General features: G+C 47.4%; 62 protein-coding genes and 3 pseudogenes (2 of these 65 cut by a window edge). 45 read left to right on the top strand and 20 right to left on the bottom strand.

Features of this window, described 5'->3' with window-relative positions; all coding sequences use genetic code 11:
* Positions 1–296: the end of a type I pantothenate kinase gene (gene coaA / locus LACPH_RS08970; protein ID WP_306386708.1), read on the top strand. It extends 631 nt beyond the left edge of the window; only the last 296 of its 927 coding nucleotides appear in the window; its start codon lies off the left edge, out of view; the stop codon is at positions 294–296.
* A 179-nt stretch (positions 297–475) separates the two neighbouring features.
* On the top strand, positions 476–2029 hold the full coding sequence (gene guaA, locus LACPH_RS08965) for a glutamine-hydrolyzing GMP synthase (protein ID WP_087912442.1): 1554 nt from the start codon (positions 476–478) through the stop codon (positions 2027–2029).
* Positions 2030–2293: 264 nt separating this feature from the next.
* On the opposite strand, the gene LACPH_RS08960 is transcribed toward guaA, so the two are convergent.
* Both LACPH_RS08960 and LACPH_RS08955 read right to left on the bottom strand, forming a co-directional pair.
* Positions 2294–3070: an MvaI/BcnI family restriction endonuclease gene (locus tag LACPH_RS08960; RefSeq protein ID WP_306386707.1), complete on the bottom strand. Its 777-nt coding sequence runs from the start codon at positions 3068–3070 to the stop codon at positions 2294–2296.
* A 2-nt stretch (positions 3071–3072) separates the two neighbouring features.
* A complete protein-coding gene (locus tag LACPH_RS08955) occupies positions 3073–3396 on the bottom strand; it encodes a helix-turn-helix domain-containing protein (RefSeq protein ID WP_306386706.1) in 324 nt (107 codons plus the stop codon).
* 78 nt (positions 3397–3474) lie between these two features.
* On the opposite strand from LACPH_RS08955, the gene LACPH_RS08950 reads away from it, so the two are divergent.
* The gene (locus LACPH_RS08950) at positions 3475–4818 is read left to right on the top strand and encodes a DNA methyltransferase (protein ID WP_306387696.1); all 1344 of its coding nucleotides are present in this window, start codon (positions 3475–3477) and stop codon (positions 4816–4818) included.
* Between the two features lie 302 nt (positions 4819–5120).
* Positions 5121–6575 (top strand): annotated as a pseudogene (locus LACPH_RS08945) (IS1182 family transposase).
* A 200-nt stretch (positions 6576–6775) separates the two neighbouring features.
* On the opposite strand, the gene LACPH_RS08940 reads toward LACPH_RS08945, so the two are convergent.
* The gene (locus tag LACPH_RS08940) at positions 6776–7120 is read right to left on the bottom strand and encodes a transposase (RefSeq protein WP_306386705.1); all 345 of its coding nucleotides are present in this window, start codon (positions 7118–7120) and stop codon (positions 6776–6778) included.
* Positions 7121–7432: 312 nt separating this feature from the next.
* Between LACPH_RS08940 and LACPH_RS14305 the strand changes: the two are divergent.
* The 6 genes and pseudogenes from LACPH_RS14305 to LACPH_RS08905 form a co-directional block, all read left to right on the top strand.
* Positions 7433–7615 (top strand): annotated as a pseudogene (locus tag LACPH_RS14305) (hypothetical protein); the annotation flags it as partial.
* A 3-nt stretch (positions 7616–7618) separates the two neighbouring features.
* Positions 7619–7945 (top strand): IS66 family insertion sequence element accessory protein TnpB, encoded by a 327-nt coding sequence (gene tnpB, locus LACPH_RS14300; RefSeq protein WP_370531199.1) that lies wholly within the window; start codon positions 7619–7621, stop codon positions 7943–7945.
* 379 nt (positions 7946–8324) lie between these two features.
* Positions 8325–9523, top strand: a pseudogene (gene tnpC / locus LACPH_RS08925) (IS66 family transposase).
* A gap of 449 nt (positions 9524–9972) precedes the next feature.
* Positions 9973–10920: a DUF6731 family protein gene (locus LACPH_RS08915; RefSeq protein WP_306386702.1), complete on the top strand. Its 948-nt coding sequence runs from the start codon at positions 9973–9975 to the stop codon at positions 10918–10920.
* Between the two features lie 29 nt (positions 10921–10949).
* Positions 10950–11435: a hypothetical protein gene (locus tag LACPH_RS08910; RefSeq protein ID WP_306386701.1), complete on the top strand. Its 486-nt coding sequence runs from the start codon at positions 10950–10952 to the stop codon at positions 11433–11435.
* Between the two features lie 152 nt (positions 11436–11587).
* Positions 11588–11866, top strand: coding sequence for a helix-turn-helix domain-containing protein (locus LACPH_RS08905; RefSeq protein ID WP_306386700.1), 279 nt, complete (start codon positions 11588–11590; stop codon positions 11864–11866).
* 253 nt (positions 11867–12119) lie between these two features.
* Here the strand turns inward: LACPH_RS08905 and LACPH_RS08900 are convergent, their stop codons facing one another.
* Entirely contained in the window at positions 12120–12773 is a 654-nt protein-coding gene (locus tag LACPH_RS08900; RefSeq protein WP_306386699.1) for a DUF4767 domain-containing protein, read from the bottom strand.
* A gap of 346 nt (positions 12774–13119) precedes the next feature.
* Here LACPH_RS08900 and folP point away from each other — a divergent pair, with 346 nt between their 5' ends.
* Genes folP through LACPH_RS08875 form a run of 5 tightly spaced genes read left to right on the top strand, consistent with a single transcriptional unit; the run spans position 13120 to position 16761 of the window.
* Entirely contained in the window at positions 13120–13953 is an 834-nt protein-coding gene (gene folP, locus LACPH_RS08895) for a dihydropteroate synthase (protein WP_306386698.1), read from the top strand.
* Position 13954: 1 nt separating this feature from the next.
* On the top strand, positions 13955–14320 hold the full coding sequence (gene folB, locus LACPH_RS08890; RefSeq protein WP_047105662.1) for a dihydroneopterin aldolase: 366 nt from the start codon (positions 13955–13957) through the stop codon (positions 14318–14320).
* On the top strand, positions 14317–14814 hold the full coding sequence (gene folK, locus LACPH_RS08885) for a 2-amino-4-hydroxy-6-hydroxymethyldihydropteridine diphosphokinase (protein WP_306386697.1): 498 nt from the start codon (positions 14317–14319) through the stop codon (positions 14812–14814). The genes folB and folK overlap by 4 nt, the downstream gene beginning before the upstream one ends.
* A 12-nt stretch (positions 14815–14826) precedes the next feature.
* On the top strand, positions 14827–15399 hold the full coding sequence (gene folE, locus LACPH_RS08880; RefSeq protein WP_306386696.1) for a GTP cyclohydrolase I FolE: 573 nt from the start codon (positions 14827–14829) through the stop codon (positions 15397–15399).
* A gap of 9 nt (positions 15400–15408) precedes the next feature.
* Positions 15409–16761, top strand: coding sequence for a bifunctional folylpolyglutamate synthase/dihydrofolate synthase (locus tag LACPH_RS08875; RefSeq protein ID WP_306386695.1), 1353 nt, complete (start codon positions 15409–15411; stop codon positions 16759–16761).
* A gap of 125 nt (positions 16762–16886) precedes the next feature.
* On the opposite strand, the gene LACPH_RS08870 is transcribed toward LACPH_RS08875, so the two are convergent.
* On the bottom strand, positions 16887–17009 hold the full coding sequence (locus tag LACPH_RS08870; protein ID WP_306386694.1) for a hypothetical protein: 123 nt from the start codon (positions 17007–17009) through the stop codon (positions 16887–16889).
* A complete protein-coding gene (locus tag LACPH_RS08865; protein WP_306386693.1) occupies positions 16999–17754 on the bottom strand; it encodes a matrixin family metalloprotease in 756 nt (251 codons plus the stop codon). Before LACPH_RS08865 ends, LACPH_RS08870 begins: the two co-directional genes overlap by 11 nt.
* Positions 17755–17956: 202 nt before the next feature.
* Between LACPH_RS08865 and LACPH_RS08860 the strand changes: the two genes are divergently transcribed.
* The 12 genes from LACPH_RS08860 (at position 17957) to LACPH_RS08805 (ending at position 30510) form a co-directional block, all read left to right on the top strand.
* The gene (locus LACPH_RS08860; RefSeq protein ID WP_306386692.1) at positions 17957–18802 is read left to right on the top strand and encodes a phosphotransferase family protein; all 846 of its coding nucleotides are present in this window, start codon (positions 17957–17959) and stop codon (positions 18800–18802) included.
* A 96-nt stretch (positions 18803–18898) separates the two neighbouring features.
* Positions 18899–19066, top strand: coding sequence for a hypothetical protein (locus tag LACPH_RS08855; protein WP_306386691.1), 168 nt, complete (start codon positions 18899–18901; stop codon positions 19064–19066).
* A 130-nt stretch (positions 19067–19196) separates the two neighbouring features.
* Positions 19197–19595 carry an iron-sulfur cluster biosynthesis family protein gene (locus tag LACPH_RS08850; RefSeq protein ID WP_049172623.1) on the top strand — a complete coding sequence of 133 codons (399 nt, stop codon included), beginning with the start codon at positions 19197–19199 and terminating at the stop codon, positions 19593–19595.
* A gap of 426 nt (positions 19596–20021) precedes the next feature.
* The gene (locus LACPH_RS08845; RefSeq protein ID WP_306386690.1) at positions 20022–21626 is read left to right on the top strand and encodes an ATP-binding cassette domain-containing protein; all 1605 of its coding nucleotides are present in this window, start codon (positions 20022–20024) and stop codon (positions 21624–21626) included.
* Positions 21619–23280 (top strand): ATP-binding cassette domain-containing protein, encoded by a 1662-nt coding sequence (locus LACPH_RS08840; protein WP_306386689.1) that lies wholly within the window; start codon positions 21619–21621, stop codon positions 23278–23280. Before LACPH_RS08845 ends, LACPH_RS08840 begins: the two co-directional genes overlap by 8 nt.
* A 170-nt stretch (positions 23281–23450) precedes the next feature.
* Positions 23451–23714: a hypothetical protein gene (locus LACPH_RS08835; RefSeq protein ID WP_010491405.1), complete on the top strand. Its 264-nt coding sequence runs from the start codon at positions 23451–23453 to the stop codon at positions 23712–23714.
* Between the two features lie 693 nt (positions 23715–24407).
* Positions 24408–26078, top strand: coding sequence for a peptide ABC transporter substrate-binding protein (locus tag LACPH_RS08830; protein ID WP_306386688.1), 1671 nt, complete (start codon positions 24408–24410; stop codon positions 26076–26078).
* A 99-nt stretch (positions 26079–26177) separates the two neighbouring features.
* Positions 26178–27128, top strand: a complete 951-nt coding sequence (locus LACPH_RS08825; protein ID WP_306386687.1) for an ABC transporter permease — start codon at positions 26178–26180, stop codon at positions 27126–27128.
* 68 nt (positions 27129–27196) lie between these two features.
* On the top strand, positions 27197–28099 hold the full coding sequence (locus tag LACPH_RS08820) for an ABC transporter permease (RefSeq protein WP_370531198.1): 903 nt from the start codon (positions 27197–27199) through the stop codon (positions 28097–28099).
* Positions 28100–28195: 96 nt separating this feature from the next.
* Positions 28196–28504 carry a hypothetical protein gene (locus LACPH_RS08815; RefSeq protein WP_306386685.1) on the top strand — a complete coding sequence of 103 codons (309 nt, stop codon included), beginning with the start codon at positions 28196–28198 and terminating at the stop codon, positions 28502–28504.
* Positions 28505–28530: 26 nt separating this feature from the next.
* Positions 28531–29598, top strand: coding sequence for an ABC transporter ATP-binding protein (locus LACPH_RS08810; protein WP_306386684.1), 1068 nt, complete (start codon positions 28531–28533; stop codon positions 29596–29598).
* A gap of 33 nt (positions 29599–29631) precedes the next feature.
* Positions 29632–30510, top strand: a complete 879-nt coding sequence (locus LACPH_RS08805) for an ATP-binding cassette domain-containing protein (RefSeq protein WP_306386683.1) — start codon at positions 29632–29634, stop codon at positions 30508–30510.
* A 135-nt stretch (positions 30511–30645) separates the two neighbouring features.
* Here LACPH_RS08805 and LACPH_RS08800 read toward each other — a convergent pair whose 3' ends face one another.
* From LACPH_RS08800 to LACPH_RS08790, 3 genes are read right to left on the bottom strand one after another with little or no spacing between them, the layout of a single operon-like run.
* Positions 30646–31359, bottom strand: coding sequence for an ABC transporter permease (locus LACPH_RS08800; protein ID WP_306386682.1), 714 nt, complete (start codon positions 31357–31359; stop codon positions 30646–30648).
* Entirely contained in the window at positions 31352–32068 is a 717-nt protein-coding gene (locus LACPH_RS08795) for an ATP-binding cassette domain-containing protein (protein ID WP_306386681.1), read from the bottom strand. The genes LACPH_RS08800 and LACPH_RS08795 overlap by 8 nt, the downstream gene beginning before the upstream one ends.
* Complete coding sequence (locus tag LACPH_RS08790; RefSeq protein WP_306386680.1) at positions 32055–32435, bottom strand: GntR family transcriptional regulator; 381 nt, start codon at positions 32433–32435, stop codon at positions 32055–32057. Before LACPH_RS08790 ends, LACPH_RS08795 begins: the two co-directional genes overlap by 14 nt.
* Before the next feature lie 173 nt (positions 32436–32608).
* Between LACPH_RS08790 and LACPH_RS08785 the strand changes: the two genes are divergently transcribed.
* Positions 32609–33463, top strand: coding sequence for an alpha/beta hydrolase (locus LACPH_RS08785; protein ID WP_306386679.1), 855 nt, complete (start codon positions 32609–32611; stop codon positions 33461–33463).
* Between the two features lie 102 nt (positions 33464–33565).
* Here the strand turns inward: LACPH_RS08785 and LACPH_RS08780 are convergent, their stop codons facing one another.
* Positions 33566–34594 (bottom strand): helix-turn-helix domain-containing protein, encoded by a 1029-nt coding sequence (locus LACPH_RS08780; protein WP_306386678.1) that lies wholly within the window; start codon positions 34592–34594, stop codon positions 33566–33568.
* Positions 34595–34721: 127 nt separating this feature from the next.
* The gene (locus tag LACPH_RS08775; RefSeq protein ID WP_306386677.1) at positions 34722–35459 is read right to left on the bottom strand and encodes a sulfite exporter TauE/SafE family protein; all 738 of its coding nucleotides are present in this window, start codon (positions 35457–35459) and stop codon (positions 34722–34724) included.
* A gap of 230 nt (positions 35460–35689) precedes the next feature.
* Here LACPH_RS08775 and LACPH_RS08770 point away from each other — a divergent pair, with 230 nt between their 5' ends.
* Positions 35690–37093, top strand: coding sequence for an MFS transporter (locus tag LACPH_RS08770; RefSeq protein WP_306386676.1), 1404 nt, complete (start codon positions 35690–35692; stop codon positions 37091–37093).
* Between the two features lie 76 nt (positions 37094–37169).
* Here the strand turns inward: LACPH_RS08770 and LACPH_RS08765 are convergent, their stop codons facing one another.
* The 7 genes from LACPH_RS08765 to LACPH_RS08735 form a co-directional block, all read right to left on the bottom strand.
* Positions 37170–37802 carry a TetR/AcrR family transcriptional regulator gene (locus LACPH_RS08765; RefSeq protein ID WP_306386675.1) on the bottom strand — a complete coding sequence of 211 codons (633 nt, stop codon included), beginning with the start codon at positions 37800–37802 and terminating at the stop codon, positions 37170–37172.
* A complete protein-coding gene (locus LACPH_RS08760; protein ID WP_306386674.1) occupies positions 37799–39415 on the bottom strand; it encodes an ABC transporter permease in 1617 nt (538 codons plus the stop codon). Before LACPH_RS08760 ends, LACPH_RS08765 begins: the two co-directional genes overlap by 4 nt.
* Complete coding sequence (locus tag LACPH_RS08755; protein ID WP_306386673.1) at positions 39402–40319, bottom strand: ABC transporter ATP-binding protein; 918 nt, start codon at positions 40317–40319, stop codon at positions 39402–39404. Before LACPH_RS08755 ends, LACPH_RS08760 begins: the two co-directional genes overlap by 14 nt.
* Before the next feature lie 341 nt (positions 40320–40660).
* Positions 40661–41449: an NADPH-dependent oxidoreductase gene (locus tag LACPH_RS08750; RefSeq protein WP_370531176.1), complete on the bottom strand. Its 789-nt coding sequence runs from the start codon at positions 41447–41449 to the stop codon at positions 40661–40663.
* 88 nt (positions 41450–41537) lie between these two features.
* Positions 41538–42383, bottom strand: a complete 846-nt coding sequence (locus LACPH_RS08745; protein WP_306386671.1) for a DUF1129 domain-containing protein — start codon at positions 42381–42383, stop codon at positions 41538–41540.
* Between the two features lie 2 nt (positions 42384–42385).
* On the bottom strand, positions 42386–42727 hold the full coding sequence (locus LACPH_RS08740) for a PadR family transcriptional regulator (protein WP_306386670.1): 342 nt from the start codon (positions 42725–42727) through the stop codon (positions 42386–42388).
* A 230-nt stretch (positions 42728–42957) separates the two neighbouring features.
* A complete protein-coding gene (locus tag LACPH_RS08735) occupies positions 42958–43464 on the bottom strand; it encodes a GNAT family N-acetyltransferase (protein WP_306386669.1) in 507 nt (168 codons plus the stop codon).
* Positions 43465–43512: 48 nt separating this feature from the next.
* Here LACPH_RS08735 and LACPH_RS08730 point away from each other — a divergent pair, with 48 nt between their 5' ends.
* From LACPH_RS08730 to citG, 15 genes are all read left to right on the top strand, one after another.
* Positions 43513–44070, top strand: a complete 558-nt coding sequence (locus LACPH_RS08730; RefSeq protein ID WP_306386668.1) for an RNA 2'-phosphotransferase — start codon at positions 43513–43515, stop codon at positions 44068–44070.
* Positions 44071–44146: 76 nt separating this feature from the next.
* Positions 44147–44404 (top strand): hypothetical protein, encoded by a 258-nt coding sequence (locus tag LACPH_RS08725; RefSeq protein ID WP_010491358.1) that lies wholly within the window; start codon positions 44147–44149, stop codon positions 44402–44404.
* A gap of 284 nt (positions 44405–44688) precedes the next feature.
* Positions 44689–46038: a CitMHS family transporter gene (locus tag LACPH_RS08720; RefSeq protein WP_010491356.1), complete on the top strand. Its 1350-nt coding sequence runs from the start codon at positions 44689–44691 to the stop codon at positions 46036–46038.
* Between the two features lie 245 nt (positions 46039–46283).
* Positions 46284–46613, top strand: coding sequence for a hypothetical protein (locus LACPH_RS08715; protein ID WP_306386667.1), 330 nt, complete (start codon positions 46284–46286; stop codon positions 46611–46613).
* Between the two features lie 5 nt (positions 46614–46618).
* Positions 46619–47026 carry an acetyl-CoA carboxylase biotin carboxyl carrier protein subunit gene (locus LACPH_RS08710; RefSeq protein ID WP_306386666.1) on the top strand — a complete coding sequence of 136 codons (408 nt, stop codon included), beginning with the start codon at positions 46619–46621 and terminating at the stop codon, positions 47024–47026.
* Positions 47027–47052: 26 nt separating this feature from the next.
* Complete coding sequence (locus LACPH_RS08705) at positions 47053–48177, top strand: sodium ion-translocating decarboxylase subunit beta (RefSeq protein WP_039639198.1); 1125 nt, start codon at positions 47053–47055, stop codon at positions 48175–48177.
* 54 nt (positions 48178–48231) lie between these two features.
* Positions 48232–48375 (top strand): OadG family protein, encoded by a 144-nt coding sequence (locus LACPH_RS08700; protein ID WP_049172589.1) that lies wholly within the window; start codon positions 48232–48234, stop codon positions 48373–48375.
* Between the two features lies 1 nt (position 48376).
* The gene (gene citC / locus LACPH_RS08695) at positions 48377–49381 is read left to right on the top strand and encodes a [citrate (pro-3S)-lyase] ligase (RefSeq protein ID WP_306386665.1); all 1005 of its coding nucleotides are present in this window, start codon (positions 48377–48379) and stop codon (positions 49379–49381) included.
* Positions 49371–49676, top strand: a complete 306-nt coding sequence (gene citD / locus LACPH_RS08690; RefSeq protein WP_032958725.1) for a citrate lyase acyl carrier protein — start codon at positions 49371–49373, stop codon at positions 49674–49676. Before citC ends, citD begins: the two co-directional genes overlap by 11 nt.
* Positions 49664–50542, top strand: a complete 879-nt coding sequence (locus tag LACPH_RS08685) for an aldolase/citrate lyase family protein (RefSeq protein ID WP_010491347.1) — start codon at positions 49664–49666, stop codon at positions 50540–50542. The genes citD and LACPH_RS08685 overlap by 13 nt, the downstream gene beginning before the upstream one ends.
* On the top strand, positions 50542–52074 hold the full coding sequence (gene citF / locus LACPH_RS08680) for a citrate lyase subunit alpha (protein ID WP_306386664.1): 1533 nt from the start codon (positions 50542–50544) through the stop codon (positions 52072–52074). Before LACPH_RS08685 ends, citF begins: the two co-directional genes overlap by 1 nt.
* The gene (citX, locus tag LACPH_RS08675) at positions 52067–52615 is read left to right on the top strand and encodes a citrate lyase holo-[acyl-carrier protein] synthase (protein WP_306386663.1); all 549 of its coding nucleotides are present in this window, start codon (positions 52067–52069) and stop codon (positions 52613–52615) included. Before citF ends, citX begins: the two co-directional genes overlap by 8 nt.
* Positions 52608–54011, top strand: coding sequence for an oxaloacetate decarboxylase subunit alpha (locus LACPH_RS08670; RefSeq protein ID WP_306386662.1), 1404 nt, complete (start codon positions 52608–52610; stop codon positions 54009–54011). The genes citX and LACPH_RS08670 overlap by 8 nt, the downstream gene beginning before the upstream one ends.
* A 127-nt stretch (positions 54012–54138) precedes the next feature.
* Positions 54139–54834, top strand: a complete 696-nt coding sequence (locus tag LACPH_RS08665) for a GntR family transcriptional regulator (protein WP_010491343.1) — start codon at positions 54139–54141, stop codon at positions 54832–54834.
* Positions 54827–55678 carry a triphosphoribosyl-dephospho-CoA synthase CitG gene (gene citG, locus LACPH_RS08660; protein ID WP_306386661.1) on the top strand — a complete coding sequence of 284 codons (852 nt, stop codon included), beginning with the start codon at positions 54827–54829 and terminating at the stop codon, positions 55676–55678. The genes LACPH_RS08665 and citG overlap by 8 nt, the downstream gene beginning before the upstream one ends.
* Before the next feature lie 72 nt (positions 55679–55750).
* On the opposite strand, the gene LACPH_RS08655 is transcribed toward citG, so the two are convergent.
* Positions 55751–56149, bottom strand: coding sequence for a hypothetical protein (locus LACPH_RS08655; RefSeq protein ID WP_049172601.1), 399 nt, complete (start codon positions 56147–56149; stop codon positions 55751–55753).
* 219 nt (positions 56150–56368) lie between these two features.
* On the opposite strand from LACPH_RS08655, the gene LACPH_RS08650 reads away from it, so the two are divergent.
* A complete protein-coding gene (locus LACPH_RS08650) occupies positions 56369–56932 on the top strand; it encodes a hypothetical protein (protein ID WP_306386660.1) in 564 nt (187 codons plus the stop codon).
* Between the two features lie 99 nt (positions 56933–57031).
* Here the strand turns inward: LACPH_RS08650 and LACPH_RS08645 are convergent, their stop codons facing one another.
* Positions 57032–57671 carry the 3' portion of an alpha/beta hydrolase gene (locus tag LACPH_RS08645; RefSeq protein ID WP_025013108.1) on the bottom strand. Its footprint extends 170 nt past the window's final position, so only the last 640 of its 810 coding nucleotides appear in the window; the start codon falls outside the window, past its right edge; the stop codon is at positions 57032–57034.

Genomic DNA, 57671 nt, shown 5'->3' with positions numbered 1-57671 from the left:
GTGATTACTTTGACTTTTCCATCTATGTCGACGCCGACCCAACCTTGATTGAACAGTGGTATCTGGAGCGCTTCGGCATTTTGTTGGACACGGCCTTCACGGATCCGAGCAATTACTACTATCAATATGCCATCGGGAATCGCAAAGACGCTTTTGACATGGCACGGAAGGTTTGGCGGGATGTCAACCTTAAGAACCTGAATGAATACATCCTGCCCACTAAAAATCGGGCGGACATCATTTTGCATAAAACGACCGGCCACAAAATCGATCAAGTCGCATTACGAAAATGGTAATGGTGGGCGCATGCTTTTTTTCAAAAAACGGGAACAACTTGCCAGACAATCTGGCTTTAACTCGATCAATCACGCGGCGGCTTCGCAATTTCTTAGATGAGAGGCTTCTCACTCACGATTGACCAGCTTATGAAAACTCTGTAAAATTAGTGCATTCAAACAAGGGAGTGTGGCGGACTGTGGCAAATGACCAGAACAAGGATTACGACAAGATCATCGTCCTCGATTATGGCAGTCAATATAATCAGTTAATCACCCGGCGAATCCGGGAATTTGGTATCTACTCTGAATTAAAGCCTCATACCATCACGGCGGCAGAAGTTAAAGAAATTGCGCCAAAAGGGATTATCTTCTCAGGCGGCCCCAACAGTGTGTATGACAAAGGCGCGCTTGGCGTTGACGAAGACATCTTTAAACTCGGCATCCCGATTCTGGGCGTCTGTTATGGCATGCAGCTAATGGCACAGCGGCTCGGCGGGGATGTTGAACCGGCCGACAACCGCGAATACGGCAAGGCCGACATTGAAGTGACCGACGACAGCGCCAAGCTATTCCGTGACCTGCCAAAAGATCAAACCGTCTGGATGAGCCATGGCGACTTGGTGACCCGTGTACCAGATGGCTTCCGTAGCACGGCCACTAGCGTTAATTGCCCGATCAGCGCTATGGATGACGACGACCGCAAATTCTACGGTATCCAGTTCCACGCCGAAGTGCAAAACACCCAGTACGGCCACGAGATTCTGCATCATTTTGCCTTCGACGTCTGCCATGCCGAAGCCAACTGGAGCATGGACGATTTCATCACCAAGCAAATCGCCAAAATCCGGGCCGAAGTCGGCGACAAACGCGTTCTGCTCGGCCTCTCCGGCGGGGTTGATTCGTCAGTTGTCGGCGTTCTGCTGCACAAAGCAATCGGCAAGCAATTGACCAGCATTTTCGTGGATCACGGTCTACTTCGTAAAGGCGAAGCAGAACAGGTCATGGACAGCCTCAAAGGCAAGTTTGGCCTCAACATCATCAAAGTTGATGCCAAGGATCGTTTCCTCAATGATCTAAAAGGCGTCACCGATCCCGAAAAGAAACGCAAAATCATCGGCCGCGACTTTATCGAAGTCTTCAATGAAGAAGCCGCCAAACTCAACGGCATCGAATTCCTCGCCCAAGGCACGCTCTACACCGACGTCGTGGAATCCGGTACCGACACTGCCCAAACGATCAAGTCCCATCACAACGTCGGCGGCCTACCAAAAGACCTCAAGTTCAAGCTTATCGAACCTTTGAACAAACTCTTTAAGGATGAAGTCCGCGAACTCGGTGAAAAGCTTGGTATGCCCCACGCACTAGTATGGCGCCAACCATTCCCAGGTCCGGGCCTCGGCATCCGTGTTATTGGCGAAGTCACCGAAGACAAGTTGGAAATCGTCCGCGATTCCGATTATATCTTACGGGAAGAAATCGCTAAGCATGGCTTGGATAAGGATATTTGGCAGTACTTCACGGTGTTACCAGGCTTCCGCTCCGTCGGCGTCATGGGCGACGGCCGAACCTACGACTACACCATCGGCATTCGCGCCATCACCTCCATCGACGGGATGACCGCCGACTTCGCCCGAATCGATTGGGATGTGTTACAGGAGATCTCAAGCCGGATTGTTAATGAGGTGAAGCACGTTAATCGGGTTGTGTATGATATTACGTCGAAGCCGCCGGCAACGATTGAGTGGGAGTAGACGAAAGACTATTCCATTTTCTTATAAAAAAAGAATTCAAGGCAGAGGCGCTTTGAATTCTTTTTTATAAATTTGCAGATAAGTACAACCAAGAATCATATTACCCTTAAGTTAAAAGTTTGGATACTGTTGCGACAAACTTTTGACAAGAACGAAATGTGAGGGTTTGCGTAATGTAAAAATAAGATCTACATCGGCCGTGAATTACTTTCACTTCACAGATCATCAAGGGTAAAAAGAAAAGCAGTTATTCTGATTCAGTTACTATCTCAGTGTTTTTGTAGTAGCGTAAAATAGTAAATCATCATACTTGATCCTGAAGGCGGTACCGTGGTCATGCGTTTTTCCTTTATTTTTACCTTTATGGTAAACGCCAAGCCGGAGATCAATGAATAGCTTATTATCCGAAAGCGCATTTAGCAATTGGCTTAAAGATAAATCCCGGACAATCTTAATAGCATCGTAAGAGTAAAACGTCTGGTCATTTACATGCTTTGTTGATGTCATAATAATTGCCAATGTTTTTAGCTTCTTTTTCAGTGATTTTTCCAACACTGCGTATGACCATTCAGCAGTGAAATCATCTTTGATTAAAACTTTATTGCTTGTGTAAACACGCAATTTAAGAGCTTTTTCAGTTTTGTCATCTTCTATTTGGAAATAGCGATTGGATTTAGCGTTAAATTGTAACTTGGACGACACAGAAGTGTGCAGAATTTTTTGCTCACCCTCTAAATCAAAGTAGCCATATGCCTGTCTCAGCAGTGTGTTGATGCCTCGAGGCACATTTGGAGATTTTGTAAATAAAGTGATGTAATTATTAGCGACTTTGTCGTGAGCTTTTAGTTCTATTTGGTGGAAATCTGGCAAAGGTAAATTATCCTCTTCTTTCCCTAGTAGGTCCTCAAAGGTTTTGCCAATGCCAGTTGGACCGTTACGGTGGCTCTTGTACCAGACCTTATTGTCACCTAAATCAAATCCAGTCTTGTGGAGATTAATGCTATTTAATTTTTTTTGAAGTAATTCAATGTTGCTTAACATAATTATTCACTTTCTTCCGTAGACTTGAGTTGTTGAATAAATTGCTTATAGTAGCTATTGGTTGCCAAAGGAAAAACTTGCTTGAAAGCTTCAAAGTCATTGATTGGATGTAACAAACTGTCGACAGGTGTTTTTAACAACTGAGACAATTTCCATAAATGATACAGGTTATAGTGCTTGTCGGTTTGTCTTGAAGTCACTTGTTTAATGAAGTTTTCCGAGACACCTAGGTAACTAGCAAGTTGTTCATGATTCAGCCCCATTTTCCTTTCGTAATACCTTACAGCCTCGCTCACGTAAGCGTTAAAGCCTCGAATATTTTCCAAAAGTCTTTCATCACCTTTCCGTGTACAAGTCTAATTGTAAACGAAAACAAATAGGTTTATGTTTACCTATAGGTAAACATAAACCTAACAAAAAGGAAGGAATATAACATGCAAAATGTTGACAGCGAACTAGTTAAATATTTGACAAAGAAAATTAATTCAAAAAATGATTTTCTTGATTTTAGAACAGAAGATACAAATTATGCTACACATAGATATCATGACTATCCAGCAACGATGATTCCTCAATTGCCAAAATTATTTATAGAGGCTGTGGAAAAATTTAAAAAAGTTGAAAATGTGTACGATCCTTTTTCGGGATCTGGAACAACTTTAGTTGAGGCGAGATTGCATGGACTAAATTCAGTCGGTGTAGATCTTAATCCTCTAGCTGTTCTAATAGCCGGTGTAAAAACAAGAATACTTAATACCAATGAAATTGAACGTGTTAAGAAAAAGTTATACAGTAACATTTCTATTGAGTCGAAATTGTTCAAAGAGGGAAGGCAAAGAGTATCTATTCCAACTTTCAAAAATATCGGCTATTGGTTTAAGGATTACGTAATCGTTGATTTGCAAATTATAAAACAACAAATATTGAAAATTAAATCTGAAGATCTTAGAGATTTTTTCCTTCTAGCTTTCAGTGCGACAACTAGATATGTTTCTAACACAAGAAACAACGAATTTAAGATGTACAGAATGTCTCCCGATAAGTTGGAAGAATGGAATCCTGATGTTATAAGTGTTTTTAAAAAAATTCTAGAAAGAAATATTGAATATAACAAAGACTCTCCTAAAATGGAGGGCAACGTAAAAGTCATTTTAGGATCGTCAGCGTCTGTTCCCGAGATTTCAGACAATTCCTTTGATCTCTTAATTACTTCGCCTCCGTATGGTGATTCGAAAACTACAGTAGCATACGGACAATTCTCAAGAACCAGTTTACAATGGCTCGATTTAGATGTAATGAGAGCCAATTTGGTTCCAAAGCTTGATAGCAAATTACTCGGTGGTAGGGTAACTTCTAAGGTCTTACATCGGACTGGATCCGAGAAGTTAAACGAGCAGTTGGAAAAAATTGCTAAAGTTGACATGAAGCGAGCTTTAGAGGTATCGCAATTTTACCAAGACCTTTATGACACCTTGAAAGAAATTGATCGCGTTATGAAACCGGGATCTTATCAATTCTGGGTAACTGCTAATAGAACGGTAAAAGGTATAAAATTGACAACGGATGAGATCATTAGCGAATTATACGCTACAATGGGAGTAAAAAAAATTGCTGAATTTAGCAGAAATATTCCTAATAAAAGGATGCCTTCTAAGAACAGCCCAACGAATATTAAGGGTGATGTTGTTACAACAATGAACAGAGAAAATATAGTCATATATAAAACTGGTATAAGAAAAAATGGGTAAAAACGCGCTTTAATACAGGAAAATGTCGATGATATTTTACATGTCTGTTAATGGTAGCTGATCCCAAGTTATTCGCAGAATTGAAATATTCTATTTCAAGGTGAAAAAAGACCAACAATCTCGCGTTACTTCTGGTCGGACTTTATTTCCAAACACCTTTTTCACTATTTTGGGGCATACAAATAAAACAGGCTTTTTTTTGAGGCTGCTGAAAAACTCAATAAAGGCAGCCATCATATCAGTCAAGAAAAGCTGAGATGATGCCTGTCTTTTCATATAATTTGGCTAACGAGGTGAGGAAAATGCTTAAACATCAATCTGAACTACCCCTAAGCCCCTATTCCGCTTTATATGACATTTTGATTCCCCAAGATGATGAACTTCGGCGGCTCAATGAGTTAGTCGACTTTTCATTTGTTTATCGTGAGCTGGTGGACAACTACAGTCTTGGCGAAGGCCGGACTGCCGTTGATCCGGTGCAGATGTTTAAGTATCTTTACCTCAAAGTGCGCTTTAACCTCTCAGATCGAGATTTGGTGAGCCGCGCCAAAACCGACATGGCGATGAAATTTTTCCTTGGCCTTAATCCGGAAGACCCCGTGATCAGTCCTAGTCTGCTCACGAAGTTTCGCCGTCAGCGCTTAAAGAATGTGGATCTGCTTAATATCCTGCTCACCAAGACGGTTCAGCTCGCGATCGAGAAGGGTGTGCTTACCGATAAAACTATTATTGTCGATGCCACGCACACTGCTGCCAGATTCAACCAAAAGTCGGCTGTAGAGACCTTGCGGGACGGCTCTAGGCTCCTGAGAAAGCGGCTATACAAGGCAAATCCGGCCATCAAAGCCCAATTACCTCAGAAAAATACCGTGAATGATCTAGACGCAGAGAAACAATATACCGCGGATCTGATCAAAACCGTCAAAGCACATCCTGAAGTTAGCGCGATTCAAGGTGTCCCCGAAGCACTCCACAATCTCCAAGAGAAGCAGGAAGATATTCAAGAAGCCGGCCGCTATTCTGCCGACAAAGACGCCAAGGTCGGGCATAAATCGACAACGACCGCTTTTTTTGGTTATAAAACACATTTGGCCATGACGACTGAGCGCATTATTACCGCCGCGGTCGTCACCACCGGCGAAAAAGGTGATGGCCAGTTTCTAGAAACTTTAGTTGATCAAAGCCGGGCCAACGGTGTGACGGTTAAAAACGTTGTCGGTGATACCGCCTACTCTGGAAAAGAAAATCTCAAGCTCGCCAAGCACCATGACTTCCAGTTATATTCAAAGCTTCATCCGATCATTTCAAATGGCTACAGAACACCAGAGCAGATGTGGGACTTTAATAAAGATGCCGGTATGTTCGTTTGTCCCGCCGGTTTTATGGCAAAGCGGGTCGCACGAACCGGTACGATGCCTGGTCGTAATCAAAGTAGAACTTATTACTTCGATGTGAGCAACTGTCAAGTATGTCCGCAACGCCAAGGCTGTTACAAGCCCGGCGCAAAAACAAAAACTTACAGTGTTTCGATCAAATCCCAAGAGCATCAAGAACAGATGGCCTTCCAAGCAACCTAAGCCTTTCAAGATACCGCCAAGTTGCGGTATCGGATTGAAGCGAAGAATGTCGAACTCAAAACCAAACATGGCTATCGACAAAGCTGGTCGAATAACATCGAGGCCATGACGCTCCAAGGGGCCATCACGCTCTTTTATGCCAATATGGAGCGAATCATGAAACTAATGGGACAAAAGTAAGGGGTAAAAGCCTTTGAAATGACAAAAATCCGGAAATATCTGACACAAAATCAGATTTTTCTGGATTTTTTTATAACACACAGTTGAGAAAAGACTACTTTTTCAGCAGCCTCCTTTTTTTTACGTCTATCAGATCCAGCTATTCAGTTACTTCATCAATAGCAAAAGCTTCTGGCTACGTTCTAACAAACCCAAACCAGTTACGAATGCCATAATTGGAGGCTAAATGAAGACAGACTTCGCCGGCATGACGCGTTACGCGTCCGGTAATATGGGAATAAGTGGAACCGCAAAGTGTCAATCGTGATGCGCGGATTTTCGGGTATCAAACACACTTCGAACAGCTGGATCAGCCTATAGGCAATACCGCTGATCAACGCCTGAGCAGTATTGCGCACAAAGGTTGAACTATCGGTTTGATCAAAACCGAAGCTGCCCTTGAGTTCTTTGGTGTCGTTTTCAACGTTACTGCGGCACCGATAGGCTGTGAATAACAGGTTGCGAGACTCTCGACCATATTGGTAACTAAGAAAGTGTGCGTCCATAATAATTCGCCAGCAGTACATTCCGAACGCATGACCACCCGATAGTGATCTTTCCAAAAGGCTGCCTGATAATCAGGCTCATGATAGACGACATGGTCCGCTTCATCATCAATCGGCACTGAAGCAATCACCTCGTTGCCCATTTTTTTGAGCCGCTGGGTGGCTTTTAACCTGCATTCCCGTAACACCTGACCAGATAAAAGCTGATAATCCTTGATATATCAACTGATTGTAAGCTTTTTTTGCGTAAGCGTTACATAGCACCGTACCTGTAATCGCTGAGATCCTCCATTTATACTTAGTTTATCAAGAATATTGGAGTATTTTTATGACCCAAACCAACGATATGATGCCTCGGTTGTCGTCAAGCCAAAACTTGGCGCCAAAGTTAAATTAAAAGAAGCCGAGGTGCTTTTTTACAACGGCATTGATAAGGTGATGGCACGCATTATTCTGCAGGAGTTGATAGCCCATGATTCCCGACCTGTCAAAGCTAATATCTACATTGTTTGTGGTCGAACTGACTTACGCAAAGACATTGACGGTCTGGCGGCGTTGGTCACAGAAGAGTACAAAATGATTGTGGTTGACAATGCGCTGTTCATTTTTTGCGGTACCCGTAAAGATCGTTTCAAAGCGCTGTACTGGACCAAAAGCGGTTTTCTCCTTTTGTACAAACGCTTTGAAAATGGTTATATGCAATGGCCACGTGATCATACTGAAATTCGCCAACTGAATTTTCGGCAGATGTCGCGGTTAGTCAACGGTTTAGTCATCGAAGAGTACCGCACGATTCAGCCCATAACACCGGGTCATGGGTACTAATCCGGCTTTAGTTTAGAAAGCCTTTTCCTGAAATTAGAGAAAAGGCTTTCTTTTCATTTCACCGCTTGAAATATTTTTTTCAATCCTTGGAACGGAGGACGCAAAATGCCCGTCGAAGCAGTCATTACACAAACAAAGTATGACTAGCTCAAGCAAGAAAATGCACTGCTTCGCGAAGAGCTTGCGTTTCTAAAGCATCGTCTTTTTGGAGTTAAGCGTGAAAACCTGACTAACGCCCAAGTTGACCTCTTCGATCAAACCGAATCGCCACAAGAAACAAAAGGGTAAGAAGGCCCTGGAGTTAGCGCAATACCCTCAAGTTCCGGTGCATCGTGAGCTGAACGGTGAGGCCCGACAGTGTCCACATTGTGCAGCCGAAATGTGTGATATTTGCACCATGATTACCAGCCGTGAACCCGTTAGAATTCCGGAATACTTCGAGGTGCACGTTTACTATCAGCACGCCTATGAGTGCCGTCAGTGTACAAATCAATTGGATCACAGCGTGATTAAAAAAGCCGCAGAGGCACAACCGTTGATTCCTGATAGTTTTGCTTCACCAAGTATTCTCACTCAGACGATGATCGAGAAGTATCGCAAAGAAGTTCCCATTTACCGCAAGGAAAAAGACTGGGAAGAAGCCGGACTGCGCCTGACACGCCAACAGATTACCAACTGGCATATCTTGGCTTGCGACTATGGACTGGCGAGTCTTTATGAGCTGATGCATCAAGCGCTGCTCAAACAGGACGTGGTTCACGCCGATGAAACCAGCTATCGGGTCTTAGAAAGTGAAAAGGTAAAGACCTATTACTGGGTCTTCGCTTCCAGGCACGCAGAAGATAAGCAGATCATTCTGTACGAGCACGCCAATTCTCGTGGTGCTGAGATCCCGCAGCACTTTCTTAACGGTTATACCCATTATCTTCAAACTGACGGTTATCAAGTGTATGAGAAATTTGATTAAGTCACACGGGTGGCTTGTCTTTCCCATATCCGCCGTAAGTTTTTTTGGGGGAATGTGGCGACAGAGCACAACAAAGAGTCAAGCCAAGAAAGGGGTTGCTACTGCGACCGTATGTTCAAGCTGGAGCGGAATTGGAAACTGCTCACGCCGGAACAGCGCTATGAAAAGCGGCAGGCCAAACTAAAAGAAGAGCTATCCAAGTTCTTTACATGGTGCGAAACCCTCCAAGTTTTACCGCAATCCAAACTTGGCCGTATATACTCAGTCAACGTGAAGCCATGGAAAATGTTTTATTGGACGGCTGTTTGAAACTATCAAATAACTCCGTTGAGCGCGCCATCAAAGAGCTCGTGATTGGCCGAAAGAACTGGCTGTTTTCTAAAAGCTTCAAAGGAACGCGGTCAAGCGGGATTATTTTGAGTGTCATACGTTCGGCCGAGGCCAAAGGACTCGACTGCCGAAAATATCCTGAATACCTATTTACTGAATTACCCAACCTCCCTGTTCCTGACAATTCTAAGGCGCTACAGGATTATTTACCATGGTCGCCGCAGGTTCAGAAAAACTATTCACGTAGAACGGCAGAAAACAACGACTCCGGTATTCCTTAACAGCATAAGAGACATCGGAGCCGTTTTAAATGTACTGCACAATCGTACGCTTACCGAGAAACTAAAGACAATGAATAGTCCAAGAGATTAAAAGCCTTCCAGTCGCTGAAGCAAGCAGCATTTGGAAGGCTTCTGTAAATGGGTGATGGTTCCCCCGTTGGCTTAAGCGTGCGTCGATTAACATACCGGAACAAAGTGACATGACAGGGTTTCGTTGAAAATAAAAAGTCGTTTTAAGCCTGCCAAGGATCGCGATATACGGCCGAAATAAAGCGACTTCTGATTGCGGGAATAAAGTGCCGCGGGCCGTGTTAGACTCTTACCAGTTGATCATCGAATATACGTTCGTATATAATACTCGTACACCTAATATTGTTTGTTGGTGAAAGGACCTACCCACCATTATTTTTGTTATACTAAGATAACAACAATATTTGGAGGATGCAGCTATGGCAGATATTAAACAGTCAGTGCGTTTTGATTTTTTTGTACCATACAGCGAAGATGACGAGGGTAATGAATTCTTTGTTGACTTAACCGATTTGTTAAATGACATTCACAACTTAAAGGGAAATGACAGAATCGGGCATTACTTTGGTACACCGGTACGTATGGATTCTATACATGTAATGCCGCAAAACCCGGACATAACTTATTTTCATATGGTTAGAATGCGAGATGAAGGATTAGCGTCAACGAAACAGGACACTGAAAAAATGACCGATATAGTGTTAGATTCTGATGATTATATTGCGGAGGATATTAGCGGCTTTTTTGATGCTAAGACGTGCGCTGTTATGCTTCAGCGAAATAGTCATTCCCTTTCAATTTCGGGCGTTCGGGAGTATCTGAAGCAAAAATATGAGGAAAAACACACTAATGATAACCTTCTACTCTCCTTTAGACCCGTACCTGACTTGGATATTATTAAGAAAGTGAAGAAAGTTACGAATTTTCGCCGACTGCAGTTAAAGTTTGCATCTAGCCAAGTTACAAACTTTGATCAGGGCTTTTCGAAAGTGCTTGGACAATTTTCGGAGCTGTTTTCCAAGGCAGGTGGCTCTCAGATGGATCTCCTACTTTCCTCTAGTCGGGGAGAGCCTGATTTAAAAAGGGAAGAGATGTTATCTCTGATTTCAGAAATTCAGAACAACCAAACTATTTTGTCATCTGCCGTTTTTGCTGGCAAAGAAGGTGACGCTCCTATAGAACTGTATGATCTTTTGAATGGGAAACTCCAAACTTACTCCAAGTTCTCCATCTCAAAAATTGTTGAAGGTCAGCAAAAAAAATACCATCTTAATCAAGAGGCTGTTGAAGAAGAAATGTATAGAATATACGTGACTATTGATAAGTATCAAGATAAGGTGATTAAGAACTTGAAATGGAATATGTAGCCAGTTTAGAACCTAGGAGGGATTCCAAAGTGCGTGATAAACGACGATGGATTTACATGTTACTCCCTTTTGCAACAGCAATTGCTTTTTTGGTTGGAGCAGTAGTCCTCAAGAATATGTATGGATTTGATTATTCAAATCTTTTAGGGTTTAAAGCTGTTCTTGGTTCTGTTGTTGGTTTTGTGTCGATCGTTATAGGCTTCTATTCAGCCTTCTACGGCATGATTATTTCTATGAGTCGTTCTACGTTTTTCCTTAGTTTGAAGCATTCAAGATTCAAAAAGGATTTGCCACGGATATTGCTTTATTCTTTGTTAAGTGCTTTTATGACACTGATATTGACGATAGCTCTTCAAATCCTTGTTAACTATAAAAGCATTCTTGGAGAAACAGTTTACTTTGTTTGGGTCTTTATGACTGGAGTTTTCATGACTTATGCACTGCAGACGTCGATACTATCAATTGCTATTGTTTTTTTCGGGAATTCGGACCAAATTGAAGTTAAGAAAATTTAGTTTTGAATTAATTTTTAGGACCTAGGTGTTTTGTTGTTTTATCCTGAGAGGTGTAGTGCTATGTAAAGAAAACGTAAGCGTCACATAGAACCATACCTGTAAACGCTGAGATCTTCCATCTATACTTTGTTTATCAAGAAGAGGTATTCAGCATGGCAAAGAACGTTCTTTTTAACGATTATCTCGCTGAACAACTTAAAGACCCTGAGTTCAAGGCGGGGGTTGATGCGGAATCTGCCAAACTTGAGAGTGCGGTGGCACTGATGAATGCGCGTGAACGCGCTGGATTGACGCAACGGGAACTAGCAAATCGGGCGCATGTTCCGCAGTCAACAATTGCACGAATTGAACACGGCCAGAATACTAGCTTCGATACCATGAGCAAAAATGCCTTTGCAATCGGCAAGAAACTCAAAGTTGAATTCACTTAAGGTATAGAGATGTCCCACTGTTTGTGAGCGTCATTTTTCGGAACTCTCGAGACTGGCTCTTTTGTTTAAATGCGAGAAAAATTAATGAAATGACACAAAAAGAGGATCGTTGCGGATCCTCTTTTGCGTTCTCTTAAAAATTTTTACAAGTGTTTGTTTGATTTAAGAAAAAGCAGCGCAGATTTAGGAGACCGGGCAACAAGTTCTCCGAGCCATTTGTACATTAATGGTCCAAAACGAAACGTGTACGGCTTTAATCGCCCTTTACAATCTTAGCAAAACCCTCACGCAACGCCTCATTCCGCGTTTCACCAAAGTATATCCAGTTATTCTCGTTTCCTTGATTTTGCCCGGTAACAAGTACCTCAGGCTGGCCATTGTGCAACGTAAATAGGTAGACGTATTTACCGCCGTAACGTGCATGCGCTGCGTTTGAATAGATGGCGACAATGGTATATTCGGCATTACTTTGGCCGTTTGCGCTTAGTGCCCAGGTAACTGCTCTGTCGCCGACTGCCATCGCCATCTTGCCGGTTGTGCCGTCTGGTTGAGCTAATTCGTCGGGAATTTTCAGCCCGTACATATCAGCGCTGTTGCCTTGCCAGTAACTTTCGTATTGCTGGCCCATTGTCTTTTCCCACTCGCTCATGAACGCAGCAAGTTGTTGCCCCTTGGCGCTTGACCACACGGCTTGTCCGCTGCTTGAGCTGACACTTTGACTGGATTTTGCGGCTTCTTGACTTGATGCAGATGGCTGCTTCGATGCCGATGAAGTAGAAGCCTTGCTACTGGAGACCTGTGACTTGCTCGGTGTGCTTGTCTTTTGTCTTGTCTTTTGCTGATTACCGCAGCCCGACAAGACCAATGCGAAAAGCAACGTGGCGACGCCAATTATTAATTTTTTCATGATATCCCTCCAAAGTTATTACCTCTATAGATCATTATACAGGATCGGGGGCTCCGCCATTTATGATTAAAAAAATGATCAAAAAATTGCGGTAACTCTTTTTGCATGGTACATTAATGCTTGTTTCCATTGTGGACAATTGATTATGAAAATAGCTGATATTTGTTGTTTAAGCTGATAGTTCGCTTCCCGTACCTTTTAGATGAAGAGGGGGATGCTCTTCAATTCACCGCAATTGACAACAAATGCTTCACAAGTCCTGTTATCACGCATCACCATTGCAATTTCGTTCCAGAATTATGGCGCACGTCCTGATCAATCCATATGGGTCTCAAAGGAGATTAAGATGAAACCAGATTATTTTATTGCAAACAGCTTCAAACTGCCGCTTAATGGTACGACGAAGGTTATGGGAATTGTCAATGTCACGCCTGATTCTTTTTATGATGGCGGGAAGTATGAAAGCACTGAGTTGGCGGTCGAACATGCTTTATCTTTGGTGGCGCAAGGCGCTGACATGATCGACATTGGCGGGCAGACAACGAAGCCCGGAAGCCAGCCAATTAGCGCAGAAACCGAATTGGCGCGTATTTTACCGGTGATCTCGGCATTAAAAGGGAAGCTGAACGTTCCGATTTCCGTGGACACTTATAAGCCGCAAGTGGTCGAGGGTGTGATCAAGGCCGGCACCGATGTTATCAACTTGATTTTTCAGGATGAGGCATCCGAAAAGGTCATCCTTGACATGCTTGCGGATACTTCGATGGGCTTGGTGCTTGCCCACAATTCATTCCCTAAAATGTTGGATCCTGACCGAGCGCTGGATCAGTTGAAGGACTTTTTCAATGCGCAACAGCGACTTTTGGAAGGATATGGCATTGGTGCCGAGCGGGTTTTGTTTGATCCGGCACTTGGCTATGCCTATGGACTGGATTTGGCAGGGAATTTGAAAGTTATCAACGAAGCCAAGACGTTAAGTGATGATTTTCCAATGCTCTATGGCTATTCCCAGAAACAGTTTATCGGCGATTTAACGGGAAATATCGCTCCTGGGCGATTGGCGGGTACGCAGGCTATCACGGCACACTTGGCGGCTCAAGGCGTGGACTTTGTTCGGGTGCATGAAGTGGCAGAGGCCAAGCAGCTTTTGACCATGCTGAATCAGATTTGGAGGGCTTAGGATGACAGTTGTGATCAAGCTCAATTCGGCAAAATTCCATGCGCACATTGGCGTTTATCCGGAAGAACGCACTATCGGCCAAGATATCGCGATATCGGCGGAAATCACGCTGAAGTTAACGGATCTTGCGATTTTAAAAGCTGACGAGTTAGCCAATACCATCAGCTATGGCGAGGTTTATAAAATTATCGCGCATGAGGTTTCTTTGTCGCAGGACAAGTTGCTGGAGACGTTAGGCGTCAGAATCGTTGAAGCGCTGCAGGCCCGATTTGCGGATAAATTCAGTTCGCTGACGCTGTCGATTAAAAAGATCGCCCTTCCAATTAACGGCATCGTTGATAATGCGGAGGTGTGCATCACCATATGAGCGCTGGTTTGAAGCATACGGCTTTTATTGGCCTTGGCAGCAACCTCGGCGATTCCCTGCAAACGGTTAAGGCAGCAGTGGATGTGATTGCCGCGGATCCACAGATCGAAGTGACCGGCCGTTCTTCCTGGTACGATACCAGCCCAGTCGGTTATGAGGCGCAAGCGAATTTTGTTAATGGTGTCATCAAAATTGAGACCAGTTACACACCGCTTGAACTGCTGGATGCGTTAAATCGGATTGAGAAAAGATTTAAACGCGAGCGCACGATCCATTGGGGGCCGCGGACACTGGACTTAGACATTGAACTTTATGATGAGGAGGCGATCCGAACGGCGCGCCTTGAGATTCCTCACCATGAAATGTTTAATCGGCTGTTTGTTCTAGAGCCACTTGAAGAAATCTACGATGGAGACGCTGAAATGACACGACGCATACATGATGACATCACGAAGATTCAAGGGACACAGCAGATTAGAAAAATAGAGAATTAAAGAGGTGCTCACATGAAGCCGTTTGATCGGGCATTACTTGAAACGAGCGTACGCAATATTTTAATTGCGATTGGAGATAACCCTGACAGGGAAGGGCTGAAGGAAACGCCTGCGCGAGTCGCGAGCGCCTATGAAGAAATGTTTTCGTCTTTGCATCAGAAAGCTTTCACCGAAAGCAAAGTCTTCAACAGTTCCCTGGCGAATGATGGGGAATTGGTGGTTGTCGCTGATATTCCGTTTTATTCGATGTGTGAACACCACTTGCTTCCGTTTTTTGGCAGTGTCTCGGTTGGCTATATGCCGAAGAATGGCCGGATCATTGGACTTAGCAAAATTCCCAGACTCGTCGACTATGTTGCCAAAAAGCCTAACGTGCAGGAAAACCTGACCAGTCAAATTGGCTTGGAGCTGCAAAAATTAGTCGATCCGCAAGGCGTGGCGGTGGTTGTGAAAGCGCGGCATATGTGTACCGAAATGCGTGGCATCAAGAAGGCGAACAGTCACACGCTCACGTCCTTCTTCTCTGGCGCGTTTAAAAATAAGGACAACCGAATGGAATTCTTGCAGGAAATCAAAAATCAATGAGGTGACCTCATGACTGAGCATGATAGCTATCGTAAGGTTTTAGCGCGTATTCCCCGCGTGATGCTGTATGATGATTCCTTGAACCGGGTTGATTTGCTTAGAAGGATTTTGAAGCAGTTGGGAAGCCCAGATATGACGTTTCCCACTATTCATATCTGCGGTACGAATGGCAAAGGTTCAACGTCAACCATGATTGCCCAGATACTGCAGAATGAGGGGTATCGGGTCGGCCTGTTTACGAGTCCATCGCTTCTTGATGAGCGTGAGGATATTCAATACAATCGGCGGATGATTGCTGAAGATGAGTTTCTCGCTGCGTACGAAGTTTTGATTCAGGGAATGGCTGGGATGAATCTGACGCAGGCTGACATCTCTTTTTTTGAAACGTGGTATTTGGTGGCGATTATCTTTTTTGCGCAGAAGCGCGTTGACTATGCCGTTATCGAATGCGGGTTGGGTGGCGAACTTGATGCGACTAATGCGACGAGCAATGTCAAATTTGCCATCTTCACCAAAATCGCCCTCGACCACATGCAGATTCTCGGCAACACAATTGAAGCAATTGCGACCGCCAAGTCCAAAATTATTAAGTCGGATTCGATGATCGTGATCGATTATCCTGCGCAAGCATCAGTTGCTCATGACATCATTGCGGCGCGGGCCAAGGAGCAACACGCAAAGTTGTGGGTGGATCAGGATTTCGAAATCAATCTGGTTTCCAGCGATCTAACGTCTAATTTAATTGATGTTCGGCTCAATGATCACTGGCATCGCGCCTTAAAGTTCTCGCTTGCGGGAGAATATCAAATCGACAATCTCGCGACGGTACTTAAATGGTGCAGCGCCTTTAACGCAAGTGAGCCGCACAAAATTAAGGACACTTCGATTGTAGCGATGATCAACTCAGTGGCATTTCCAGGCAGAATGGAGGAGCTTTCCAGCAAGCCCACGCTTGTCATTGATGGCGCGCATAATGTTAACGGGATTGATGCGCTGGTTAAGACGCTTCTGGCAGCCATCCCCAACCGCAAGTTGACGGTTCTCGTTGGTTTCTTGCGCGACAAACAAGTTGCGTTGTGTGTGGACAGGCTGCTTGATTTGCCGCATGCGACTTTTGTGGTCTCAACGCCAGACAACCCGGAGCGCGCGATGTCTTCTGATGAGTTGTATCGTATTTTTGAAGAGAATGACAAAATGCGTCAGGATCATGAGGTTTACAACGCACCCAACGCAAGTGCCGCAGTTGACTATATAAGTGCGAATGCTGATGACGAGATGGTCTATATTGCAGTGGGATCGTTTTATTTTATTAACCAAGTTAAGATGCGGTGGGATTCACGTGGCGCCCGAACAGTTCTGTGACATGAATGCTTTCTGCCAAAAAAGAAGCGCTAAATTATGACGTTAGCAACGGTTGTTGTTGCTACGATGACTTAGCGCTTTTTGAATGTATTGGTAATTAGGAACTATGAATATTTTCAAATGCTTTAAAGATCGGCATCATAAATGTGTAGCTGATTTTCGTCATCGCCAAACATGAAGAACTCCTGGTAGATGACATCTGAGAAAGTCAGTGGCGTTGCCTTTTTGAAGTCGTATTTATTGCCCATAAATCGCCTTCAAACCGGCAATGTCGCCGCTAGAAAGCTGCGTAACCCCACGCGTGACCGGGTACATCACTGAATCGAGGGACTTGCTGTGGTCTAAGCCGAGCGCGTGACCCAATTCGTGCATGGCGACGGCTTCGTTGATGGATTGTGCTGGATAGGTGAGGTTAAGGCTGGCGCGGGCATGGTTGATGACGGTGACCTGCGTGCCCATGGTTTCAACAATGATGGTCGGGCCGCCTTCGCCAAGTTCGGTAGCACCCAGATCCTGCTCGCTCATGCTTTTTTGATAACTTGAAAAAGTAATTTGGTTGTCATTCTTTTGACCCTTGCCAGGGATGAGTTTGACGATGCCGGTTGCGTTATAGGCGCGGACAGCTTCGTTGAAAACGTTGTGTTCTGACTGCGGCAAGTTGGCGTCAAAGTGATAGTAATAAGTTTTTCTGAGGTGACGGCCTTGAACGATATTTAAGGCGGGGGTGGTGTCGGCTGAGGTACTGGTCGAAGTGGTTGATTGGCTGGTGTTGCTGGCTGTCAGGCTACCAGATGAGGCTTGGCTGGCCTGGTTAGCTTGATGACTGCCATTCAACCATCCAGAGACAGTGCGTGTGGCGGTGTTCCAGACTTGCGCGATGCCGCTTTTGACAGTTTCGCGCGTGGCAATTGGTAGCGGACTCTCTGTGCTGTAAACTAAGAAGACTCCCGCCACAAGCACAATCACCCAGAATAAGCGGTTGCGGTGTTTCATGGATGGCCTCGTTTCTAAAAGAAGTTTGCCGAAGATTTACTGTTATTCTATGCTAATTTGGAAGGATTGTCGTGAAGCTTTAGGCTGATGTTTGAAAGACATTTCGATTAGCAAGTGGTGAGACGATCATAACTGATAACGGCTTATTCGTCATGGGAAAAGCTCCGCCACGGCCATTAGCAGAAATGTATGGAGGAGAATCATGAGTTATTTGGATCGGATTGTAAATGCTTATGACCTTGGACAAATCAAAAAAGTGGCGCCGATGACCAATGGAAAAAGTGGTCGTGCGTGGCGTGTAGAGACTGATGCGTCCACTGTTTTGGTGAAGACGGTTGCCGATACCGCCCGCGCTTCTCTCGAATTTGCCTTGGCACAGGCGATTCAGGAAGAAGATCGCGATGTAACGCCAGCAATTTTGCTGACCACAGAGGGACACCCGTTTGTGACGGTAGATCACCAAGTCTATCGCGTCCAGAATTCTTGGCAACAAGCCGCGACGAAACCGTCATTAGCTGCAACGTTAGCATGTTGCCGAAAGATACGAGTTGCACTGGATCGGTTTGAATATGCTTGGTCGTCTGACGATTCGCATTCGTTGGATCGACTTTGGGAGAGTCAGCGAGTTAGCTTAGCCCAAAATTGGCCCGGCATTTATGAACAACTGACACCGATGATCACGCAACTCGAAACAATTGACCATCAGCAGGAAACGTGGGTGCATGGCGATCTCGGTCGTTGGAATTTACTTTCGCTGGCCAACGAAAAAGTTGCGATTATCGATTTTGGTGAGGCACGTCGCGGCCCTCGGTTTCTGGACTTTGCCGCACTCTTTGATAGCTTCATGCCGCGAGATAAGAATGCAGTCAAGGTGTACAAGGATCGTTTTTGCGACTTGGCGGGGATCGAGGAGCAGGATCAGCGCATCTTTTTGGCGACGGTTCAGTTGTGGCTAGTGAAGGGGATGTTAGTTGCAGTGGAGAAAGCGCCGGAACATGTTCAAAATTTTTGGGATCGAGTGCAGTTAGTTGGTAACTTATCATCATGATTGCAAAAGAGTTCCATGCCATCTCGTGATGTTGCATAATGAGAGTTGTTAAGTAAAGAGACATTTCATATCGCGAAGTTAAAGGAGATAGGCAACATGGCCGAGGCAGATAACGAGAAAAGAATTGAAAATGCAGTTAACAGTCATACAGATGCCGATACAGAAACTGTTAATGTGCGGATGATCAATGCTATACAACACGTTCCCATTCAAGAACTCCATTCGTTGCAAGAATTTGGGGATCTTTATCGAGATGAAGACTGAGCGTGCCAAAGGAGTTCTCATTAATGCAGCGGGTGCTCAACGAGAATACAAGGTAATTAACCGCGCGCAATTGATTTTGCCCCGCATAAGTGTCACACTAAAAGTAAGTGACAGGAAAGGTGACGGTATGATGGCATCAATTAAGTTATCGCAGTCGTTTGTTGACTTGATGAAGAAGAAGCATTTTGATCAGAAGGTTTTGCTGTTGATTGCCGATGACGGCGGCGGGCGGTATTCGTTACAAGGCGGTGCCTGCAGCATCGGCACGAAGTTTACCTTGATTGTGCTCGATCAGCCGGATCCGGATTATCAAGTGAAGTTGGACAATGACGCCGGTTTGAAGCTGTACACTTCGGACTATGACATGATTTTCTTTGCCAGCGGTTTGGCCATGGACTTTAAAAACGGTGCCATCAGTATCAAAGATGACGCGCATGCTTATTTAGACGGCAGCGTTCGCATTGCCAAGGGGTCAGATGTGTTAGCGGCATTCAAAAAGGGCATTCTGATGAGCGGCGCGACTTGCTAAGCTAAGTTGAACTGGAAATTGTTTGATAAATGATTTTTTTAAATAAGTGGTACTAGCAGCGAAATTAAGCTTTTTGGTGCTAGTACCTTTTTGTTAAAACGGCGAAAAATAGATTTCAAAACCACAGATAAAATTCATTGATTTTTCAGGAACCACCTGTTATGCTAACGCTATCAAAACCGAAATCGAACGGAGGCATCTTGACATGCGGATCAAAGACCGATTTACCCCATCAAAATTGAATGCAGGGGCTGCGGTTAGTGCAGGGTTCTTTGGTGTGCGTCGCGGATGAGCTTCTAGTCGATCAATATGATGTATCAAAAGACGGCTGAGGAGGCCGTCTTTTTGTGCGTACGTTCATGTTTGCGACAACGCAGTCCCCAAAATTTTGACTGAATTCTCCAGTCACTCGAGGAGACGAGCTCAATGCAAACAATTTTTCAAATCGGTTCAATTAAAAAACGGTGGTTACTAGGGTTGCCTAGCTTGCGGGTCGCGGTTGATGGCTTCAACGTCGCCATTTCCATGTTGATTCAGCTAGGATTAATTGCGGCGCTGGCCGGTCAGGTTGGCCTGTTGCTGGGTATTTTCGGCGGAATGCTCAGTGCATCGGTTGTTTATACGGGCGTTTACTGGTTATCAGGAGTGGTTGTGGAACGGCTAAAACGGCGCTTGAGCCTAGCCATTGCCACTGCTTTAGTGAGTAGCTTTTTGGGTGGGAAGGCTGATGAAGCACCTGATAGTGGTTTAGCGACGAACTTACTGGTAACTGACACCCAAAACATCATGCAGTTTTTGGATACCGGTGTCTTGCCGCTGGTTGATTTTGGCATCACCGTCATCTTGGGCATCGCGTATGTTGCCACTCAGTCTTGGCAGTTGGCACTCGCTTTTATCCTGATTGGTCTCGGTTTTGCCGTGCTTTCTCGGCAACTTTTCCGCTACCAAAATCAGGCGCAGACGGCTTTAATTGGGATTGATGATCGCCATAAAGGCTTCTTCAATGATTTCTTGGCGAATTTTGCGATGGTGCGGAATCTTCATGTTTTTGCGTATATCCGACAGCGGCATCAGGCTTTTTTCCAGGAAGCAACGCCAAGCATCAAGCAACTTGCAAACGCTGCGGGTGCCTTGTCCGGTATTTTCAATGGCGGGATTTATTTGGCGGAAGTGTTAACCCTGGTACTGGGATTTGCCTTGCTGCCGTTGACACAGCAGTCGGTGGCGAGCGTGCTGGGCGCGTGGAATGCTGGTGTCGGCTCGATTTTGTGGCCATTTTTAGGATTAGCGCCGACAATTGGGTATTTTGCCCAGCAGAAGACTTCGCTACAACGCATTTTGCCGCGGCTACAGGTCGCGTCTGAAGTTCCGATCACGACTAACACCAAAATAGCAGCAATTCCTGATCAGCCCATGACGATTGTCGGCGAGCAGGTGACTTTTCATTACCCGAACAACTCACGGCAGCTGTTGCACAATCTGAATTTTCAGATTGATAATCACGGCATCACTTTCATTATTGGCGCAAACGGTGCTGGCAAAACAACGCTAATGAAGCTGATTCTAGGTGAGTTACTGCCGACTTCCGGACACATTGGCATTCGTGGCCGTCCAACTGCCACCTCGCCGGCAGAGTTAATGGCATTCGTGCCGCAACGCAGCGTGATGTTCACGGCGTCTGTCGCAGCCAACTTGCTTTTGGTTGAAGATCACTCGTCACAACGGATCATGCCACTACTACACCAACTGGGGCTTGAAAAATATGCGGATGATGTTGATCAAATATTACATCCTGCGCAACTCTCACCAGGCGAGCAGCGGCGGTTCGGGATCGCGCGTGCGCTGCTTTCGGGGCGGCCTTGGCTGGTTTTGGATGAACCTTTTTCCGATATTGATGCAGCAAATCAGGCAGTGGTCATGAGGATTCTACGGCAAGAGGCACGACGGCGTGGGATTATTGTGATCACGCATACTTTCGATTTTGTCACGGCCGCCGATCACATCATTAAGGTGGGTGAGCAGCATGACTAAGCTAAAACAAATCTGGCAACTTGTCGGGACGCGGATCGCGCCGTTTTTATGGTTGATCGCCTTGATCTGCGCCGGCTTCGAGTTTGCGTTAGCGCGCATCATTCAAAATGTGACCCAACAAAGCATGTTGACGATCAGATTGCTTGTCGTTGCGCTTGCTGCGGCACTGATGATTGGACTGGGGCGCTGGTTGATTACGCGTTGGCAGACGCAAGCACAGTATCGGCTGGTCCAGCGACTTCAAACGCAACAAATGGCCGCACTCATGACTGGCCCGGTTGCAACGGACGATCAAACCGGTAGTGAACGACTTAATGGTCTGACAACCGAAGCGTCCTTGGCCGCCCCATTGTTTATTCAGTCGGTAACGGCACTTGCTGTTGGGACCTTTTCGTTCCTTGCCGCCAGCTTATTCGGCTGGTTGAGTTCACGGTTGCTGATGGTTGTGATCGTAGGATTGTGCCTGACTGCCTTATTGATCCCACGCTTCATGGCTGGTCGCTTAACTCAGGCACAGGACACCCAACAAGTCGAAAATGGCCGCATGCAATCAGCTTTATTGGAAGTACTTGCAGGACGAACACTATTAAGAGACTATCAAAGTGAACAGTTTGGCTTACAACTTTTTCGGAAGGCTTACCAAACTTTTGCAGACTCCCAATATCACATGGGCATTCAGCAAACAGGAACCATTGTACTTGGCTTTGCGCTGGGGTTGTTCGTTGACATTGCAATTTTAGGCGTTGAATTGTTGTTTGTCGGTTTCAAAATGATCACGGTCGGTCAATTTGCGGCGTTTGCCATGTTAACGCCGAGCTTTACGTGGTTGTTCTACAGCATGCCAGGCCAGTATGCCCAACTTTCACGGCAGGTGGTCGCAGCCAAACGCTTGCTCGCATTGGTGACATTGCCGGAACAAAAACATTCAGATCTAACGCAAAAAGTATCCCGACAGTGCCCCACCTCCGCTGTCTCCTGTTCTGGAGAGCAATTGGTTTTACAGGATCTAAGCTACACCTATCCATCTGCTCACCGGCCAGTGATACAGCGACTTGATTTAACGATTGATGTTGCGGCCCATGAAAAAATTTTGGTCACGGGTCCAAGTGGCGGCGGGAAGTCGACGTTGATTCAAATTATCTTGGGCTTGTTGATTCCACAGGCTGGCATGATTCAAGGACAATCGGCAGGCGCAACTACAGAGCAGCTGGCCGACAAGATTGGTTTTGTTCCGCAAGTCGTGGCGCTGTTTGATGATACCTTGTTACAAAATATCACGCTCGGTCGCCCGGTTACCCAGGAAGCAATTGAAACTGTGCTTGCCCAAACCGATTTGCAGGCATTCGTTGACCGTCTGCCGCAAGGACTCGCCACGCAGCTGCACGGCCAGACGAAAGCCAATGTGTCGGCAGGTGAATTGCAAAAAATCGGGCTAGCGCGGGCGCTTGTCGCAAAACGGGCGATGTTACTGCTAGACGAACCGTTTGCCAACTTAGATGCCGCGTCAGCAAAAGCGCTTAGTCAACGGCTTAAATCATTGCCAATTGCCATGATGGTTATTTCCCATCGACTGGATATCACGCGGTTTTGGGATCGGGCCTTGCGCCTAGAAAATGGCCACTTAAACGAAGAAAGTTTCGCTAAGCCAAAATAGTTGGCAACCGCTACCATCTCACGTATAGTAAAAGCGTATTGACGCGATTCCCTGCGCAAAGACTGGGTGTTGGTTTCGGGCACTATGACTGGATGAGTGGTCGTCGAACTTGAGGCCATTGACACCAATTTCTGACCGTAGCGAATTGCTTATCAGAAAGGGGGAATAAGATGTTTAACTGGTTGATTTTAGGGCACATTATCTTTGGCCTGATCTCATTTGTCGGATCGCTCTTGTTAGCACTGGGGTTCCGAGCTTCATTTGCCAGCCTGACACCGATTCAAAAATGGGGGATTGGCCTTTCGATTGGCGGCCTATTTGCAACGATGGCATTTGCCATGTTGTCGGCAGCTAACGGGGTATCGGCGTTGCTGTTTATCGGCGCCGGCGCTGCACTTCTGTGGGTATTGATGCACCACCGCGCAGAAGCGTAACGTACGTGTCTGTTAAAACTGAAAACAGCCGGCTGGGAAAGTAAGTCTCAGTCGGCTGTTTTGATGAGCATAAAATTTAAAATAGTTTCAAATGAAGCTTATGTGAGCAGTATGTTTTGTCCATTTAACCGTAAAGAAACGGCTAATACGAGGAAATTTAAATATGAGTTAGCCAGCAAACTTGAATGAAAGCTGAACGTTAATCAGCTTTAAGTAAAACTGTTTTAAATGAAATGGCCTTATTGCTTTTCTATATCTTCTTTCCTCAGCTGCCACGACAAAGGCGTTTCCGCAATCACCGCCATTATTTTCTTAACGACCACTCAATCACAACGGCAGTTAACCAGAATTAAAATTCTATGAGCATGCTCAAACCCAATAGCCAAGCAGTATTGAAGCATGTTGCTGCCCCGAACAAATCAGGTTTTAAGAAATTACCCGTTGACGAATAATATTTTTAAAAGTATGCTAATGCTAATTTCTTCGAGAGGAGTCAACGTGATGACCCAGTTCAACCAAGTCATGTTCATGTCCATGTGCTGCTGCTATGAACAACATAGCGGTTCTATTTACATGGCTGGATATTGGCTTGGGTGACGGACAAACGTGACTTGAACGAAGGACAAAACTGGCGGTGTATCTAGAATCCTAGATGCACCGCCAGTTTTTATTTTACTTTAGGAGATGGCATGTATGAAGAAGTCCCATTGGCTCACAGCTCTTATTACCGGAGTCGCGCTGGCAACGCTACTTGTCGGTTGCGGCAGTAAAGGTTCTGCATCATCAAGCAGTTCCCAGACGTTGAACTTAACCGAAGAGCTTGATCCGACGACGTTAGATGTGAATGATATGCGCAATACTAACGAGAACGATATCCTTTCAGAAGTTCAAGAAGGCTTGACCACGATTGAATCGAAAAACGGCAAAGATAAAGTTGTTTTAACCGGGGCCAAATCCTACACCAAGTCGGCTGATGGCTTAACGTATACCTTCAAGCTGCGCGATGCCAAATGGTCAGATGGCAAGAAAGTCACCGCGCAACAGTATGTGGATTCATTCCGCCGGCTTTTGAAAAAGGAGAATGCCTTTTCACAGGCGACGAATGCTTATTTCATCAAGGGTGCTGAAGCATACAACACCGGTAAAGGCAGCGCTGAGGACTTAGGTGTGAAAGCCTTGAATGCCAAGACGCTTCAGGTTCAGCTCGCTTATGCTTATCCGTCGCTTTTGTCAGATTTTGCATCGGTCATTTATTATCCGGTTCGTCTCGACAAAATTAATAAGGTTGGCAATAAGAAATGGAAGACCGATGTGAAGGATCAGGTCTTTAACGGACCGTTCAAGCTGACGTCTTGGAAAAAGAATGACAAGATCACGCTGAAGAAGAACAACACTTATTGGAATGCCAAAAAGGTTAAGCTGCAAACCGTCACCTACACCACAACGAACAAGCCGTCGACAGTGCTTTCGTTAATGCAAAGTGGCCAGTTGGACGCCTTGTCTGCTTCCGGAAAACAGATTAGTGACTTCAACAAATTGGCTAAAAGTAACAAACTGGTCTCGCGAAAACAAGATGGTTCAGGAACGACCGTTTTGATCATGAATCAACACAATGGCGGGACGCAGGGACTTTTCAAAAATACGAAGGTGCGTGAAGCAGTCTCACTTTCTATTAATCGCCAAAGTTATAACAAGGCGGTCAATGACGGCAAAGACCAGCCAACCTATACCATGGTGCCGCAATCGGTGAACGTTGGATCAACAAACTACGGCGAGTATGTCGGTAATCCACTGAAAGATTTACAGGCACAGTACAACACCAAGGCTAAGCGTCAGGCCCTGCTGAAAGAGGGCTTGAAGGAACTGGGTAAGTCAACGGATCTCAGTAAGCTGAATTTTGTTTACCTGACTGTCGATGATGATGACACTGGTACTTGGCTGAAACAAGAGCTTGATCAACAGTTAGGCGTCAAAGTCACGATCAAAACTGCCCCTGATGTACCTAGCTTTGTGAAGTCCAGAAATGATAATCAATATGATTTGCTTGACAATGGCTGGTCAGGAAGCGCCGATCCGAATTCGTATTTGAGCCTGTGGGATTCAAATAACGGCTTCCAGCAATTCTTCGGCGGGTATAACAGCAAGACGTTTGACGATCTCGACGCCAAGTTAAATGCCAATTTAAGTACGAAAGAACGGCTGGCCCTTTATAAGCAACTGGAGACACAACTGGTTGCCAAGGATTTTGGCGTTGTGCCGTTAACCAATTCGGAATCACGTATTTATATCAACAAGTCAGTTAAAAACCTTCAATCAACCGTCTTTGGCGCCACGTTCAACTACACTTATGCGTCAAAAGAATAGCTAGCTAGTCACATTGGCCATACACCGGCCAATGTACATAAGGTCAATAGGAGATGGCAAAATGACTCATTTTGATTCAAGAAGAAGGTGGCTGCAACCGTGATCAAGCTGATCGTTCGACGTTTTATCGAACTGTTAATATCGACGTTCCTAATTGCCACGTCAACTTTTTTCCTGATTTCGGCAGTGCCTGGTGATGCTCTGAGTGCCCAAACCGATAAATTACCGGCAGCGACCCGCGCGCAGGTATACAAGAACACGGGTCTCAATAAGCCGGTGATGGAACGATATGTCATCACCATGAACAACATGTTGCATGGGCAGTTTGGCGAGTCAATTGCCGATCCGTCTGTGACCATGTCGAACTTGATCCGGGATCGTCTGCCGGCATCAGCACGATTAGGTATACAGCAAATGCTACTAGGCATTCCGCTGGGGCTACTGCTGGGGATTCTGGCGGCTGTGTATAAAAACACCTGGATTGATCGGGTGGTGACAATTCTGGCACTGTTTTTGATGTCGTTTCCGAGTCTGGTGCTGGGACTGTTACTGCAAAGTTATTTTGGCGGCAAACTTGGCTGGTTCCCGATTATCGGGTGGCCCAGTGGCGATCAACTCTGGTGGAGCGGCTGGATTTACACCATTTTGCCGACGATTGCCGGCGGGGTCGGCTACATTGCCGGTTACGCGCGATTGTTGAAAAATTCAATGGTGGATGTGGCCTCAAGCGAGTATGTCATGACGGCGCGTGCCAAGGGATTATCGGAACCGCAAATCGTGTTGCACCATATTGTGCGAAATGCGTTCATTCCGATTATTACCTCGTTGCCAGTGACGTTGGCTTTTGGCATCACTGGATCAATTTTCATTGAAAGCATTTTTGTGATTCCCGGCATCGGGCAGTATTTTGTGACGGCGCTGACGAATCGCGATGTGCCGATTATTATGGGCGAAACGGTGTTGCTGGCGATTTTGTACATTGTCACGATGTTCATCACCGATCTGCTGTATACCGTGGTTGATCCGCGGATTAAGTTATATGACAACTGAAGGGAGTCAGGCGAATGGCTGTCAGTGATACGGATTTTCATTTTGTTCAAGGAACCGACAACGCCGGTATGCCAACTGTGCTGACGAAACAACCAACCATAGCAGTGGATGAGGCGGGCGCGCCCAAAAGTATCAGCTTCTGGGCATCAGCGCGGCAGAAGCTACTGAAAGATCGCATGTCGGTGTTTTGGGGGATTATTTTACTCCTTATTGTGCTAGTGGCCTTAATCGGGCCGCAACTTCAGCACTATGACCCCAATTTGATTCGGGTCAATGCGCGAAATGTCGGGCCGAGTGCGGTTCATTGGTTTGGCACTGATCGCTTGGGGCGGGATTTATTTACGCGCACCTGCATCGGCATTCAGGTTTCGCTCTTGGTGGCGATTCTCAGTACCGTTCTGGCAATTGGCTTCGGTACGATTTATGGCATGGTCATGGCGTTTTTTGGTGGCTGGGTCGATGAAATCATGATGCGGATTATTGAAGTATTTAATTCGCTGCCGGGGCTGTTGATCACCATGCTGATCATGGTCGTTTTAGGCAATGGTATGTGGACGATGTTGTTTGCACTTGCGCTCACCAGTTGGTCAGATGCGGCGCGGCAGGCGCGGGGACTGGTGATGCAATTGCGGCAACTTGATTATGTGACGGCTGCCGTGATGCTGGATACGCCGGTGTGGCGGATTATGACGCGGCATCTGGTGCCGAATATGATGAGTATTCTGATTCTGGATATTGGCCAAAGCATCCCCGGCAACATCTTTGGTGAAGCCAGCCTTAGTTTTCTGGGACTGGGGATTCAGGCTCCGAACACGAGCCTTGGCATCCTGATTGCCAGTGGTCAGGATCAGATGCTTCAACATCCACTGCAACTTTACATTCCGATTCTGGTTTTAGTCGCGATCGTTTTTGCGTTTAATATCGTAGGTGACGGCTTGCGCGATGCCCTCGATCCAAAATTCCAAGGTTAAATCAGCCGACTGCCGGCAGCGAGAAGCTTGTTTGCAGGCTTCACCCAAAAGCCGCTGCATTGGTAGTCAGCACAACCTTTTTAAGGAAGTGTCAAAATGATCCAAAAACATCCTTGGCAGGTCGGCGCCGCGCTTTTCGTTGGTTTGCTGGTCGTCACCACTGGTCTGTCGTCAACGCGCGAAGGCCTACCCCTGGCTATATTGTGGGGGCTACACCAGACATTTTGGCTGCTGGTGGGTTTGGCGATCCTTGCCGTGGGAATTAAATTGCTTCTGCACACGCGCCGCCCGCATGCTAACTTAACCAGCAAGATGCTCGGCGCGCTGCCCGGCAACTTGCAATTAGGCATTTGGGTCGCCGTGAATCTGATTGGCGGCACCGTGATTGATTTGCTTTTGTATTAAAAAATGAAGTTTGAAAGGGGCGCAGCATGACTGATATTGTTTCAATTAAAAACTTAACCGTGACGTTTCATGAGGCCAACGAAAATGTCTATGCCGTCAATGGGGTGGATTTAACGCTGCATCAAGGCGAGACGCTCGCATTGGTTGGCGAGTCCGGTTCGGGTAAATCAGTGACCACGCATGCGCTACTGGGTTTACTTGGCAAAGATGCAGAGGTCAAGGCTGATGCCATACAATATGGTGAAACCGATCTGCTGCACGCCAGTAAGAAGGCTTATACGCGATTGCGCGGACAGGAGCTTGGGTTGATTTTTCAGGATTCGCTGAGTGGGCTGAACCCAACCATGCGTATCGGCCGGCAAATTGGCGAAGGGGTTAAGGCGCACCGACACCTGCACGGGGCCGCTTTAAAACAGGCGGTCAACGCGGCGATTCAAGATGTCGGCTTGCCTGATCCGGCGTTGATTGCGCGCAAGTACCCGCATGAGCTATCTGGCGGTCAGCGGCAACGTGCCATGATTGCCATGGCGATGATCATGCAGCCTAAGGTTCTGATTGCCGATGAACCGACGACTGCTTTAGACGTGACCCTGCAGGCGCAAGTGCTGGACTTGATCAAGCGACAGAAGGCCAAGCGCGATTTAAGCGTGATCTTCATCACCCACGATCTGGGGGTGGTTGCGAATATTGCCGACCGCGTGGCCATTATGTACGCCGGTAAAATTGTCGAAACTGGCACGGCAAATGAAATTTTTTATAATCCGCAGCACCCGTATACTTGGGGATTGCTGGATGCGGTGCCGAGTTCGGATGATCAGCGTAAAGAGCTATTTACCTTGCCGGGGACACCGCCGGATTTACGGAAGCCAATCAAAGGCGACCCATTTGCACCCCGCAATCCCTATGCGCTGGCAATTGATTTCAAGGAAATGCCGCCGCTGTTTCAGGTGTCACCTACCCATTTTGTCCGTTCGTGGCTGCTTGATCCGCGAACGCCGAGTTATCAGCCGCCGGTCACGATTCAAAAACGGTGGGCGCGGTTTGCCGAACTCACCAAGGAGTCGTCGTTGGCGGTCGCGGTGAATCAGGCCTAATTCGAAGCCTTTTACAAATGGAGATGGTTATTTTTGACAGAACCGTTATTTGCCATTCAAGAGCTAAGCGTCAACTTCCGTAAAGATCAGCGGCTCATCAAAGCAGTGAATCACATCAATTTTACAATTGCTTCCGGCACCACCGTTGGCTTGGTGGGCGAGTCAGGTTCGGGAAAAACGACCACTGGCCGTGCGATTGCCGGCATCGGACCGATTTCAGGCGGGGATGTGCTGTTTTCAGGTGAGTCGATTCAACATTTTTCGCATGCTGAGCGCAAGCAATTTCGGCGGCAAGTCCAAATGGTGTTTCAGGATCCATTTGCCTCGTTGAATCCGCGCCAAAAAGTGGCCGATATTATCGCGGAAGGCATTGATAATTTTCACTTGGCGTCATCGCCACAGGAGCGGCTTGATCGGGTTTTGCAGCTGCTGGAGCAAGTCGGCTTGCCGCCAGATGCGATTAATCGGTTTCCGCATGAGTTTTCCGGCGGTCAGCGGCAGCGCATCGGCATTGCCCGGGCATTGGCGGTTGAACCAAAATTTCTGGTATTGGATGAACCCATTTCTGCCTTGGATGTGTCAATCCAAGCGCAAATTGTGAACCTGTTGCGGCAGATTCAGCAAGCCCAGCATCTGACGTATCTTTTCATTGCCCATGACCTGTCCATGGTGCACTACATCAGCGACCAGATCGTCGTTATGTATCAAGGGCAAATTGTGGAAACCGGTGCTACCGAAGCCGTTTACCGTCATCCGTTGCATCCGTATACGCAGACGCTACTCGCTTCGGTGCCGCAAGCCGACCCGCTGTTTGAGCAGCAAAAGCCACGTGTTCATTTTGACCGCACACCGATTCCGGCTGGTGCAGCCTTAACTGAAGCGGCACCGGATCACTGGGTGTTGGCGCCTTAGGCTTAAGATCTTTTACGGGTTATCACAAAAATGGACTTCCAAGTGACAGCTGATGCCGCTTGAAAGTCCATTTTTATTATGTGAATACTCATAAAAGCTTTTAGCGCAGAACGATGGCATATGCCAATACCCGACCTACTTAGTCTCAACGCATTTTTCCAGCAAGTAGACGTTAAGGCTGGAAATGAGGGCGAAGATCACTAGGAAAACACCGAGGATGGCGGTGATGTTGTAGTTGCTAAAGGGCATTAAGAATAGCTGCCATAGCTGGTTGAACAAGTAGGAGGCCGTGATGATCACGACTAGATAAATGGCCCACTGTGCGAGACGAATCTGGGTTTCGGGTAAGAAGGCCATGATGGTGACGGAAAGCAGGTGGACCAGACTGACAAACGTCCAAATGAATAGGCAAGTTAGGCCGAGTATGGTCACACCTTCAGCGACATCCATCCAGACAGACGTCTCTGGCCAGTGAATGCCATGAGTGGCCACTTGCAGGATGGTGAAAATCAGACTCTGACCGAGACAGTAAATAACAAAGTTGCAGATGGTGCTGAAAAGGTTGGCCATATAGAGTTTTAGGTTGGTAATCGGCACGGAGCGGTAATAATTGTCGACCCAGGTATGTTCCTGCCTGATGGCGAGTCGAATAAATAAGTAAAGTCCGCCAATAATTAAGTATGGTTGAAACGCATAGTAGAAAAGTTCGATGGAGAAGCGGGCACTACCGCCAAAATACATTAAAATCGCCGTGATGATGGTTGCAACGATCGTGACGACCAATGTGTTGACCACGGTTTGAATGCGCTGTCGAATCAAGACTTTTGTCATGGTCCAAGTATTAGTCATTTGTGGTGCTCCCTTCATAGAGACTTTCATAGTAAGCCTCGACACTCATGCCGGTTTCTTCGCGGAGTTGTTCCGTATTCCGATGCGCGACAACGTGCTTGTCTTTTAACACAACAATTTCGTCGAGAATGTTCACGACATCGTTGACATGGTGATCCGAGATCATCACCGTGGCCGCGGCAGGCTTCCAGGCGATCATGTTGCTGATGAGGCGTTTGCGGGTCATGCTGTCAATGCCTTCAAATGGTTCATCAAGTAAATAGAGTTGCGTTTGACGTGACAAGGTGAGCGCGGTTGCAAATTTTTTCCGATTACCTTTGGAGAGTGCACTTAATTTTTGGTGACAGTCCAATTCGTACTTATTGGTGAAATTTTCAAACGCCTTTTCCGAAAAGTCGAGATACATGATGGCGTAATCGGTGGCGATTTGGTGCAACGTGCGGTGGGCGTTGACGCCTTTAAGCGATTCGCTAAAGCTGCTGAGTTGCTTGCGGTCGACAATGCTTTCCGAGGCGCCGATTTGGATGGTGCCGGTAAAATTGGTCGCCATCCCGTTTAAAAGCCGCATCAATGTGGTTTTGCCAGCACCGTTTGCGCCCAGTAATCCGATGAAATGACCTTGCTGGACCTCAAGATTGAGATCATCCAGAATGAGTTGACGATTGCGTTTATAGGTTAGGTGTTCTGCGGAAATCTTATTCGTGGTCATGGTGAGCCTCCTGTTCATCAATATATTGGGCAAAAGCGTCTTTCATTTCCGCGGCGCCAAGATTCAGTTCAGCCAGTTGGCGATACAAGGTGCCGAGTTCCGTGGCGATGACGCGATTTTTCAACTCAATCAAGACCTTAATGTCGTCGGTCACAAAATTACCGCGGCCGCGGCGGGTGACGAGCACGCCTTCTTGAATCAGTTCACTTAATGCGCGTTGAACCGTGTTGACATTCACTGTTAGCTCGGCAGCCAGTTGCCGAACAGCCGGCAATTGCGCACCGGACTTAAGCCGATCCGTGATAATGGCTTGGTATAGGTACTGCTTGATTTGCAGGTAGATCGGAACTTTGTCGTCAAATTCCACGGTGTGCCTCCTTATTAGTGTATTAGTTATCTAACACAGTGTATCAATAATCCTCGTGTTTGCCAAGTATCACTGGCCAGTATTTTAACGGCGAGAGTGGCTTCTAAGTTCCAAAATCGCCGCTGCGTGGTACAATGCAAGGCAAGAACCAGCATGAGAAAGTGAGGCGAAGGATGACGAAAAAATGGGGCAAAGTGATGCTCATCATCGGCATCTTTCTGGTAGTGAGTGGCGGCGCGTGGTGGTGGGTGAACCGCGGCGAAGCGCCTTCGACCAAACGCGTTGCCGGGACATATCAAACGCCGACATTGTTTGTTCACGGTTTTGGTGGCGGTTATGGCTCGGAAAAAGATATGATCAACGACCTTAGCAAGCATCCCGGTTATCGTCAGGTTTTGCGTTACACCGTGACGAATACGGGCCAGCTTAGTGTGAGCGGTTCGTGGTCGCCGAGCGTTCGTCATCCGCTGATTGCCGTTGTGTTCAGCAGCGGGCGGCCAGATGCGACCACGCTGACCAAGATTCTTAAGCAGTTGAAAAAACGTTACGGCATTCAAGACTTTAATGCTGTTGGCCATTCTGCCGGTTCTGCGGCTTGGGCTGATTGGGCAGTCACCAAAGACAAAAAAGGCGAACCAACGTTGCAACGGCTCATTACCATCGCCGGCCCATTCAATGGTTTTCCCGGGATGCCGGGGATGAACAGCGGACAAGACATCAAGTTGGCGAGCGATGGCCGCCCCAGCGTGATGTCAGATCGCTACAAGCCGATGTATGAAAATAGGCGCAATTTTCCCAAGACAGCGGCGGTTTTGAATCTATTTGGCAATCTGGGCAAAGGATCCGATGGCCGCGTCCCCGTCAATTCCGCTCGCTCACTGCGGTATATTGTGGCAGGCCGGGCCAAAAGCTACACCGAGCGGGAAATTACCAACAGCAAGGCGCAACACAGTAAGCTGCATGAGCACAATCCGTTGGTCAACCGGTATCTGTATGAGTTTTTGAGTACGGGTAAGATTACGAACTGACTAAGGACTAAAACGTTAAAAAGGCATCGCCCACAATCTGCGTGAGGCAATGCCTTTTTGGTTACATATGATTTGTTTGTTACAACATTTATATAGGGTCAGCTAATCGGCGTACTGCTTAAGCAATTCGTTATATTCAGGGGTATCTTGTAAAAATGCCAAGTCTGGGTCAAGCACAACGTTCTGAACGAATTGCTTGCGTGCCACAGCTGGCGATTCCCGCGATTTTGGTTGAGACAGATGCTGGAAAACCTTGGGGAAGGGTTGATCTAGATTGTCAGCGAATTGCCGGATGACAGCCACTGCCCGTTTGGCATCCTTGGTCGCCTCGGCGAGTTGTAATTCGGTTTCAATAACGAAAGGACTGTTCATATGGAGCGCTTGGTCCAATGCTTTGGCGGCCTTCACATATTCCTCGGCAGTTGCCAGCTGGTGGTCAGCAATGGCCACTTGAGTTAGCAGGTCGAGTACTTGTCCTAGAGCACCATAATCGCTACCCAACAGCTTCTCGCCTTCAACATAGGCTTCAGCCAGCTGACCACGTTTTAACTGCAATTTAGGTTTTAAGGCCCATGCAGTCACTGTTTCGGTAGGTAACGCAGCAAGTTGTTTTTCCGCCGCGTCGAATTGCTCTTCACTGAGATAAAAATTGAAAAGACCCAGTGCAGCAAGTTGTGCCTGTTGCAAATCGGAGCTTTGCTCAGCCGCCTTGTACAACTGAATAATCCGTTGTTGTACGGGAGGCCAGTCGTCTTTGGGAATCTGAGGCTTCAGCATGTCAAGAAAAGGTGCCGCCATCATCTGTAATTGTGAAACTGATGGATAGTCGCGCAACTCTTGATCAATCAGCGCAACGGCGGCTTGCCAACCATATTTTTGTGCTGTCATGGTTAGCTTGGCGTTAAAGTCCTGGAGAGCCGCTGGATCTAAGTCAGAAGAAAAGTCCAGCAATGTGTTGACGTCCGTGCCGAGGTTACGCGCCAACACAGGTAATATGGTGATGTCAGGATAAGATGTGCCTTTTTCCCATTTGCTGACAGCAGGCGCGGAGACACCTACTTTTTGCGCGAGTTCTTCTTGCGTTAACCCGGCGGCTAGCCGCTTATTACGGATTATTTGGCTCAGTTGCATGATGTTCACCCCTCATTTTTTAATGATCTTTAGTCTCATTATGCAGAGAGGCGTCAGCAAAAACAATGGAGACGCTTTCAAGTTCGCGGCAAATTTTTTAACTGCTGGTTAAGTTGTCGCAATGTGGTTACCACACCTGATTGACAGCCATCACGATCAGTAAAACACCGAGAACCGGGCGCAAGATGGCGGTGAGTAACCGCGGATCGAAACGGTTGAGGATGCGCGGAGTAATGGCGGCACCTACCAGCGATCCGAGCATCAGCAAGCCGCCCACTGTCCAGGCAATCGTGCCTTGGGTCGCGTGCAGCAGACAGCCAATGATAGACAAGGCAACTAACGCATAAGAGGAGGTTGCGGCCGCGTGCGGCATATCCAAACCCATTAGCATCAACCCGGCCATAATCGGTCCGCCGCCACTTAAGCCGGCAATACCGACCATTAAGCCGCTAATGATGCCTAGCACATAGGCAAACCAAGTAGGCTGGCCGGTCTTTTTGGCGTGACGAGCAAACGATTGCCGTAGCATCTGCACGCCGAGCACGACAAAGATGATGGCGATGGCCCATGAATAAATTAGTTCAGGAATGTAAGGCGCTGCCAAGCTGCCGACAATTGTGGCCGGAATAGCGGTGAGCAGAATCCGATTGCCGGCGTGAAACCGCATATTGCCAGTGCGATAGTGACTATAACAGCCTACCGCCAGTGCCGGAATGGCGGTAAAAAGTGAGGTTGCGGCAGCCGTACTCGGCGACAAATGCGCGACACCGGTCATAATACCAAGGTAGAAAGCGCCACCGCCGCCACCCATTGTCATAATAAAAGCCCCGACCAAAAAGCCGAGGAGAATCAAAACGATTGTCATGAAATTTCCTCCAAGTGGGATGCCCGGTGATTGCCGGGTATCCGCACAGCATATTTCGCTAAACACGCTTGATAAAATAATTTTTATTAATTGATTCCATATTAGCGCACTCTTGCGTTGACTTTCAGAAAAAGTACTAGCCAAAAACCTGGTTTTCACGGAATTATTTAAATTTCAATATTGTTACTGAAAATGGCCCGGCTTATCATGGAAGATAAGGGAGGCCGATCATGGCAAAAACAACCATCGAGCAAAAGGAAAAGAACGCGCGTCATGCCTTGTTTGTCATCACCATTGTGGCGCTTATGTCGTTTTTCGGAGTTTTAACGGAAACATCCATGAATGTCACGTTTCCGACGTTAATGCATGATTTTCATGTTTCTTTGACAACCGTGCAGTGGGTGACGTCAGGCTATCTTTTGGCGGCGGCACTCGTAATGCTTAGCTCTGCTTACATGAAACGCCGCTTTACCAATCGCCAGCTTTTCATTACGGCGGCGCTGCTTTTCATCATCGGCGATCTGATGTGTGCCTTAGCGCCGGTGTTCTGGGTGTTATTGCTTGGGCGATTGGTCCAGGCTGGCTGTGTCGGCTTGTGCGGACCATTGATGGTCAACATTATTTTGGACACGGTGCCCACCAGTAAACTGGGTACATATATGGGCATCGCGAATCTCATCATTCTGATCGGGCCAGCTTTGGGACCGACTTTTGGCGGGGCCATCGCCAACTTTTTTGATTGGCGGATGATTTTTTGGAGCACCTTGCCGTTTGCGACTTTGCTGCTCATATTGGGGCAAGGACGCATTAAGCAATATACACCGACTTCTGCGTTTGCGTTTGACTGGCTGCGGTTTGCGGCGCTGGGGGTTGCTTTGATTAGTTTGACAGTCGCTTTAAATGGCGTTAGTGAGCATACCTGGCTTATTGCAGGCGTGGCCGGTGCTGTCGTGCTTGTGGCGATGGGTGCTTTTTTATGGTTGTCCAAGCATCATGCCAAAGCATTGTTTAAGCTGGATGTTTTCCATGATGGCGGCTTTTTATACAGCTTTTTACCGTATATTTTGATGCAGTTTTCCAATGTGGGGATTAATTTTCTGCTGCCAAATTACGTGCAAACCGTGGATGGCGCCAGTGCGTTTGTCGGCGGGCTGATTTTGCTACCAGGCAGTGTCTTTAATGGCCTTGGTCAGCCGGTTTATGGCTGGATGCTGGATCATTTTGGTGGGCGGTTGCCGCTTTTGCTGGGTAACAGCCTGTTTACGGTCGGGATGCTGGGCTTTACGATTTGGGGTCGCCATATTGGTGTATTAGGCGTGACGATCCTGTATTTGATCTTCGCCATTGGTCGGTCGATGGCATTCGGCAACAGCACGGCTTACGGCTTGAAGGTCATGGCCCACCAGTATCAAAGTGACGCCAACGCTTTATACAGCACCGGCCAACAAGTCACCGGGTCGATCGGCACCACGGTCTTGGCCGGGATGATGACCGCGGTCACGGTGCCTGGCTTGACCCATGCCCAGAACGTCGGCATTGGCAGTCAATTAGCTTTTGCACTACTACTCCTGATTGGCTTGGTCAACTTCGGCTTCTACGCGCGCTTGTTTAAACTGACGAAAGCAAAAGCTTGACAGTTTAAAAAGGCTCAGACAACTTGCCTCAATATTAAGTGAGGCGTTGTCTGAGTTTTTTTCATTAAATAAGCAGCTAGTCTGGCAAAAAACCGTGTTCAACGATCTTCAACTGACGGTTCATTTGATCAACCACCGCCTGCAGGTCTTCAAAGTTGCGGTACTTGCCAGTGGCGATTAGCTGCGTCGTGACAGCGGTTTGTTGGGCGATGAGGGCAGAAACAACACTGAAAATGTCATCAACGGAAATTCCTTGTCGGCGGGGTAATTGTTCGATTTTTTCACGAAAAATTCGATTGGCTTCCACGGAAATGGCTCGAGTTTCCTGTTGGATTTGCTGCTGCAAGGGTTGGGGAAAATGTGGTAAATCTGCATAAGCTTGCATCATGAGGCGGTATTCGGCAGGAAAGGCCAATTGCAGTTTCATCTCATATTTCACCGCCGCTGACATCATAGCGGCTAAGCCCGGTGCGTCTTGCCATTGGTGCGGATCCATATGGGCATAGATCCGCTGATAAGCGGTTTTAAAGGTGTCGAGGTATAAGGCTTGTTTATTGCCAAAATAATGAAAAATCAAGCCCTTTGAGACTCCGGCAGTTGCAGCAATTTGGTCGGTTTTGGTTTTTGCAAAGCCTAATTGTCCGAAGGCGTCAGTTGCTGCTTGTAAAATTCGGGTTACTTTTTGCGGGTCGGTGACGACTTTTTTCATACGCTCAGATCCTGTCGACGATATCCGGCAATGCCGATGATGAAGAGGATCACGGCACTGACAAGCATGATGACAAGCCATGATTGACCCAAAGCCTTGACCGGAACATCAGCGATCCAGCCAAAAGGAGTAAAATCGCCTGCATGTTTGGGCAGTGAAAACAACCCATGAAAGACCTGTACGATCAGCCCGGCGCCCATATAAAGCCAGAAGAGACTGCTTAGTTTTGGCCACAAACCGGCTAGCGCAATGCCTAACGCGATGAATGCCAGGACTGCAGGCAGACCACCGATGAAGAGTCGCCCGAGATACTTTACCGGCAGCGGCTGGCTCAAAACCGCATTACCGGTTAAGAATAAGGCAAGTAGTCCGACAGAAAGCACCGAAATGCCCACGAGTAAGGCCCAGCAGTTGTAACTGGTACTGATCATGGTTCGCGTTGGCTTTTCCGCGTGAATGATGCCAAGATAGCCCAGCCGGTCGTCGTGCTTAAGGCGAAAGGCAATCTGAATCCCCGCGGTGACGGCCAAAGCGACAAAAATGGCCATATACATCGCCAGAAACGAAAGTACCATGGTTTGATTGGCGGCGTGAATTTGCTTGACGTCTAAGAGCTGGCGATAAATCGGGTTGGTTTTAAGAATATCGCCAACGCCGCCAAGAACACTGCCCATGACGCCGCCGAAAATAACCGCACCAATCAGCCAACCGGACAACAGACCGCGTTCGGTTCGCCAGATCAAGGCCGGCATCGATCGTAACCACGGCGCTGCGGTGGCGCGACCTTTTCCTTCCGCCAGCACACCGGCGCCGAGATCGCGACTTTGCGCAATGGCCATGGCAGCACCACAAAGCAAGATGCTGCAGGCAAGGCCCAGAAACAGCGGCGTGAGTTGATTTTTCGTATAAAAGTCGACCTTTTCAAACCAGCCGATCGGGGAAAGCCAGGTGAGTTGCTGGTGGTTAAGATCGGTGACGAGCCGAATGAGATAAGCGGCGGCCAAGACCATATAACTTAACATGCTGGCGGTGCGGGTATTGTTGGCCAGTTGGGCGAACAGCAAAGCGATGCTGCCGAAAACCAGATTGGCGATCAGCATGGCAATGGCGAACAACAAATCGCCGGTCATGTCAGTCCCGTCCATGTTGACAGCGAGCAGCGAGGCGAAGTAGGCGGCCGCCATCACAAAGCTGACCAGTAGCAGCTCCCAAATGGCAGCGATGACATCCGCCGTGCGCCCGACATCGCGCGCCCGGACCATTTCCAACAAGCCGCTTTCTTCCTGTCCACGGGTGTCGCGAATCATCAGCGGCATGACCCACAAGGCTTGCAAAATGATCATGAAAACGACCATCACACCGGCAAAAATGATGGCAGCGTTGTAAGTGCTAACCCTAGGCGTTGCGCCAAACATCGCGGCCATCCCCGGTGCCTGCAGCATTTTGACAATGTCTTTTGAACCGGAGGCACCATTGACGAAGGCTGCTTCTAATTTTACAGCGCCACTGAGAATCATCATGACGAGAATGATTAGCCAGACAATCGAAAATTTGAGATTTTGTTTGAGGTTGGCTTTTAAAAGATAGCCAGCATGCCGATTATTCCGCCGCATGTGATTCACCCGGCTTTCCGTAATAACGCATAAACAGATCCTCTAACGTTGGCGGTGAGACCCGCAAGTCTAGGATCGAGGTGGTCGCTAAGGTCTGCATAATGCGACTCAACTCATCGCGATCGGCGGTGAAGACCGCTTTGGTGTGGTCGTCCGCTGCAAATGTCAAATCGTGAACACCAGCAACACGAGCTAGATCATCATTGGCTGTTGTTGTCGTGACTTCGACTTTTAGCCGCGCCAAGTGCTGCATTTGGTCTAAATTGCCGCTTTCAATCACACTGCCATCACGGATAATCACGATCGAATCGCACATCCGCTCCACTTCTGACAAAATATGACTCGATAGCAAAACACTTTTACCTGCCTGCTTAAGCTTAAGGACTTCCTGTTGAAAAGTCTGCTCATTAAGTGGGTCAAGGCCAGAAGTCGGTTCGTCAAAAATATACAGGTCCGCATCTTGCGACAAAGCGGCAATCAGCGCGACTTTTTGGCGATTACCTTTGGAGTAGGTGCGGGCTTTTTTGGTTGGATCAAATTTGAATCGCTGCATTAAGTCATCGGTTTTCTGGTTATGGTCGCGGCCGTTTAACCTAAGCAGCAAATCGATAATTTCGCCGCCGGACAGATTCGGCCATAAATAAACATCACCGGGAATGTAAGCGATCCGGGGATGAATGACGGCATCATCACGCCAGGCATCGTGACCAAATACGGTAACGCTGCCGGCGGTTTTCTTTAACATGCCTAAAATGATGCGAATCGTCGTCGATTTGCCTGCACCATTAGGCCCTAAGAAGCCGAGTATCTGTCCTGAGCTCAACGTGAAGCTGACATTCTTCAACGCCTCAAACTTGCCGAACTTTTTTTGAACGTGATCTAATTCGATGACACTGGTTGCCATGGTAGCCTCCTATGAATGCGATCTTTTTAAAAGATGCTGGCATTCTGCGTGAAAGGTGGAATTGCGGCTCATATTTCCGTCGTATTTTCCTTTTCGCCTGAAGTATAGTTGCGATTGACTGGTGGGTCAATAGGAAATTGACTGATTGGTCAATGAACTTCGATAGGCGCAGTCCAAAGCGTCATGCTGAACCAACTATGAAGGGTGGAAGCCATCAAATTATGGAACCGACGTCTTTTAAAATCATGGCAAAAAAAGTCGACCGCCTGACCATTTCATCAAGCAGCCGACGTGTCGGTTATTTTGTGCGCATTTTAAAATTTTTATGCAAAAAGCAATTTTCAACTTTCCGGGAAGAAACCCTGACGGCGCATTACCTTGAACAAGTCACCACGTTTGGCTGGCGTGTGGGTGGCTGCGCTGACCGCCAGATCGGTGTATGTTTCTTCGCGCGGGTTGCCGTGACGGGTGGCGTAGTAATCATGCACCGTACGATTATAATCGGTCATTGCCTCAGTAGCCGGTGCCGGTTCGCCATAGTGATTCGCGAAGGCGACCAGTGATTCGGGCATGCGTGGCTTTTCATCAGGATGCTCATCCGGTAGTCCGATTGCGAGCCCTAATAACGGGAACGTGTACTTAGGTAAATGCAGCAAATCGATCAAGGCTTGCGCATCATTTTGAATACTGCCTAATGTGACGGTGCCCAAGCCGAGACTTTCGGCTGCCACGACCATGTTTTGCAGCGCCAAGGTGGCATCGGCACTTGCCTGCAAAAACTTATCCATCCGGCCGAGGCGGTCAAGGGGTTGCTGCGCCGCCCTGGTTAAGTCGGCGACGCGGTGCAAGTCGGCAATGAAAATAAACAGTTCGCCCGATCCATTCAGGTAAGTTTGCGTACTCATCTCCGCAATTTTGGCCCGAATTTTCGGATCAAGAATATGGATGACCGAAAAAAGCTGTAAATACATGGAACTTGCGGTGTGCTGGGCAACATCCAGCAGCGTCTGAATCGTCTGATGGCTGAGGTGCTCAGGTTTAAACCGCCGAATGGAGCGGTGATGGAGCTGACGACGAATGGTTTCGTTTTGAATCAAAAAAGTCACTCCTTCAATCAATGCGTATGCCATCTATTTTAGCGGAATGTTGCGGTAGGGGCGCACTTTTAGTTGGAAAAGATAACTTACGGTTAAGGACTTTGTCGTGATGACAGGCTTTTTAATGATGATGCCGTCGTTCTCCCAGCCACCAAATTAATACGCCGATGCCGACTCCCGAGAGGATTATGAAGACATAAAGCAACCATTGCCACTTTCCAAAGTCGATCTTGGTCCTGAAAAAGGAACGTGTGGCTCGCAAATAGACAAGCAAACCAAGAATGAGAATAAACAAGCTGAAGTAGTAAATCGGGCGCTCAAGTTCAGTGAGGTGATGGATAAACGGCAAAATCGCCGCAATGATCAACCCTAAAATAATGACGGTGAACGAAGTATGGGCAGAAAGGCGGATTTGCCAGCCGGTTTTGAGAAATAGCAAGACGCTGATCATGATGCCAAACAGTATCACACCGAGAATAATAATTGCCGTTAGTTGAAGACGGGACGGTTTGGCAAAAGCGTGGCTACCGACATACCAAAGCCCACCCCACGCACTGACAATCGCAATGCCGGAAGCCAGTAACAAACTTCCGGCATCGAAGGTTACGTTTGGATAGGTCAGACGCGGCAGCCACAAAATAAACATCATCATTGCTGCCAATTTTAAGTTAAACCAGATAAAATTGCCGATACGCAGGGGAATCGTCTTTAGTAGTTCAGTTGCCGTCTGTTTGGGGTCATGACCAAAATAAGTCATTGCGTCTGTTCCAGCATTTTGCGCGTCAATGAGGTCTTGGAGAATACCTAGCAAACTTTCTTCAAGTTGATAGTCGTCCCGGAACAAGTTTTTGCCCCGCATGTAAACTAGCAAATCTTCATAGTAGTCGCGGTTGGCTTTTGTCAGTTGTTTACGTAATTGATTGTTCTCAGCTGCTATTTTATTGACAGCTTCCGTGCGCTTTTTCATGGCTAAGCCTCCTCGGGTTGGTTCGCTATGATTTGATCAACGTGACTTTTGAGATCATGCCATTGCAAGATAAATGTCTGCTTGGCCTTTTCGCCATCTGCAGTGATCGCATAATACTTGCGACTTGGTCCGTCCGGCGATGGGCGCATATGACTTGTCAAGAGACCCTTCTTTTCCATCGTCATTAGCAGGGGATAGATTGTCCCTTTAGGAACATTTTCGAAGCCAAAAAGATTAAGCGATTCGCTGATAGCATAGCCGTATTGTTCTTTGCGCGCGAGCAAAATGAGCAGGCACCCTTGTAAAATGCCTTTTAGCATCTGGCTGTTGTCGTCTCTCGCCATCAGTATCATCCTTTCGCCTAATATGCTTTACACACTAGTAGTTTAAACCAAAACGACTAGTGTGTAAAGCAAAATAGCCGGAGACAATCACCGGTCATGGTTCCATATTTTAATTTGAGAAAAGGATATTGTTTTTTTAATGGAGCTTAAAATACCACTTTTAAAGCGAAAAATGAGCGTGACAAAAATCAGGAATCGGAATTGAATTACCGGTCTCGTTCCCTTTTACCTCACGACTCACTCATCGGCCCCACATCTTTTGTCATGTTAAACCAAACTTCGCCGGCATGAGTGGAAGCTGCTTGTCCGTCATTGTGGAAGCCTGCGTGCTCGTAAAAGGGGATAAGGCGCTGAAGGCAGGTTAAGGTAATGGCGATGCGGTTTTGCTTGCGCGCGACATCGCTCATTTTGGCTAGGAGTTGGCGGCCAATGCCGTGATGTTGCAGATCAGGCGCAACTGCAAGACTCAAAATTGCAATATACGGCGCAGCTGCCGAGTTAGGCTGGCTGGTAACAAATAAATCGTCGGTAATGGTTGACTGTGAAGTGGCTGGGCCAACAATATAACCCGCAATTGTTTGATCAGTCCGCGCTACAATAAACGTGTCAGGATAATGAATGATGCGGGCCGCCATGCTGGAACGACTGGCAGCCTCCTGGGGTGTGAAGCCCGCCTGTTCGATTCGCATAATGGCGTCAAGATCGGTTAAGTTCGCCGCGGAAAAATGCAGTTTCAATGTTATGCCTTCTTTGCTTTGTCAATTTGAAAAACGAGGTGGTCATTAATGGATAAGCGACTCGTCAGAATCAGTAAAACATTAAGCCTGATCTTGCGGCACCATCCGAAAAAAATCGGTATCAAACTGGATCGCTATGGCCGCACGGATTTGGAAACGTTGATTCGGCGATTCAATGCGCATTACCAGATGCACCTTGATCGTCAGGTGCTTGATGACATTATGACACAAAGCGATAAGCAACGGTTTGCGATTGAGGGGAGCACCATCAGAGCGGTGTACGGCCATAGCGTCCCGGTCTTGCCGTTAATGTCGGCGCGGCGCCCGCCAATCTGGTTATATCATGGCACATCCCATCAAGCAGCCGCATTGATTGACATTGAAGGACTCAAGCCAATGGACCGCGATTTTGTCCATCTTTCCGAGAATCCGAAAATGGCTTGGCAAGTTGGCGTGCGGCATGACCCTCATCCGGTTATTTATCGCGTGACCGCGCAATCGGCAGCAGCTGCCGGTAAAACTTTTTATCCGACAGGGAGTCAGGTTTGGTTGGTGCATGCAGTTCCCCCGGCATTTTTAACCCGAACATCATCCCCAACATCGTGACGAACGCCCGCTTTTGGTCGGAAACGTTCGTTTTTTTATGTTAGTATTAGGCATACTTAAAAAAGGAGGTTCTATCATGAAGGCTGATGCACCTGATGATTTACGGTTAAATCCGAAACAGTTCGCCAATCTTGTTGTGGGATCACACCAAGTTCCAGACGACAAAGATCCGGAAGCCATTGTCAAACGAAAACTGACGCTTTATCTCACTGCTTATTACTTAGCAGAGCGGTTTAATGAGTTGCAACAGGAAACATTGGACCACGCTCCGTCACGGGAAAACTTTCACCAACTGTTGAAAAAGTTGGAAGACGAACGCTTTCAGGATTGGTAGACTAACACAGAAAAACGCATCTGTATTAGTCCATTGTGAAATAAGTATCAATTGAAAAGCGTTCTTTTTCAATTGCTCCCATCGTATCATTTAAAAATGCCTCCGTTGACTTAAAACCGAATTTTAAGCCAATGAAGGCGTTTTCTTTTTCTTGAAAATTTTAGTTTTCCCTTAACCGTACAATTGTTCTTTTGGTGTTCTAAAGACGCAAAATCGGCCTTTTCGTGACAGAAATCACGTATCATGTGGATAGCGACAAAAACTTATGAAAAGAGGTTGGGACTATGTTACTCACCGTCATTGCTTACGCCATGATTATTGTTTTCATGTACGTCATCATGACCAAGAAGCTTTCACCATTCACTTCTTTAGTGATGATCCCGCTGCTGTTTGCAATTATTGCGATGGTGGCAGGCGTGGCGAAGAAAGGGACGATCGGCGATTTTGTGTTGAAGGGTCTGACAACGACCGCTAACACAGGGATCATGCTCTTATTCGCTATTCTGTATTTTTCCATTATGCTCGACGCCGGTCTGTTCGATCCGATTACAGCCCGGATGATCAAGATCGCGAAAGGTGACCCGATGAAAGTGCTGATGGCAACCGCGATTGTTGCGATGGCAGTTTCACTTAACGGGGATGGCACCACAACGACTTTGATCTGCTGCTCGGCATTCATTCCGATTTATAAGAAGCTCAACATGAATATGATGAATCTCGGTGTTTTGATTATTTTGCAAAATACCATCATGAACCTGTTGCCTTGGGGCGGGCCAACTGCCCGGGCCATGGCCGTTTTGAAGGTTGATGCCGACATTTTGACGTATTTATTGCCAGGTATGATTCTGGCCTTGGCTTATGTTGTTTTCTACGTTGCACCGCACATGGGCCGCGCAGAACGGAAACGCTTGGGTGTTCGGGAATTAACCGATGAAGAAATCGATGAGATGACGTCAGTGGTTGATCCTGAAGTTTCCGAAATTCGCCGTCCAAATATGTTTGCTTTTAACGGCATTCTGACCATTGTGCTCATTGCCTGGTTGGTGGCAAGTTCCTTTATTAAGGCAATTGCAATGCCACCGCTGTTGCTCTTCTTGGTGGGTACCTGTATTGCATTGATGGCTAACTATCCTAAGTTAGGCGACCAAAGCAAGCGAATCGGTGCTAACGGCGGCGATGCCGTGCAAGTTGTTATTCTGGTCTTTGCTGCCGGGGTCTTCATGGGCTTATTCCAAGGAACCGGGATGGCCGAAGCACTTGCCAAGAGTTTCACCGCGATTATCCCAAGTTCCATGGCTGGCTTCTGGGGATTGGTTATTGCGTTGATTTCCGCACCAGGGACCTTCTTCTTGAGTAACGACGGCTTCTACTTCGGCGTTATGCCGGTGCTGGCAACTGCGGGACGCGCATACGGCTTTACCAATATGCAGATGGCTTTAGCTTCATTAATGGGGCAAGCATTCCACTTGCTTTCACCGTTAGTTGCTTTCATTTATCTATTGCTCCGGCTCACCGGTTTGGACATGGGTAAGTGGCAACGCGAAGCCGGAAAATATGCATTAGGCGTTTTCGCAATCTTCGTGGTAACCGTTATGCTCTTCGGCCACGTACCATTCTATCTACCACAAAAATAAGCACAATTCAAAAAGACACCGAAAAGCCAATCGCGATTGGCTTTTCCCCGTATTATAAGGTTGATGAGAACCAGAAAATGCATGACGATAACGCTTGATTCGGCATTTAACAACGCCGGCTCATGCTTACATTAACGCGTTTGCTGGTGCAGAAGCTTGCCTGTAAGGAGCCCTCGTCGTAACACGTCAAAGGCCACTTACACCCGGCTTCTACCCGCACCGGCTCACGCTTAGGGGGTGTGAAAATGTTTAAATGGTTGCATCGGCGAAAACAACCACAAACGCCAGTTGAATCGGCGCCGGTTAAATCGGTGAATGGTGATGAAGCAGCTCAGGCGCATGAATGGGAAGAAGTACCCAATTATCTGGAAGTTGATCCAGCTAACGAATTAACTGCCAGTTTGATCGCTGCTGCCGTTACTGCGGACGCTGCGCCTGATGCCAAACTCGTTCTTAAACATTTGTATGTTGAAAATCCCGAGGCCAAACGGGTTGGTTTGATTGCCAGCGCGATTGCGGCGGGTGATGGTCATGGGCATTATGTGGTCAAGTCAATTAAGAAAAAGGTGGATTGAAAAAGATGTTGAGAAAATTCAAGATCACGATCGATGGTAAAACCTATCTGGTCGAAATGGAAGAAATCGGCGGTACGCCAGCAGCACCGGCCGCACCAGCAGCACCTGCTGCCCCGGCTGCGTCAAGTGCCCCAACACCAGCAGCACCAACGCCTGAACCGGCTCCGGCACCTACTGCTCCGGCTACCCCGAGTGGTGAGGGAGAAGTCGTAACGGCACCAATGCCTGGCACTGTCACCAAGATTCTGGTTAAAGCCGGTGATGCTGTCACCGAAAACCAACCGCTGATGATTCTCGAAGCCATGAAAATGGAAAACGAAATTGTGGCACCCAAAGCCGGTACTGTTGGCGAGATCATCGCAACGCTGAATCAAAATGTAAACTCGGGTGATGGACTGATCAGCATTATTTAACAATTAAAGAGGAGGGAAGTGAAGGTATGGAAGCGCTCATTCACGGAATCACGACCATTACGCTAGGCCAAATTGCAATGATGCTGATCGGTGCGCTCTTGATGTATCTGGGTATTAAGAAAGAATACGAACCAACATTATTGGTTCCGATGGGATTGGGCGCCATTTTGGTGAACTTCCCCGGAACCGGGGTTTTAACCCAGGTTGTTGGCGGCACTAAGACGGAAGGGGTGTTGGATGTCCTGTTCAAAGCCGGCATCAACACCGAACTTTTCCCATTACTGATTTTCATTGGGATCGGCGCCATGATCGACTTTGGTCCGTTGTTACAAAATCCATTTATGTTACTTTTCGGGGCTGCCGCTCAATTCGGTATTTTCGCTACTGTCTTTGTTGCTGTTTTCTTTGGTTTCAACATCAAAGAAGCAGCCTCAATCGGGATCATCGGTGCGGCAGATGGCCCAACATCCATTTTCGTTTCTAACCAACTGGCACCGAATTTACTGGGGGCCATTACGGTCGCGGCGTATTCGTACATGGCGTTGGTGCCAATCATTCAACCGATGGCAATCAAAGCAGTCACGACGAAGCATGAACGTCGCATCCGGATGACTTATCGCGCAGAAGGGGTTTCCAAGACAACCAAAATTCTGTTCCCAATTATCATCACTATCATCGCTGGCTTTATTGCTCCAATTTCCCTGCCATTAGTAGGGTTCCTGATGTTCGGCAACTTGCTCAGGGAATGTGGCGTGTTGGATCGATTGTCCAACACCGCGCAAAACGAGCTGGTCAACATTGTCTCGATCCTGTTAGGGCTGACGATTTCCGTTAAATTACAAGCGGATCAGTTCCTGAATATTCAAACATTGATGATCATTGCGTTTGGACTTTTCGCCTTCATCATGGATTCGGTCGGCGGCGTCCTTTTCGCCAAGCTATTGAATCTGTTCCGCAAAGAAAAGATCAACCCGATGATCGGTGCGGCAGGCATCTCGGCCTTTCCGATGTCAAGCCGGGTCATTCAGAAGATGGCGACGGATGAAGATCCGCAGAACTTTGTATTGATGTATGCCGTTGGGGCCAATGTTTCCGGTCAAATCGGTTCGGTTATTGCTGGCGGTCTCTTGCTGTCATTCTTTGGTGCTTAACATCAATGCACCTGTCAGTTGAGAAGTCTGAACACCCTTGGGAGGTTTTGCGTTATGAAATTTGATCCGACTGCTGTTGAACAGGCTGGTGAATTGATGCTAGTAGGTATGGGCGGCGTGTTTATTGTTTTATTCATCATCTACATTGTCGCCAAACTATTGCTTAAATTTGCACCAGCCAAAAAAGCGGCAAAATAAAATGGCGACGTTAAAGCGCATTTGGTTCGATTTGAACCCGCAGGCCGCTGAAGCCTGGCAGACGTTGCTGGTTGATGCTGGCTTGACTCCGGATCGCCAAGTCGATTATACAGTTGGCATTTTTGAAGGAGACGACTTGCTGGCGACGGGGTCATTGTCGGGCAATATTATCAAAGAAGTGGCAATTTCACCGACAGCTCAACATGAGAATCTGTTGGCGCAAATTATTCAGGCCTTGCTCGATCGGCTGGATGATGAAGCCATCACGCATAGCTTTGTTTATACCAAACCGAGCACGCTGAAGTTTTTCCAGTCACTGGGATTTAAACAGCTGGCGGCCACCGATTCAGTGGTTTTATTGGAACGGGGCTATCCTAACTTTGCCGATTATACCAAGCTGCTGGAAGAATCTCGCCAATCGGGAAAGCCCGTTGCAGCCATTGTGATGAATGCGAATCCGGTCACCCGCGGCCACGCCTATTTAATCGAACAAGCAGCAAAGAATAATGCAGTTGTTTACGTTTTTGTCTTATCAGCTGAACGATCGATGTTCACGGCAACAGAGCGTCTGGACTTAGTCAAAAAGGTGGCAGCACGCTGGTCCAACGTGGTGGTTTTGCCGACACAGGACTACATGGTCTCCAGTACCACGTTTCCAAGTTACTTTCTCAAGGATCGGGCAGATGCGGCGATTGCGACCGCGCAAGCCGGACTAGACGCGGCACTTTTTAAACAACGCATTGCCCCGATTCTTGGCATCACCCGGCGATATGTTGGCGAAGAACCGCTTTCGCCGGTCACGGCGATTTACAATCAGCAATTGGCAGCGACTTTTGCTGATGACATTGAATTAATTGTGGTGCCGCGTTTGACGATTGGCGGTTCGGTGGTCAGCGCCACCCGTGTTCGTGCCGCGATCAAGCACCATGACTGGGCCACGGTCGAACAACTGGTTTATCCGGAGGTTTATACAGAAATAAAGGAGCGATCAACTCATGAAAATTAATCATCCCGCAACGGCTGGGACATTAGAGTCAAGTGATATCCAAATCACGCTGGCCCCTGCCGATAGCGGCACCACGATCCAACTGCAAAGCAGTGTTGAAAAGCAGTTTGGCGAGCAGATCCGTGCCGTGATCGCAGCAACTTTGACAAAATTGGGTATCGAAGGGGTTGCGGTAGAAGCAAATGACAAAGGTGCTTTGGATTGTACCATCAAAGCACGGACCATTGCGGCAGCCTACCGTGCAGCGGATAACAAGACATTTGACTGGGAGGAGATCAACGCATGGATAAATTAAGAAGAACCATGATGTTTGTCCCAGGGGCTAACCCGGGAATGTTACGCGATGCCCCCATTTACGGTGCGGATGCCATCATGTTTGATCTTGAAGATGCCGTTTCATTAAAAGAAAAAGATACGGCCCGGATGTTGGTGTACTCAGCTTTGAAAACTTTTGACTATAGCAGTGTTGAAACGGTTGTCCGGGTCAATGCACTCGATGCTGGTGGCGATCAGGATATCGAAGCGATGGTACTTGGCGGCATTAATGTGATCCGGTTACCAAAGACGGAAACCGCGCAAGATATTCGCGATGTCGATGCCGTGATCACGGCAGTTGAAGAAAAATACGGCATTGAAGTCGGCACCACGCATATGATGGCTGCGATTGAATCCGCAGAAGGTGTTTTGAATGCCCGTGAAATTGCGCAGGCTTCTTCGCGAATGATTGGTATTGCGCTTGGCGCTGAGGACTATCTAACCAGCCAGCACACGCACCGTTCTGCAGATGGGGCGGAGCTGTCTTTTGCCCGTAACTATATTCTGCACGCAGCTAGAGAAGCCGGCATTTCTGCTATTGATACGGTTTACACGCAAGTCGATAACGAAGAGGGTTTGCGCCATGAAACCGAGTTAATCAAACAACTTGGATTTGACGGTAAATCAGTCATCAATCCGCGGCAAATTCCAGTGATTAACAGTGTCTTTGCTCCGGCGTTGGCTGAAGTACAGAAAGCCCGCGAGATTGTTGCCGGTTTGAAAGAAGCTGAAGCCAAAGGGGCCGGCGTTGTTTCTGTCAATGGTCAAATGGTTGATAAGCCAGTGGTCGAACGGGCTCAATATACGATTGCGCTCGCTAAGGCATCAGGAATGGAGGTAGACTGATGGTCAAGAATAAGCTTAATCGTGAGATTCCGGCACCATACGCCGATCAGTATGGGGTTTATGGTGGCGAGTTTGCCAATATTCGGCCTTATGATGAACATGCGCGGCACATCAAGCCGGTGAAGCCCGATCATAGTAAATTGGTTGCTTCGATTCACGACGTCATTGTCGCCACTGGCTTAAAAGACGGCATGACCATTTCATTCCATCACCATTTTCGCGAAGGCGATTATGTGATGAACATGGTCATGGCAGAAATTGCCAAAATGGGAATCAAGAATCTCTCGATTGCACCAAGTTCAATTGCCAACGTGCACGAACCGCTCATTGAGCACATTAAAAATGGCGTGGTCACCAACATCACCAGTTCTGGCTTGCGTGACAAAGTCGGTGCCGCTATTTCCAGTGGCATCATGGAAAATCCAGTTGTGATTCGTTCCCATGGCGGTCGGGCACGGGCGATCGCACGCGGCGATATTCACATTGACGTGGCCTTTCTCGGTGCACCAAGCAGTGATGAATACGGCAACATCAATGGCACTAAAGGAAAAGCAACTTGTGGTTCCTTAGGTTATGCCATGATTGATGCCAAGTATGCCGATCAAGTCGTTGCTATTACCGATAGTCTGGTCCCTTACCCGAATACGCCGATCAGTATCCCGCAAACCGACGTTGACTATGTGGTTCAGGTTGATTCTATTGGTGATCCAACCGGCATTGCCAAAGGGGCGACCCGCTTTACCAAGAATCCTAAAGAATTAAAAATTGCGGAATATGCCGCAGAAGTAATTACCAAGTCTGCTTACTTTAAAAATGGTTTTTCCTTCCAAACCGGCACAGGTGGCTCATCACTTGCCGTTGCCCGTTTCTTGCGGGAAGCGATGCTGAAGCAAGACATTAAAGCAAGCTTTGCACTAGGTGGGATTACCAATTCCATGGTTGAACTCCTGAAAGAAGGACTCGTTGAAAAGATCATCGATGTCCAAGACTTTGACCATCCTTCAGCGGTTTCGCTTGGAGAAAACGCCGATCATTACGAGATTGATGCCAACATGTACGCTTCGCCACTAAGCAAGGGTGCTGTGATTAACCAGCTTGACATCGCTATTTTGTCAGCATTGGAAATCGACACTGATTTTAATGTCAACGTCATTACCGGCTCTGACGGGATTATTCGCGGAGCATCAGGCGGTCATAGTGATACAAGTGCTGCCTGCAAAATGAGTATGGTCATTGCGCCATTGGTTCGGGGCCGGATTCCAACGATCGTCGAAAGTGTCAATACGGTGGTGACACCAGGCGCTAGCGTTGATGTCGTGGTTACCGAAGTCGGTGTGGCGATTAACCCGGCGCGGACGGACTTGATCGAGATGTTCAAACACTTGAAAGTGCCACAATTTTCGATTGAAGCGCTTAAAGAAATGGCATACAAGATTACCGGAACGCCTGAACCGATTAAGTATGGTGACAAGGTCGTTGCGTTGATCGAATATCGGGATGGTACCTTGATCGATGTGGTCCACAATGTTTAAATTGTCAGTTTTAGACGGTCCACAAGTTGATCTCGGACAAATGCTCGCAGCTAAAGATGCCAGGATCGTCAAGGAACGTGAATGGTTGACCGCTCATCCCGAAACCGTTTTGTTGCATGTGACTTTGCGAATTCCAGGTCCGGTTAAGACTGGCCAGCGAGTGGTCACAGTCTTTTCGGCAGCGATGCAAGCGCTAGAGGATCAACTGGGTGAAGCAGTGCAGGAAAGCCAAATCGAAGTCTTGGCAACTGGCCCCGAAGCTTATTTAGCAGTTCGGCTGTCACCGATTACCTTGAAGCGACTGATGGTCGGTTTTGAGCAGCAACAGCATTTTTGCGACCTACTGGATCTGGATGTGGTGACGTTAAAAGATGGGCAGCTACACCAGATTTCGCGCACTGATCTTGATTTGCCACCGCGCACCTGCTTGGTTTGCGGCGGGGATGCCAAGGTCTGTGCTCGATCACGGCGGCACGGTCTGCCGGAAGTTCAAAAAGTGGTTGAAGCAATCATAAAGGAGGGTTGGACCACACATGGCTAAACAAAAAGTCCAATTTATGGAAACCGTCTTGCGTGACGGTCAGCAAAGTCTGATTGCCACGCGGATGTCGTTAAGCGACATTCTGCCAATTTTAGGCAAAATGGATGCTGCCGGTTATCATTCGTTAGAAATGTGGGGTGGGGCCACCTTTGATGCCTGCCTCCGTTACTTGAACGAAGATCCGTGGGAACGTCTGCGCAAGATTCGTCAAGCTGTGAAGCATACCAAGCTGCAGATGTTACTACGCGGTCAAAATTTACTTGGTTATAAAAATTACGCCGATGATGTTGTCGCCGATTTTGTCACAAAGTCGGTCGAAAACGGCATTGATATTATTCGGATCTTTGATGCCTTAAATGACACGCGTAACTTAAAGACCGCGCTTGAAGCCACCAAAAATGCGGGTGGCCACGCACAGCTGGCAATTAGTTATACCACCAGCGAGTTCCACACGGTTGATTACTTCATCAAATTAGCCAAGAAAATGGCAGATATGGGTGCCGATTCGATTGCGATCAAAGATATGGCAGGCATTTTGACGCCACAGAAAGCTTTTGATCTCGTGACCGGCATTAAGCAGGAGATCACCGTGCCGCTTGAGGTGCATACGCATGCAACCGCGGGCATGGCTGAAATGACGTATCTCGAATCCGTGCGCGCAGGAGCCGACATCATTGATACCGCCGTTTCCCCATTTGCCGGCGGTACCAGTCAGCCAGCGACTGAATCAATGCTGGTTGCTTTGCAGGATCTCGGTTATCCGACCGACGTCAAGCTGGATACAGTGAGTGACATTGCCAGTTATTTTGCCCCGATTCGTGATCGATTCCGCGATTCCGGACAGCTAAACCCGCGGGTCAAGGATGTTGAACCGAAGTCATTGATTTATCAAGTGCCAGGCGGGATGTTGTCTAACTTGCTGGCTCAACTCAAGGATCAAGGGCAGGAATCCTTATACGGGGATGTTTTAAAAGAAGTGCCTCGCGTCCGCGCCGACTTAGGGTACCCACCGCTGGTAACGCCATTATCACAAATGGTCGGCACCCAGAGCTTGATGAATGTCATGAGCGGTGAGCGTTATAAGTTGATTCCAAAAGAAATCAAAGACTATGTACGCGGTTTATATGGCCGCCCGCCTGTACCGATTTCTCCGGAAATGACCAAGAAAATCATTGGTGATGCGTCGATCGTGACGACACGTCCGGCTGATTTAATCGAGCCGCAGATGCCGGGATTCCGTAAAGCGATCGCCAAATACGCTCATTCAGAAGAAGACGTTTTGAGCTATGCTTTGTTCCCTGATCAGGCGAAAGACTTTTTAGGTCGGCGTGAAGATCCATTCTACGATGTTCCGGTTCAAACAGTTGATTTGACGTTTGATCCTACCCATAACTGAGTTTCATGACCTGTGCCATTTTGCGGATAAATCGATTTTCGCTGGAAGAAACATGGGTCAAGCCGTTAACCGACTAGTTAACGGCTTTTTTTGGTATAATGGCCCTCAGGACGAGGGGGAACGAACGATGAATGAAGTGGTGCCAGCCGTTAAGAAAAATTTGGATCTTTCACAGAACCGGCCGATTAAAGAAGCGGTTTACGAAGCGTTGCGCAAAACCATCTTGCTGGGTGAAATACCCAGCGGTGAACGGATTAACGAGAAGAATCTATCCGAAAATCTCAATATCAGTCGTACACCTATTCGTTATGCGCTCGAGCGTCTGGATGAAGAGGACCTGGTCGAACGCAAGACCGGTATTGGCGTTGTTGTGAAGGGCATTTCGATTAATGATGCTTACGAGATTTTTGACATTCGCAAGGAATTGGATGTTTTAGCGATTCGCAAGGCCATGCGCTTGATGACGCCTGACCAATTTAAACAGATGCGGGCGCTTTTGGAAGAAACGGATCGCCTAAACGATGCAGGACGAGTGTCGGAAGTCATGGCAAAGTTTACCGAATTTAACAACTTTATTTATGATGCGAGTCATATGCTGCGGTTGAAGATGATTGTCAATCAGCTGCAAAATTATTTGATTTATTTTCGTGATATTAGTATTAATGGTGATGATCGGCGGAATTTAGCGATTCAGGAACATTGGCTGCTTTATCGCGGCATGTTAAATCGGGATGACGATCAGATCAAGCTCATCACTCGGGAACATCTCGAACATTCATTGCAATATATTCTAAAAGTCATGAAGGCCAAACACATTGAATGAACAACGTATCGCTCAAGCAGCGGTGAACAGTTTACATGCGGAAGTGCTGCTTGCACCCAAACCGGGCTTGGTTGATCCCGAGTCGAACGGGGCCCACCGGGATATGGATGTCACCACATTCGAGGCCAGTATTGATGCGCTAGAACCTTATTTTGGGCAATACTTGCACGCGGGGCTCGCAGCTAAAACAGTGCCGCAACTTTATCAGGAGTTGCGGAGGATTGGCATTGACGCGGAAAGTGCCATGCTGACGGCAACGCACGGCGTCAATACGCATCGTGGTGCCAACTTTTCTTTTGGCTTTTTATTAGGGGCACTTGGTTGGTTGTTGCAGCAGAATTCCTTGCATGATTTGGCGGCGGCGGAATTTGCGCCGCTTTTTCCGGCAGTTGCGCAAATTGCACAAGGCGTCGCCGGTGATTTTCGCCATTTGGGTGACAAAGCGCAGCTAAGTCACGGCGAAGCTTTATATGTGAAACACGGCGTCACAGGAGTCCGTGGCGAGGCTTTGGCCGGTTATCCGACTATTCGTGAGCGCATGTTGCCATATCTGCGACAGACGACGACACAGGGCGATTTGCGTTATCTGCGCTTAATGGTGCATTTGATGGCGCAAGTTGAAGATGCCAATCTTTTGCATCGCGGCGGTCCGGCCGGTTTGCGATTTGTTCAAGATGCGGCGAAGGCGTTGCTGCATGTTTCCGATACGCGGTTACCCAATGCCTTGCGCACCTTGAATGCTGAGATGATCACCCTGAATCTGAGTCCGGGTGGTACGGCCGATTATCTGAGTCTGGCATACTTTTTTGACGCATTGACGCTCCTGGGAACCAAGCCAGCTTGACCAGATCATTCAGTTTCCAAAATAAGAAGCTAAAGCATGGCACTCGTGGTAATTGCGGGTGCCGTTTTTGATTCAAACCGGAAAAGGAATCAAATCGATATGCCGAATCATGTCGATACTGATGTTTTGACCGTCAACATTGACCACATCGCTGTCGCTTAATCCGGCCACTTTGCCGGTGATTGGCGGCAACATCTGACCATTTGGTGTTTGCAAATCAAGCTGAAGGGTGACGGATTGGCCTTCAGCATACGCGCGCAGCAAAATCATGCGAATATAAGGCTGTTCCTGTAAAGAAAGCGGCGGATAGGTGATGCTTTCGGCTTTTGCCTGCTTTTTTAACGCTGCGGTATGGTCGGAGAGGTAATAGCCCTGCCACTTGCGCATGCCACGGTCGATATACCGATTGGCAAAAAAATCGTCGACCAACGCCGCAAACTTTTGCTCGCCGATTTTGTCTTCATACGTCATTCAAATCACCTCAAAACAATCTTACGAACATACGTTTGCTTTTGCAAGTCATTCGTGCTATTTTTGCTAAGTTACAAAAAGATGACACGCCAAAGCCTTGTAAATATTAAGATTTGTTTGTTTTGACATCTTTTTGTAACATTGAGAATGATCTGCATGCTAGACTAAAAATGTTGAAAGAAGCAAAATGCTAATCAGGTTTGAGTGGGAGTGGTTGACATGAAGAAATGGATGATGATAGCAGCAGCCTTGGTAACACTTGGCGGACTTTCCGGCGCCGCGTTTTATCAGCATCAAGTCAGTGCTAAAAGTGAGGTAAGAACGGCAGATGCCGGAACTGCGTCAACAAAAACAGCGACGCATCAATCACTGACCAGTCAGACTAGCGCGCAAGCCAGTACATCAGAAAGTAAAAGTGAGACGAGTGTGACGACTTCAGTTAAAACGGATGTGGCCACTACGACTGCCAGCACTTCAACTGATGCTGTCAATTCATTTAGCGCCGCCGCGTCTTCAGCAACCAGTCAGCCCACAGTTAAAGCACCGTTTTACATTGGCACATGGCACAATGAGCACGTGACACTGACGATTACCGGTGATCAGATGACTATTTCCCAAGCTGGCGTGAAAACAACTTCAGGTTACACAGCAACGCCAAAGGGGAACGGCATGATTTTGACGCCGACCGATGTTGCCGCAGATGCCATTTATTTGGTGCCGGTAAACGGCGGTCTCCAGTGGGTTGCACCGGGAGCGACCACCCCACTGATACTTCGGCCATAACGCTTAAACATAAAGACATAAAAAAATCGGCTCTAGCGTCTGTGTGACGTCGGAGACGATTTTTTAATTTGGCAACTCGCCGATTTTACAAATAAAAACTTAATCTGTCGCCTTGTTGAGCGTTTTATCTTCAACGCTGGTAAAGAGATGATCATCAAGGAAGCCCTTGGTTTCAGGTAATGCGAAACTGGTGTAGTCGCGTGCATGACCGGTACCTGGCACCACATGCAATGAAATGTCGCGGCCAAACATAGCTGCCTGTTGCACGAAATGTAAGGCACTTGGCAGAGGCATTAGCTCATCTGCGGAGTTAAAGAGCAACGTTGGCCCGAGTTGGTCGGTCAAATGATTCGTTGGATTGACCGCTGTTAACAGCCGCGGATCCAGGCCGCCTAAATATGTTTGAATAAAGTACTTATAAAAAGCATCGTGGATTTCATGAATCTCAGTGAGACCAAATTCACTTTTGGCATCAACCGATGCTTTCACCATTTGATTTTTCTGAACCCAATTGGCAAAGTCGACAACCGGTGACCACGCAACCACGGGATAGCCGGAAGATAGGCTGTTTTGCAAAACCATGGTACCGCCTGAACTGGCACCTAACAGACCCAGACGTTTGCGATCGAAGTCATAAGGGGAAGCAAGCAGCCAGTCGACAAAATGATCGAAATCGTTTTGCGCTGTCGGATACAAAAACTTCGGTGCTAGGCGAAAATTGGGAATCGCCACGAGATAA

This window comes from Lacticaseibacillus parahuelsenbergensis (assembly GCF_030770265.1).
Lineage (GTDB): Bacteria > Bacillota > Bacilli > Lactobacillales > Lactobacillaceae > Lacticaseibacillus > Lacticaseibacillus casei.
The sequence above is the reverse complement of the archived record's forward strand: the minus strand, read 5'-3'. Positions and strand labels throughout refer to the sequence as shown.

Coding starts and splice junctions, on each gene's coding strand:
- LACPH_RS08960 (WP_306386707.1), bottom strand. CDS start 3,070: ATGTTAAGCAACATTGAATTACTTCAAAAAAAATTAAATAGCATTAAT.
- LACPH_RS08940 (WP_306386705.1), bottom strand. CDS start 7,120: ATGGACGCACACTTTCTTAGTTACCAATATGGTCGAGAGTCTCGCAAC.
- LACPH_RS08915 (WP_306386702.1), top strand. CDS start 9,973: ATGGCAGATATTAAACAGTCAGTGCGTTTTGATTTTTTTGTACCATAC.
- LACPH_RS08905 (WP_306386700.1), top strand. CDS start 11,588: ATGGCAAAGAACGTTCTTTTTAACGATTATCTCGCTGAACAACTTAAA.
- LACPH_RS08900 (WP_306386699.1), bottom strand. CDS start 12,773: ATGAAAAAATTAATAATTGGCGTCGCCACGTTGCTTTTCGCATTGGTC.
- folP (WP_306386698.1), top strand. CDS start 13,120: ATGAAACCAGATTATTTTATTGCAAACAGCTTCAAACTGCCGCTTAAT.
- folB (WP_047105662.1), top strand. CDS start 13,955: ATGACAGTTGTGATCAAGCTCAATTCGGCAAAATTCCATGCGCACATT.
- folK (WP_306386697.1), top strand. CDS start 14,317: ATGAGCGCTGGTTTGAAGCATACGGCTTTTATTGGCCTTGGCAGCAAC.
- folE (WP_306386696.1), top strand. CDS start 14,827: ATGAAGCCGTTTGATCGGGCATTACTTGAAACGAGCGTACGCAATATT.
- LACPH_RS08875 (WP_306386695.1), top strand. CDS start 15,409: ATGACTGAGCATGATAGCTATCGTAAGGTTTTAGCGCGTATTCCCCGC.
- LACPH_RS08870 (WP_306386694.1), bottom strand. CDS start 17,009: ATGGGCAATAAATACGACTTCAAAAAGGCAACGCCACTGACTTTCTCA.
- LACPH_RS08865 (WP_306386693.1), bottom strand. CDS start 17,754: ATGAAACACCGCAACCGCTTATTCTGGGTGATTGTGCTTGTGGCGGGA.
- LACPH_RS08860 (WP_306386692.1), top strand. CDS start 17,957: ATGAGTTATTTGGATCGGATTGTAAATGCTTATGACCTTGGACAAATC.
- LACPH_RS08855 (WP_306386691.1), top strand. CDS start 18,899: ATGGCCGAGGCAGATAACGAGAAAAGAATTGAAAATGCAGTTAACAGT.
- LACPH_RS08850 (WP_049172623.1), top strand. CDS start 19,197: ATGGCATCAATTAAGTTATCGCAGTCGTTTGTTGACTTGATGAAGAAG.
- LACPH_RS08845 (WP_306386690.1), top strand. CDS start 20,022: ATGCAAACAATTTTTCAAATCGGTTCAATTAAAAAACGGTGGTTACTA.
- LACPH_RS08840 (WP_306386689.1), top strand. CDS start 21,619: ATGACTAAGCTAAAACAAATCTGGCAACTTGTCGGGACGCGGATCGCG.
- LACPH_RS08835 (WP_010491405.1), top strand. CDS start 23,451: ATGTTTAACTGGTTGATTTTAGGGCACATTATCTTTGGCCTGATCTCA.
- LACPH_RS08830 (WP_306386688.1), top strand. CDS start 24,408: ATGAAGAAGTCCCATTGGCTCACAGCTCTTATTACCGGAGTCGCGCTG.
- LACPH_RS08820 (WP_370531198.1), top strand. CDS start 27,197: ATGCCAACTGTGCTGACGAAACAACCAACCATAGCAGTGGATGAGGCG.
- LACPH_RS08815 (WP_306386685.1), top strand. CDS start 28,196: ATGATCCAAAAACATCCTTGGCAGGTCGGCGCCGCGCTTTTCGTTGGT.
- LACPH_RS08810 (WP_306386684.1), top strand. CDS start 28,531: ATGACTGATATTGTTTCAATTAAAAACTTAACCGTGACGTTTCATGAG.
- LACPH_RS08800 (WP_306386682.1), bottom strand. CDS start 31,359: ATGACTAATACTTGGACCATGACAAAAGTCTTGATTCGACAGCGCATT.
- LACPH_RS08795 (WP_306386681.1), bottom strand. CDS start 32,068: ATGACCACGAATAAGATTTCCGCAGAACACCTAACCTATAAACGCAAT.
- LACPH_RS08785 (WP_306386679.1), top strand. CDS start 32,609: ATGACGAAAAAATGGGGCAAAGTGATGCTCATCATCGGCATCTTTCTG.
- LACPH_RS08780 (WP_306386678.1), bottom strand. CDS start 34,594: ATGCAACTGAGCCAAATAATCCGTAATAAGCGGCTAGCCGCCGGGTTA.
- LACPH_RS08775 (WP_306386677.1), bottom strand. CDS start 35,459: ATGACAATCGTTTTGATTCTCCTCGGCTTTTTGGTCGGGGCTTTTATT.
- LACPH_RS08770 (WP_306386676.1), top strand. CDS start 35,690: ATGGCAAAAACAACCATCGAGCAAAAGGAAAAGAACGCGCGTCATGCC.
- LACPH_RS08765 (WP_306386675.1), bottom strand. CDS start 37,802: ATGAAAAAAGTCGTCACCGACCCGCAAAAAGTAACCCGAATTTTACAA.
- LACPH_RS08760 (WP_306386674.1), bottom strand. CDS start 39,415: ATGCGGCGGAATAATCGGCATGCTGGCTATCTTTTAAAAGCCAACCTC.
- LACPH_RS08755 (WP_306386673.1), bottom strand. CDS start 40,319: ATGGCAACCAGTGTCATCGAATTAGATCACGTTCAAAAAAAGTTCGGC.
- LACPH_RS08750 (WP_370531176.1), bottom strand. CDS start 41,449: ATGGCATACGCATTGATTGAAGGAGTGACTTTTTTGATTCAAAACGAA.
- LACPH_RS08745 (WP_306386671.1), bottom strand. CDS start 42,383: ATGAAAAAGCGCACGGAAGCTGTCAATAAAATAGCAGCTGAGAACAAT.
- LACPH_RS08740 (WP_306386670.1), bottom strand. CDS start 42,727: ATGGCGAGAGACGACAACAGCCAGATGCTAAAAGGCATTTTACAAGGG.
- LACPH_RS08730 (WP_306386668.1), top strand. CDS start 43,513: ATGGATAAGCGACTCGTCAGAATCAGTAAAACATTAAGCCTGATCTTG.
- LACPH_RS08725 (WP_010491358.1), top strand. CDS start 44,147: ATGAAGGCTGATGCACCTGATGATTTACGGTTAAATCCGAAACAGTTC.
- LACPH_RS08720 (WP_010491356.1), top strand. CDS start 44,689: ATGTTACTCACCGTCATTGCTTACGCCATGATTATTGTTTTCATGTAC.
- LACPH_RS08715 (WP_306386667.1), top strand. CDS start 46,284: ATGTTTAAATGGTTGCATCGGCGAAAACAACCACAAACGCCAGTTGAA.
- LACPH_RS08710 (WP_306386666.1), top strand. CDS start 46,619: ATGTTGAGAAAATTCAAGATCACGATCGATGGTAAAACCTATCTGGTC.
- LACPH_RS08705 (WP_039639198.1), top strand. CDS start 47,053: ATGGAAGCGCTCATTCACGGAATCACGACCATTACGCTAGGCCAAATT.
- LACPH_RS08700 (WP_049172589.1), top strand. CDS start 48,232: ATGAAATTTGATCCGACTGCTGTTGAACAGGCTGGTGAATTGATGCTA.
- citC (WP_306386665.1), top strand. CDS start 48,377: ATGGCGACGTTAAAGCGCATTTGGTTCGATTTGAACCCGCAGGCCGCT.
- citD (WP_032958725.1), top strand. CDS start 49,371: ATGAAAATTAATCATCCCGCAACGGCTGGGACATTAGAGTCAAGTGAT.
- LACPH_RS08685 (WP_010491347.1), top strand. CDS start 49,664: ATGGATAAATTAAGAAGAACCATGATGTTTGTCCCAGGGGCTAACCCG.
- citF (WP_306386664.1), top strand. CDS start 50,542: ATGGTCAAGAATAAGCTTAATCGTGAGATTCCGGCACCATACGCCGAT.
- citX (WP_306386663.1), top strand. CDS start 52,067: ATGTTTAAATTGTCAGTTTTAGACGGTCCACAAGTTGATCTCGGACAA.
- LACPH_RS08670 (WP_306386662.1), top strand. CDS start 52,608: ATGGCTAAACAAAAAGTCCAATTTATGGAAACCGTCTTGCGTGACGGT.
- LACPH_RS08665 (WP_010491343.1), top strand. CDS start 54,139: ATGAATGAAGTGGTGCCAGCCGTTAAGAAAAATTTGGATCTTTCACAG.
- LACPH_RS08655 (WP_049172601.1), bottom strand. CDS start 56,149: ATGACGTATGAAGACAAAATCGGCGAGCAAAAGTTTGCGGCGTTGGTC.
- LACPH_RS08650 (WP_306386660.1), top strand. CDS start 56,369: ATGAAGAAATGGATGATGATAGCAGCAGCCTTGGTAACACTTGGCGGA.